This is a genomic window from Brevibacillus sp. Leaf182, from assembly GCF_001423865.2.
Classification (GTDB): Bacteria; Bacillota; Bacilli; order Brevibacillales; family Brevibacillaceae; genus Brevibacillus; species Brevibacillus brevis_C.
The window spans coordinates 1-57,671 of the sequence record NZ_LMPN02000034.1 but is presented as its reverse complement, the minus strand read 5'-3'; the positions used below and the strand labels follow the sequence as shown (position 1 = coordinate 57,671).

The 57,671-nt window shown below is 47.9% G+C and carries 57 protein-coding genes, 1 riboswitch and 2 other annotated features (1 of these 60 running past the window's edge); of the genes, 29 read left to right on the top strand and 28 right to left on the bottom strand.

The window, feature by feature from the left end; all coding sequences use genetic code 11:
- Positions 1–861 carry the 5' portion of a thiamine pyrophosphate-binding protein gene (locus tag ASG16_RS26125; RefSeq protein WP_056493825.1) on the bottom strand. 768 nt of this gene lie to the left of the window's left edge, so only the first 861 of its 1,629 coding nucleotides appear in the window; it begins with the start codon at positions 859–861; its stop codon lies beyond the left edge, outside the window.
- A 152-nt stretch (positions 862–1,013) separates the two neighbouring features.
- On the opposite strand from ASG16_RS26125, the gene sleB reads away from it, so the two are divergent.
- Complete coding sequence (gene sleB / locus ASG16_RS26120; protein WP_056493822.1) at positions 1,014–1,790, top strand: spore cortex-lytic enzyme; 777 nt, start codon at positions 1,014–1,016, stop codon at positions 1,788–1,790.
- 60 nt (positions 1,791–1,850) lie between these two features.
- On the opposite strand, the gene ASG16_RS26115 is transcribed toward sleB, so the two are convergent.
- Positions 1,851–2,111, bottom strand: coding sequence for a hypothetical protein (locus ASG16_RS26115; protein ID WP_017247929.1), 261 nt, complete (start codon positions 2,109–2,111; stop codon positions 1,851–1,853).
- A 103-nt stretch (positions 2,112–2,214) separates the two neighbouring features.
- On the opposite strand from ASG16_RS26115, the gene cax reads away from it, so the two are divergent.
- On the top strand, positions 2,215–3,258 hold the full coding sequence (cax, locus tag ASG16_RS26110) for a calcium/proton exchanger (protein ID WP_048032469.1): 1,044 nt from the start codon (positions 2,215–2,217) through the stop codon (positions 3,256–3,258).
- Between the two features lie 56 nt (positions 3,259–3,314).
- Here the strand turns inward: cax and ASG16_RS26105 are convergent, their stop codons facing one another.
- The 5 genes from ASG16_RS26105 to ASG16_RS26085 all read right to left on the bottom strand — a co-directional run bounded on the left by ASG16_RS26105 (position 3,315) and on the right by ASG16_RS26085 (position 9,562).
- Positions 3,315–4,649, bottom strand: a complete 1,335-nt coding sequence (locus ASG16_RS26105) for a sodium-dependent transporter (RefSeq protein ID WP_056493819.1) — start codon at positions 4,647–4,649, stop codon at positions 3,315–3,317.
- A gap of 63 nt (positions 4,650–4,712) precedes the next feature.
- Positions 4,713–4,950: a binding site (T-box leader), on the bottom strand.
- 48 nt (positions 4,951–4,998) lie between these two features.
- Positions 4,999–5,239 (bottom strand) — a binding site (T-box leader).
- Between the two features lie 108 nt (positions 5,240–5,347).
- Positions 5,348–5,629 carry an Fpa/YlaN family protein gene (locus tag ASG16_RS26100; protein ID WP_007725848.1) on the bottom strand — a complete coding sequence of 94 codons (282 nt, stop codon included), beginning with the start codon at positions 5,627–5,629 and terminating at the stop codon, positions 5,348–5,350.
- Between the two features lie 93 nt (positions 5,630–5,722).
- Positions 5,723–6,655, bottom strand: a complete 933-nt coding sequence (gene glsA, locus ASG16_RS26095) for a glutaminase A (protein WP_056493817.1) — start codon at positions 6,653–6,655, stop codon at positions 5,723–5,725.
- Positions 6,656–6,733: 78 nt separating this feature from the next.
- Positions 6,734–7,903, bottom strand: coding sequence for a MalY/PatB family protein (locus ASG16_RS26090; RefSeq protein ID WP_056493814.1), 1,170 nt, complete (start codon positions 7,901–7,903; stop codon positions 6,734–6,736).
- Between the two features lie 132 nt (positions 7,904–8,035).
- On the bottom strand, positions 8,036–9,562 hold the full coding sequence (locus ASG16_RS26085; RefSeq protein ID WP_048032465.1) for an AbgT family transporter: 1,527 nt from the start codon (positions 9,560–9,562) through the stop codon (positions 8,036–8,038).
- 405 nt (positions 9,563–9,967) lie between these two features.
- On the opposite strand from ASG16_RS26085, the gene ASG16_RS26080 reads away from it, so the two are divergent.
- Positions 9,968–10,477, top strand: a complete 510-nt coding sequence (locus ASG16_RS26080) for a molybdopterin-binding protein (RefSeq protein WP_056493812.1) — start codon at positions 9,968–9,970, stop codon at positions 10,475–10,477.
- Positions 10,478–10,554: 77 nt separating this feature from the next.
- Here ASG16_RS26080 and ASG16_RS26075 read toward each other — a convergent pair whose 3' ends face one another.
- Positions 10,555–10,692, bottom strand: a complete 138-nt coding sequence (locus ASG16_RS26075) for a sporulation histidine kinase inhibitor Sda (protein ID WP_007725857.1) — start codon at positions 10,690–10,692, stop codon at positions 10,555–10,557.
- A 278-nt stretch (positions 10,693–10,970) separates the two neighbouring features.
- A complete protein-coding gene (locus tag ASG16_RS26070) occupies positions 10,971–12,182 on the bottom strand; it encodes an ornithine--oxo-acid transaminase (protein WP_048032463.1) in 1,212 nt (403 codons plus the stop codon).
- A 196-nt stretch (positions 12,183–12,378) separates the two neighbouring features.
- Here ASG16_RS26070 and ASG16_RS26065 point away from each other — a divergent pair, with 196 nt between their 5' ends.
- Both ASG16_RS26065 and ASG16_RS26055 read left to right on the top strand, forming a co-directional pair.
- Positions 12,379–13,797, top strand: coding sequence for a sigma-54 interaction domain-containing protein (locus tag ASG16_RS26065; RefSeq protein ID WP_056493810.1), 1,419 nt, complete (start codon positions 12,379–12,381; stop codon positions 13,795–13,797).
- Positions 13,798–14,306: 509 nt separating this feature from the next.
- Positions 14,307–15,695 (top strand): amino acid permease, encoded by a 1,389-nt coding sequence (locus ASG16_RS26055; RefSeq protein ID WP_056493807.1) that lies wholly within the window; start codon positions 14,307–14,309, stop codon positions 15,693–15,695.
- Between the two features lie 281 nt (positions 15,696–15,976).
- Here ASG16_RS26055 and ASG16_RS26050 read toward each other — a convergent pair whose 3' ends face one another.
- A complete protein-coding gene (locus ASG16_RS26050; protein ID WP_198674274.1) occupies positions 15,977–17,194 on the bottom strand; it encodes an MDR family MFS transporter in 1,218 nt (405 codons plus the stop codon).
- Positions 17,195–17,327: 133 nt separating this feature from the next.
- On the opposite strand from ASG16_RS26050, the gene ASG16_RS26045 reads away from it, so the two are divergent.
- Positions 17,328–18,209 (top strand): LysR family transcriptional regulator, encoded by an 882-nt coding sequence (locus tag ASG16_RS26045; RefSeq protein WP_017247917.1) that lies wholly within the window; start codon positions 17,328–17,330, stop codon positions 18,207–18,209.
- Positions 18,210–18,217: 8 nt separating this feature from the next.
- On the opposite strand, the gene ASG16_RS26040 is transcribed toward ASG16_RS26045, so the two are convergent.
- A complete protein-coding gene (locus ASG16_RS26040) occupies positions 18,218–18,886 on the bottom strand; it encodes a phosphatase PAP2 family protein (RefSeq protein WP_056493804.1) in 669 nt (222 codons plus the stop codon).
- Positions 18,883–19,335: a YaiI/YqxD family protein gene (locus tag ASG16_RS26035; protein ID WP_056493951.1), complete on the bottom strand. Its 453-nt coding sequence runs from the start codon at positions 19,333–19,335 to the stop codon at positions 18,883–18,885. Before ASG16_RS26035 ends, ASG16_RS26040 begins: the two co-directional genes overlap by 4 nt.
- A 69-nt stretch (positions 19,336–19,404) precedes the next feature.
- Here ASG16_RS26035 and ASG16_RS26030 point away from each other — a divergent pair, with 69 nt between their 5' ends.
- The gene (locus ASG16_RS26030) at positions 19,405–19,731 is read left to right on the top strand and encodes a hypothetical protein (protein WP_056493801.1); all 327 of its coding nucleotides are present in this window, start codon (positions 19,405–19,407) and stop codon (positions 19,729–19,731) included.
- 68 nt (positions 19,732–19,799) lie between these two features.
- Here ASG16_RS26030 and ASG16_RS26025 read toward each other — a convergent pair whose 3' ends face one another.
- Positions 19,800–20,720 (bottom strand): S8 family peptidase, encoded by a 921-nt coding sequence (locus ASG16_RS26025; RefSeq protein ID WP_056493798.1) that lies wholly within the window; start codon positions 20,718–20,720, stop codon positions 19,800–19,802.
- Between the two features lie 186 nt (positions 20,721–20,906).
- On the opposite strand from ASG16_RS26025, the gene ASG16_RS26020 reads away from it, so the two are divergent.
- Positions 20,907–21,179 carry a stage VI sporulation protein F gene (locus ASG16_RS26020; RefSeq protein WP_048032456.1) on the top strand — a complete coding sequence of 91 codons (273 nt, stop codon included), beginning with the start codon at positions 20,907–20,909 and terminating at the stop codon, positions 21,177–21,179.
- 107 nt (positions 21,180–21,286) lie between these two features.
- On the opposite strand, the gene ASG16_RS26015 is transcribed toward ASG16_RS26020, so the two are convergent.
- The 4 genes from ASG16_RS26015 to rnz all read right to left on the bottom strand — a co-directional run bounded on the left by ASG16_RS26015 (position 21,287) and on the right by rnz (position 23,412).
- Positions 21,287–21,376, bottom strand: a complete 90-nt coding sequence (locus ASG16_RS26015; RefSeq protein WP_100169674.1) for a YjcZ family sporulation protein — start codon at positions 21,374–21,376, stop codon at positions 21,287–21,289.
- 128 nt (positions 21,377–21,504) lie between these two features.
- Positions 21,505–22,161: a YczE/YyaS/YitT family protein gene (locus ASG16_RS26010; protein ID WP_082517279.1), complete on the bottom strand. Its 657-nt coding sequence runs from the start codon at positions 22,159–22,161 to the stop codon at positions 21,505–21,507.
- A gap of 26 nt (positions 22,162–22,187) precedes the next feature.
- Positions 22,188–22,412 (bottom strand): hypothetical protein, encoded by a 225-nt coding sequence (locus tag ASG16_RS26005; protein WP_048032455.1) that lies wholly within the window; start codon positions 22,410–22,412, stop codon positions 22,188–22,190.
- Positions 22,413–22,455: 43 nt separating this feature from the next.
- On the bottom strand, positions 22,456–23,412 hold the full coding sequence (gene rnz / locus ASG16_RS26000; RefSeq protein ID WP_056493795.1) for a ribonuclease Z: 957 nt from the start codon (positions 23,410–23,412) through the stop codon (positions 22,456–22,458).
- A 127-nt stretch (positions 23,413–23,539) separates the two neighbouring features.
- Between rnz and ASG16_RS25995 the strand changes: the two genes are divergently transcribed.
- The 3 genes from ASG16_RS25995 to ASG16_RS25985 are packed head-to-tail and all read left to right on the top strand — an operon-like array spanning position 23,540 to position 26,129.
- On the top strand, positions 23,540–24,532 hold the full coding sequence (locus tag ASG16_RS25995) for an ABC transporter substrate-binding protein (RefSeq protein WP_056493792.1): 993 nt from the start codon (positions 23,540–23,542) through the stop codon (positions 24,530–24,532).
- A 6-nt stretch (positions 24,533–24,538) separates the two neighbouring features.
- Positions 24,539–25,342, top strand: a complete 804-nt coding sequence (locus ASG16_RS25990; RefSeq protein WP_056493789.1) for an ABC transporter ATP-binding protein — start codon at positions 24,539–24,541, stop codon at positions 25,340–25,342.
- Positions 25,323–26,129 carry an ABC transporter permease gene (locus ASG16_RS25985; RefSeq protein ID WP_056493786.1) on the top strand — a complete coding sequence of 269 codons (807 nt, stop codon included), beginning with the start codon at positions 25,323–25,325 and terminating at the stop codon, positions 26,127–26,129. The genes ASG16_RS25990 and ASG16_RS25985 overlap by 20 nt, the downstream gene beginning before the upstream one ends.
- Before the next feature lie 81 nt (positions 26,130–26,210).
- Here the strand turns inward: ASG16_RS25985 and ASG16_RS25980 are convergent, their stop codons facing one another.
- The 3 genes from ASG16_RS25980 to ASG16_RS25970 form a co-directional block, all read right to left on the bottom strand.
- Positions 26,211–26,597 (bottom strand): VOC family protein, encoded by a 387-nt coding sequence (locus ASG16_RS25980; protein ID WP_056493783.1) that lies wholly within the window; start codon positions 26,595–26,597, stop codon positions 26,211–26,213.
- Positions 26,598–26,662: 65 nt separating this feature from the next.
- Positions 26,663–27,622 (bottom strand): tetratricopeptide repeat protein, encoded by a 960-nt coding sequence (locus tag ASG16_RS25975; RefSeq protein WP_048032449.1) that lies wholly within the window; start codon positions 27,620–27,622, stop codon positions 26,663–26,665.
- A 54-nt stretch (positions 27,623–27,676) separates the two neighbouring features.
- A complete protein-coding gene (locus ASG16_RS25970) occupies positions 27,677–28,051 on the bottom strand; it encodes a hypothetical protein (protein WP_056493780.1) in 375 nt (124 codons plus the stop codon).
- A 167-nt stretch (positions 28,052–28,218) separates the two neighbouring features.
- Between ASG16_RS25970 and ASG16_RS25965 the strand changes: the two genes are divergently transcribed.
- Both ASG16_RS25965 and ASG16_RS25960 read left to right on the top strand, forming a co-directional pair.
- Positions 28,219–28,662: a DUF2621 domain-containing protein gene (locus tag ASG16_RS25965; protein WP_056493777.1), complete on the top strand. Its 444-nt coding sequence runs from the start codon at positions 28,219–28,221 to the stop codon at positions 28,660–28,662.
- A gap of 65 nt (positions 28,663–28,727) precedes the next feature.
- Positions 28,728–28,970, top strand: a complete 243-nt coding sequence (locus ASG16_RS25960; protein ID WP_056493774.1) for a hypothetical protein — start codon at positions 28,728–28,730, stop codon at positions 28,968–28,970.
- 189 nt (positions 28,971–29,159) lie between these two features.
- Here ASG16_RS25960 and ASG16_RS25955 read toward each other — a convergent pair whose 3' ends face one another.
- Positions 29,160–29,759: a DUF502 domain-containing protein gene (locus tag ASG16_RS25955; RefSeq protein WP_056493771.1), complete on the bottom strand. Its 600-nt coding sequence runs from the start codon at positions 29,757–29,759 to the stop codon at positions 29,160–29,162.
- A gap of 99 nt (positions 29,760–29,858) precedes the next feature.
- Here ASG16_RS25955 and ASG16_RS25950 point away from each other — a divergent pair, with 99 nt between their 5' ends.
- The 5 genes from ASG16_RS25950 (at position 29,859) to ASG16_RS25930 (ending at position 34,710) form a co-directional block, all read left to right on the top strand.
- The gene (locus ASG16_RS25950) at positions 29,859–30,686 is read left to right on the top strand and encodes a sulfurtransferase (protein WP_056493768.1); all 828 of its coding nucleotides are present in this window, start codon (positions 29,859–29,861) and stop codon (positions 30,684–30,686) included.
- Positions 30,687–30,837: 151 nt separating this feature from the next.
- The gene (locus tag ASG16_RS25945; RefSeq protein ID WP_056493766.1) at positions 30,838–32,028 is read left to right on the top strand and encodes a helix-turn-helix domain-containing protein; all 1,191 of its coding nucleotides are present in this window, start codon (positions 30,838–30,840) and stop codon (positions 32,026–32,028) included.
- A gap of 46 nt (positions 32,029–32,074) precedes the next feature.
- On the top strand, positions 32,075–33,076 hold the full coding sequence (locus ASG16_RS25940) for an ABC transporter substrate-binding protein (RefSeq protein ID WP_056493763.1): 1,002 nt from the start codon (positions 32,075–32,077) through the stop codon (positions 33,074–33,076).
- Positions 33,073–33,876: an alpha/beta hydrolase gene (locus tag ASG16_RS25935; RefSeq protein WP_056493759.1), complete on the top strand. Its 804-nt coding sequence runs from the start codon at positions 33,073–33,075 to the stop codon at positions 33,874–33,876. Before ASG16_RS25940 ends, ASG16_RS25935 begins: the two co-directional genes overlap by 4 nt.
- 39 nt (positions 33,877–33,915) lie before the next feature.
- Positions 33,916–34,710 (top strand): DUF817 domain-containing protein, encoded by a 795-nt coding sequence (locus tag ASG16_RS25930; RefSeq protein ID WP_048032441.1) that lies wholly within the window; start codon positions 33,916–33,918, stop codon positions 34,708–34,710.
- A gap of 54 nt (positions 34,711–34,764) precedes the next feature.
- Here the strand turns inward: ASG16_RS25930 and ASG16_RS25925 are convergent, their stop codons facing one another.
- Both ASG16_RS25925 and ASG16_RS25920 read right to left on the bottom strand, forming a co-directional pair.
- The gene (locus tag ASG16_RS25925; RefSeq protein WP_056493756.1) at positions 34,765–35,748 is read right to left on the bottom strand and encodes an ABC transporter substrate-binding protein; all 984 of its coding nucleotides are present in this window, start codon (positions 35,746–35,748) and stop codon (positions 34,765–34,767) included.
- 197 nt (positions 35,749–35,945) lie between these two features.
- Positions 35,946–37,094 carry an MFS transporter gene (locus tag ASG16_RS25920; RefSeq protein ID WP_056493753.1) on the bottom strand — a complete coding sequence of 383 codons (1,149 nt, stop codon included), beginning with the start codon at positions 37,092–37,094 and terminating at the stop codon, positions 35,946–35,948.
- 171 nt (positions 37,095–37,265) lie between these two features.
- Between ASG16_RS25920 and ASG16_RS25915 the strand changes: the two genes are divergently transcribed.
- Genes ASG16_RS25915 through ASG16_RS25905 form a run of 3 tightly spaced genes read left to right on the top strand, consistent with a single transcriptional unit; the run spans position 37,266 to position 39,477 of the window.
- Complete coding sequence (locus ASG16_RS25915) at positions 37,266–37,817, top strand: helix-turn-helix domain-containing protein (protein ID WP_048032438.1); 552 nt, start codon at positions 37,266–37,268, stop codon at positions 37,815–37,817.
- Between the two features lie 31 nt (positions 37,818–37,848).
- On the top strand, positions 37,849–38,937 hold the full coding sequence (locus ASG16_RS25910) for a M24 family metallopeptidase (protein ID WP_056493750.1): 1,089 nt from the start codon (positions 37,849–37,851) through the stop codon (positions 38,935–38,937).
- The gene (locus ASG16_RS25905; protein WP_082517278.1) at positions 38,938–39,477 is read left to right on the top strand and encodes a GNAT family N-acetyltransferase; all 540 of its coding nucleotides are present in this window, start codon (positions 38,938–38,940) and stop codon (positions 39,475–39,477) included.
- 74 nt (positions 39,478–39,551) lie between these two features.
- On the opposite strand, the gene ASG16_RS25900 is transcribed toward ASG16_RS25905, so the two are convergent.
- Entirely contained in the window at positions 39,552–41,150 is a 1,599-nt protein-coding gene (locus ASG16_RS25900; protein WP_056493747.1) for a peptide chain release factor 3, read from the bottom strand.
- A 275-nt stretch (positions 41,151–41,425) separates the two neighbouring features.
- On the opposite strand from ASG16_RS25900, the gene ASG16_RS25895 reads away from it, so the two are divergent.
- The 5 genes from ASG16_RS25895 to ASG16_RS25880 all read left to right on the top strand — a co-directional run bounded on the left by ASG16_RS25895 (position 41,426) and on the right by ASG16_RS25880 (position 45,953).
- Positions 41,426–42,946, top strand: a complete 1,521-nt coding sequence (locus ASG16_RS25895; RefSeq protein WP_056493743.1) for a carboxypeptidase M32 — start codon at positions 41,426–41,428, stop codon at positions 42,944–42,946.
- Between the two features lie 176 nt (positions 42,947–43,122).
- A complete protein-coding gene (locus tag ASG16_RS25890; protein WP_048032431.1) occupies positions 43,123–43,842 on the top strand; it encodes a 3-ketoacyl-ACP reductase in 720 nt (239 codons plus the stop codon).
- Positions 43,843–44,050: 208 nt separating this feature from the next.
- A complete protein-coding gene (locus ASG16_RS31080) occupies positions 44,051–44,200 on the top strand; it encodes a hypothetical protein (RefSeq protein ID WP_016739809.1) in 150 nt (49 codons plus the stop codon).
- Between the two features lie 114 nt (positions 44,201–44,314).
- Positions 44,315–44,893, top strand: a complete 579-nt coding sequence (locus ASG16_RS25885) for a mismatch-specific DNA-glycosylase (protein ID WP_056493740.1) — start codon at positions 44,315–44,317, stop codon at positions 44,891–44,893.
- Between the two features lie 73 nt (positions 44,894–44,966).
- Positions 44,967–45,953, top strand: a complete 987-nt coding sequence (locus ASG16_RS25880; protein ID WP_056493739.1) for a YutH/CotS family kinase-like spore coat protein — start codon at positions 44,967–44,969, stop codon at positions 45,951–45,953.
- A 62-nt stretch (positions 45,954–46,015) separates the two neighbouring features.
- Here ASG16_RS25880 and ASG16_RS25875 read toward each other — a convergent pair whose 3' ends face one another.
- Together ASG16_RS25875 and metH are read right to left on the bottom strand one after the other, a co-directional pair.
- Complete coding sequence (locus ASG16_RS25875; protein WP_056493943.1) at positions 46,016–47,881, bottom strand: bifunctional homocysteine S-methyltransferase/methylenetetrahydrofolate reductase; 1,866 nt, start codon at positions 47,879–47,881, stop codon at positions 46,016–46,018.
- Between the two features lie 31 nt (positions 47,882–47,912).
- Positions 47,913–51,359: a methionine synthase gene (gene metH, locus ASG16_RS25870; RefSeq protein ID WP_056493738.1), complete on the bottom strand. Its 3,447-nt coding sequence runs from the start codon at positions 51,357–51,359 to the stop codon at positions 47,913–47,915.
- Between the two features lie 121 nt (positions 51,360–51,480).
- Positions 51,481–51,582, bottom strand: a riboswitch (SAM riboswitch).
- Positions 51,583–51,795: 213 nt separating this feature from the next.
- On the opposite strand from metH, the gene ASG16_RS25865 reads away from it, so the two are divergent.
- Positions 51,796–51,903: a YjcZ family sporulation protein gene (locus tag ASG16_RS25865; RefSeq protein ID WP_007724452.1), complete on the top strand. Its 108-nt coding sequence runs from the start codon at positions 51,796–51,798 to the stop codon at positions 51,901–51,903.
- Between the two features lie 67 nt (positions 51,904–51,970).
- Here the strand turns inward: ASG16_RS25865 and ASG16_RS25860 are convergent, their stop codons facing one another.
- Positions 51,971–54,175 carry a YcdB/YcdC domain-containing protein gene (locus ASG16_RS25860; RefSeq protein WP_056493735.1) on the bottom strand — a complete coding sequence of 735 codons (2,205 nt, stop codon included), beginning with the start codon at positions 54,173–54,175 and terminating at the stop codon, positions 51,971–51,973.
- Positions 54,166–54,738 (bottom strand): sigma-70 family RNA polymerase sigma factor, encoded by a 573-nt coding sequence (locus tag ASG16_RS25855; RefSeq protein WP_056493732.1) that lies wholly within the window; start codon positions 54,736–54,738, stop codon positions 54,166–54,168. The genes ASG16_RS25860 and ASG16_RS25855 overlap by 10 nt, the downstream gene beginning before the upstream one ends.
- 198 nt (positions 54,739–54,936) lie before the next feature.
- Between ASG16_RS25855 and ASG16_RS25850 the strand changes: the two genes are divergently transcribed.
- A complete protein-coding gene (locus tag ASG16_RS25850; RefSeq protein ID WP_048032424.1) occupies positions 54,937–55,431 on the top strand; it encodes a hypothetical protein in 495 nt (164 codons plus the stop codon).
- A gap of 464 nt (positions 55,432–55,895) precedes the next feature.
- On the top strand, positions 55,896–57,611 hold the full coding sequence (argS, locus tag ASG16_RS25840; protein WP_056493941.1) for an arginine--tRNA ligase: 1,716 nt from the start codon (positions 55,896–55,898) through the stop codon (positions 57,609–57,611).
- The last annotated feature ends 60 nt before the right edge of the window (positions 57,612–57,671 follow it).

Here is a 57,671-nt window from a genome sequence, read left to right as displayed (position 1 = left end):
TTGAATGACGGACAGTTTCTTTGGTAAAAAAGCGCGAGGGAACCAGCTCGCTCCCAAAATAAGCAACAGATCGGCTTCCGCTAAGGCATGTAAAGCTGTTTCGCTGCCCCCCTCCCCCCATCCGCCGATCACAAGTGGATGAGATTCATCTACTGCCCCTTTTGCTCCGAGCGACAGCAACACGCCTGCCCCTAGCTGTTCCGCTAGCTTTACACACGAATCCGCCGACTTGCGGGCACCGATACCAAGCAGTATGAGAGGCTTTTGCGCTTTCGCAACCTGTTCGCATGCGAGCTCGATCTCCATCCGATCAGGGTAAAAGGCATGTGGAATGCGTGGAAGTCCTGGAAGGACAGCGTCTGAAGTCGTTTGGGTAAAGACGTCCTTACATATGGAGAGATGTGTCACTCCTTTTTGCTGCATAGCCGTCACAAATGCTTTGTGCAAAACACTCTGGATGGCATCTGGATGTGTAATCGTCGTCGAATAAAAACTGATGGGACGTATCATGTCTTCTTGTGAGATAAACTGCTTGTACGCGCCACCCAGCTTGTATGTCTCCACTTGACCTGTAATCGCAATGACAGGTGCACGATCCGTATGCGCATCTGCAAGCCCATTCAGCAGATTGACGAAACCCGGCCCCATCGTCGCGGTACAAACAGCCGGATTTCCCGTCAGTTTTGCTTCTGCACTTGCCATCATGGCCGCAGCAGATTCATGCTTGCACGCAATGTATTGAACGTCGGATTGCTTGGCAATCTGATCCAGCCAGGCAAAGATTCCGTCACCTGCCACTCCATATATTCGTTTTACTCCCCATCTGATTAATTGTTCCGTCAAATATTGCGCGACCTGCATAAAAACATCTTCCCCTTCCAGAACGAAAGTGCAAATGCGTTACTGGTAGTCTGCGCAATCTCCAATATTTTACTAAGCCCAAAATGACGGAAGTTGGAGAACCTAACAATAATCAACTGATATTCAAATCCATACCCGAAGGAGGGTAAGAAATGAAACAGCCTGTCAAATGGCTGCTAGCTGTAGTAGTATTCGCACTTCTGGTTACGACTGCGGTTATGGTATCTCCGTTGCGCTCAGATGCATTCAGTAAGCAGATCGTCAAAGTAGGGGCAGAAGGCTCAGACGTGCGTGAGATGCAGTATCGCTTGAAGCACCTTGGTTTTTATACGGGAAAAGTAGACGGCGTATTCGGGTGGCGATCTTATTGGGCGTTGCGTAACTTTCAATATGAGTTCGGCTTACCCATAGACGGTGTCCTCGGAGCGAAGACGAAAGTAAAGCTGTACAACGCAACGAAAAATTATAAGCCCACTGCTTCTGATCTCGGGGTGCCACAAACCGCAACCCCTGCACCATCGAAGCCTTCTACACCTTCTAAGCCTACTAAGCCTACGTATCACGCAGCCGGAATATCGGAGAATGACCTGCGTCTAATGGCGAATGCCGTTTACGGAGAAGCCCGTGGAGAGCCTTACATTGGTCAAGTAGCAGTGGCCGCTGTCATTCTAAACCGGACGAAGAACGCGTCCTTTCCTAATACACCCGCGGGCGTTATCTTCGAGCCTCGTGCCTTTACAGCTGTGGCGGATGGTCAGATTTGGCTGACACCGAACGAGCAGGCAAAAAAAGCAGTGAATGACGCGCTCAAAGGTTGGGACCCATCAGACGGAGCCATTTATTATTTCAACCCCGATACAGCTACATCCGGTTGGATTTGGAGCCGCCCTCAAATCAAAAAGATCGGCAGACACATTTTTTGCCGCTAGCATTCCATAAAAAACAGGCACGACAGCCGTAAACTGTGTGCCTGTTTTCCTTTTCGAGTTTCATTTCGAACGTTGTGATTGCATATGCTGGGCCATTTTGACGAATCGCTCTTCCGGTTCTGTAGTCCCGCAAACTCCGCATTGTATCATGTAGTTCTCACCTTTATAAGGCTGGTGAAACATATCGAGCTGTTCTTGATGGAGTTCTGCTACGACTTCGCCTGACTGTGGGTCCAGTCTTATATAGCGAGGGGTCTGCTCGATGACAGTAAACCTCATCCGATTCGATTTACATGTCGGGCACAACAAAGGCTGGGTCATAAAAAACACCTCACTTTTCTTGTTCATGGTTAGTTTTGTCCAGAACAGGAACTCTATACCTATGAGGTTTTTAGGGACGAGTAAAAACTACTGAGGTGATGAGATGAACTTGAAACTCTTTTTCTCATTAGTAGGCGGGAGCATGCTGTTAGCTCTTTACGCCCACTATTTTTCTGGAAATGAAATGCTCCAATTCGTCACGTCTTCACTTGCCATCATTTTTTTGGCGGCTTGGCTAGGAAAATCGACAGAGAGCGTCGCCCATTATGCTGGGGACCGAGTCGGCGGGTTTCTTAACGCTACCTTCGGAAATGCCGCCGAACTCATTATTGCTTTTTTTCTTGTGAAAGAAGGCTTGTTCGATATGGTCAAAGCCTCTATTACGGGTGCGATCATCGGAAATATGCTGTTGGTTCTTGGCTTGAGCACATTTCTGGGCGGTCTCAAGTACAAGGAACAAACCTTCAATAGCAGGCTGGCAAGTCACAATGCTTCGCTGATGACACTCGCGATCGTCGCATTGTTCATACCAGCAGTCTTCATGTTCGATCTGCCTATGATCAAGGTGGAGATCATCAGCATCGTCATCGCTAGCCTGCTCATCATTGCCTACATTTTGTGGCTCATCTTTTCCATGATTACCCACAGCGATTTTTTGTCGGATATCGAGCCACAAGAAAGTGATGCGGTATGGTCAAAGGGTGTCTCTCTCTTGATGCTTGCTGTCTCCACCTTTTTCGTGGCCGTTGTCTCGGAATGGCTGGTAGAGGGTGTACAGCATGTCTCCGAATCGTTAGGATGGTCGGAGTTATTCGTTGGTGCTTTTGTCATTGCGATCATCGGGAATGCCGCAGAGCACAGCGCTGCCTTGCTTTTGGCACTAAAAGGACGCATCGGTGCAGCAGTAGAGATCGCGATCGGCTCCAGCTTGCAGATTGCCTTATTCGTAGCCCCTACTCTCGTCATCCTCAGTCTTTTGCTAGGCAATCCTATGGACATCGTGTTCACTACCTTTGAATTGGCTGCAATCGGAGTTGCTACCTTTATTACCATCTCCATCACACGGGATGGCGCCACGAACTGGTTTGAAGGCGTACTTCTGCTGACGGTGTATGTTATTTTGGGTACAGTCTTTTTCTTCGCGTAGGGTTCAGTAACAAAACAAAGGCTCCGCCATCCTCTGTGGCGAAGCCTTTCGTTGTTTTACCAGATACCCAGCATTTGCAGGAAAACGGCGAGAATCGCGATAGGTGCTACATATTTAATCAGGAGAAGCCAAATGAAAAACATGCGTTTGCCCAGAGAAGAATGTGCCCCCAACTCGTTGATCAATGTCTCACGCTTCATTTTCAACGGAACGAAGATCGCAATGAGCAACGCTCCCATCGGCATCAAGATATTGCTGACTAAAAAGTCCATGGCATCAAAGATAGATTTGCCGAACAGCGTAATCTCGCTCCATACGCCGAATGACAAAGCCGACGGAACACCAACGATAAAAATGAACAGACCAATCACCCAAGCGAGACGCTTGCGCTTCGTCTCGTCCCCCTTTGCAAAAGAGGCAACGATAATTTCCAGCATCGAAAAAGCTGAAGTCAATGTAGCAAAAAGGAAAAGAGCCAAAAAGATTAACAGAAAAATACTACCGAAGGCAATTTGTTCAAACACAGAAGGCAGTACGATAAACAGCAATCCTGGTCCTGCTGTTGGCTCTACTCCAAGGGAGAAGACGGCAGGGAAAATCGCCAAACCGGCAAACAGCGATACGAGCAAATTCAAGCTGACAATCGAACCAGCAGAACGAACCAAACTTTCGTTTTTGGCAAGGTACGAGCTGTACGTGACCATGACGGACACCCCTACGCTCAGCGCGAAAAAGGATTGACCCAATGCGTACAGGATCGATTCAGCAGTCAGCCTGGAAAAATCAGGACGCAGAAAGAAAGAAACGCCCTCCATCGCCCCATCCAACGTCAAGGAACGAACCATCAATACCATGAATAAAAGGAACAAACCAGGCATCATGTACTTGTTAGCGGACTCAATTCCACCCTGTACGCCTCTCGCGACTACCCATGCGGTAATGAGCATGAAAACCAACTGGGCAACTACTGCACCAACAGGATCACCGATAACATCTCCAAACACCTTATCATAAGCTGGCCCTTGCAATTGACCAGTAAACCCGCGAAGAAGATAACTAAGAATCCAGCCTCCCACCACACTGTAAAAGGACAGGAGCAAGAAACAAGTGAGCACCCCAAGGCGGCCGATCCAATGCCAGAGTGAACCTGGCGCAATTGTTTTATAGGCACTGACCGCCTCTTTTTGTGTACTGCGTCCGATTGTGAATTCTCCTAGCAACAGCGGAAGACCAATTGCTAGCGTAAAGATGATGAATAGCAGAAAGAATGCTCCACCACCGCTCGTTCCAACCATATAAGGAAATTTCCAAATGGCCCCCAGTCCGATCGCCGAGCCTGCTGCTGCCAAGATGAAGCCGAGCCTGCTCGTCCATTGTTCGGCTTGTTTCATAGTTTTCACCCTCCAAAGATATTCTTTTTATACTCAAAAATGGATACAAAAAAACCCGCCCCAAAAAGGGACGAGTTATTCATTTCTCGCGGTACCACCCTACTTAGACATCCCCAAATGGCAATGCCTCGCTTCGTCATTGATAACGGGAATGACCCGGACTCTCCTACTGGCGGCGCCTGCGTTCAGAGGTCAGCTCAAGAGTGAATTCAACGGGGCTTACATCAGGCTGCTCTCAATCTATGGCAGCCTTCCCTGTCATGCAGCAGGTCCGTTTACTAGTCTCTTTCCTTGCTTGTTTTTATGATTTGCTTGTTGGGCATCTCCCGAAATAAAAAAACCCGTCCAAAAAAGGGACGAGTTATTCGCGGTACCACCCTGATTAAGTGCACGGGATATAAATTCCCTGCGCACTTCTCTCCATCATTGATAACGGGAATGACCCGATTCCTCCTACTAGGCAAAAAGCCATTAAGAGGGCTGCTCAGGAGGGAATTCTACGGGGCGCGCTTCAAAGCTGCTTTCAGTCTAAGGCAGCTTCTCCCTGACAAGCGGTGATTCCGCATACTAGTCTCCGTCATTGCATTTCAAAATTAATCAAAAATTCTAGAGTTTAATTTAATATAAATATACGAAATAGGCAAGTACTTTTTCTTTCAACAAAATGAAAAGCGAGGATAATCGCCGCTCTCCTCGCCTTACTTTTGATTAAACAGTTCATGAAGATGGGCCAATTTACGTTCCAATGAACCCATAATTTCTCGACCAATGTCTTCGCTAATCAGTCCTAAGCGGACCGCGTACTCTACTTCTCGAGAAAGCCCGAACATTTGGGTATCCAGCACTTCTTCATACAGTGGGCACTGCGGCATGGTCAGGTTTTCCATCTGTACGTCGATCAGCTTGTAAATTTTGTCGGCGTCTGCTTGAAGCAACGCTAGCGCTTTTTGTTCCAGATCGGGAACCTTAATTTCTGTCAAAACCTATCCCTCCGTTTGCCTCCATCCTTATCATACATAGTACGCGATTCTGGGCCATTTGAAAAGGGGCGAAGACAGATCAACTGCAAGAAGCTAAAAGATACCAAGCTTCCACTCTTTTGAGAGCTGCTCCAACAGCTTGACACCGGCTACCGAATTTCCTTTATCATCCAAAGATGGACCGAATACTCCAATCCCCATACGATGTGGCACTGTTGCCATAATACCGCCGGCAACTCCACTTTTCGCGGGAATTCCTACATCAATCGCGAACTCACCAGAGGCATTGTACATCCCACAAGTCACCATGAAGGTCTTGCAGATTCGCGCTACTTCTTCTGGAATCACTCGCTCACCCGTATTCACGAGAATTCCGTCTGCTGCAAGCACCATCCCTAGTGTAGCTACTTCCTTCGCTGTCACTTCTATCGAGCAATGGCGAAAATACAGATCAAGCGTTTCTTCTACATCCGTTTCCAGTATGCCGCTGTCCTTTAGAAACCAAGCCAGGGCACGATTGCGATCTGCCGTTTTCTTTTCCGAACAATAAACCGCTTGATTGATAGAAAGATGAGGATTTCCCGTCATTTTCCGCATCAAAGTCAGCACAGCATCTAGCCGTTCGTCCACGTTGGCACCGCGAATCATGCCCGCAACCGCAATAGCTCCTGCATTAATCATCGGATTCAGTGGTTTATGGGATTCGGTCGTCTCGAGTTTAATAATCGAATTAAACGGGTCTCCCGTTGGTTCTTTTCCCACATGCCGAAACACGTGGTCCTTCCCGTTCTGGCATAAGGCGACGATGAGAGAGAATATCTTGGAGATACTTTGCATCGAGAAAGGCACATCTGCATCACCAGCAGAAAAAATCGTCCCATCGGGCAAGCATACAGCCACTCCCAATTGATGCGGATCGACTTTTGCCAATTCAGGGATGTAGGAAGCTACACTCCCCTTGTTTGTATACGTAAGTGACTGGTTGCGTACTTGCTCCAGTTGTTTGGACGCTTGTGTCAAATCCATCGAAAAACCCCTCAGTCTATTACGTCGATGTATATAGATTCGATTGTAGATTTCTATATGAGACATGTCAAATTTCTCCTACTTCTGCACGGCCTGCTCCAATCGTTCCATCGCTTCGACTAAAATCGATCTCGGGCAAGCAAAATTGATTCGCATGAACCCTGCACCATCGGGCCCAAACGTCGTGCCATCGTGTAACCCGAGCTTTGCTTCCTCGCGAATGAGCTTGTTTAGCTCCGCCTGACTACGTCCTAGCTGTCTAAAATCCATCCACCCCAAGTATGTCGCTTCCGGAATCGCCATGGATACCCCAGGAATACGAGCCGATAAAAACTCATGTACATAGGCAGCATTCCTATGTAAGTAGATCAACAGTTCTTCCAGCCATGCTTCTCCATGTTGGTAGGCAGCAATCGTTGCTTCCATCCCAAACAGATTCAGATTCTCATAGCCCATTTTGGATGCTGTGGTGGAGAAGTTCCGCAATAACTGCTGATTTTCTGTCATCAGGTAGGAAGTATACAGACCTGCCAAGTTAAACGTTTTGGCGGCTGATAGGAAGGTCACACTCTGGTTGGCTATTTCCGGTGCCAGCGAATAGAAAGGCGTATGAACATTTGGCTCATAGACCAAATCCGAATGAATCTCGTCGGCAACCACAAGCACGCCATTTTCTACACACAATTGTCCCAAGCGCTCCAGCTCTTCTCTCGTCCATACTCGCCCGATCGGATTATGGGGTGTGCAGAGCAGCATGAGCTTCACCCGCGGGTCGCTCAGCTTTTGTGCGAGATCATCCCAATTCATTTCATAACGCCCGTCACGCTCCAAGAGTGGGCTGGTCACGACATGACGTCCGCGATTTTCGACTGCATGGTAAAAAGGATGGTACACAGGCGTCTGGATCAAGACACCCTCCCCTGGGGCTGTATAAGCCTCTACCGCTACGTGTATGCCAGGAACAACTCCAGGTATTCCTGTCATCCAACTCACTTCTACCTCTACACCAAATCGTTTGTGTATCCACTCTTTCAAGCTCTGATAAAGGGCATTTGACTTCAACGTGTATCCGTATATCGGGTGACTTGCTCGTTTGATCAGTGCCTCCGTGATTTCAGGAGCGCAAGCAAAATCCATATCCGCCACCCACAGCGGAAGCATTCCTTCACCGTTCACTTTTGGATTCTGAATCTCCCATTTGACACTATCTGTCCCTCTGCGTTCGATGCGCTGATCAAAATCGTACACTTTCGTTCCCTCCCTTAATTCCCTTCACATTCATACACACAGCATAAACCGTCTTTTTCCAATTGTCCAAGCTTCTGGTGTACGAAAAAAAGAGCCGCCCAATGAGCGACTCTCTTCTTACGAAAGAACAGATTAGCGAGCGTATACACCAGGACCAAATGGGAGATCCAGGAAGTACCATGCTGTCAATTGCAAGATCCAAATGACCAGGAAAACGATTGCATATGGAGTCATGGTAGAGAAAATCGTTCCCATTCCTGCATTCTTATTATACTTCTGATAAAAAGCCAGGAAGAGCGGAATGTACGGATTCACAGGTGAGATCGTATTGGTTGCAGAGTCTGCGATCCGATAAGCGACTTGGATAAACGCCGGATTGTAATCCAGCAGCATCAGCATTGGCATAAATACAGGTGCCAGGATCGCCCACAACGCTGAACCACTTGTGATAAACAAGCTACAGATACCTGTGAAGAGTGTAAAGGCAATAATGATCGGCAAGCCAGTCAAGCCCATGTTTGTCATGAATTCTGCGCCATTGACAGCCATCAAGATACCGATGTTGCTCCAGTTAAAGAACGCGATGAACTGCGCTGCTGTAAACGCTAACACAATAAAGCCGGACATATCCTTGATTGCTTCGGACATGTAATGCGGAATGTCCTTCGATGTTTTAATCAGTCCCATTGCTCTACCGTACACAAACGATACGGTCACGAAGAACAACAGGATGATGGGAATGATCCCTTTCAAAAACGGTGATGTCAAGAAGTCGCCTGTCTTTGGATCACGCAACAGTGAACCTTCTGGAACGACCAGCAATCCTACGATGACTACGAAAATCAACGCTGCGATACCCGTTTTACGCAGTGCTTTGTTTTCTTGAGGCGTTACTTCCTCGAATTGTACGTTTCGATCGCCGTGATACGTGCCAAGGCGTGGTTCGATAATTTTATCGGTAATCCATCCACCAATGAAAGCGAGGATGACAACGGAAGCTGACATGAAGAACCAGTTATCTACTGGTGTAACCATTGCATTCGGATCAATCGTTTTCGCTACTTCGGTACTGATCCCTGCCAAGAGAGCATCTGTACCGGCAATGAAAAAGTTCGCTGTAAAACCGGAGGATACACCAGCCATACCAGCTGCAAAGCCTGCAATCGGGTGACGCCCCATTGCCAAGAACACAAGACCGCCGAGCGGAGGAATAATAACCATGGCTGCATCAGAAGCAAGATTTCCTAATATACCGACAAAGACAATTGCATAACTGACAACCGCTGCCGGAATGCCTGCCATCATTTTGCGTAGAACGGTCGTCAAAAGACCGATTTTTTCTGCCAGTCCAATTCCAAGCGTCATCGCCAGAACGAGACCAAGTGCTGGAAATTCAATAAAGTTTTTCAGCATACTCGTTAAAATCCAGTGAATCCCTTCGACGCTAAGCAAACTCTTAACGGCAACCTCTTCGCCTTTTGCAGGATGCATAACCGAAAAGTCCATGGCTGCGAGAATTGCAGAGACTACCATCAATACACCACACAAAATAATGAACAATACAAATGGATGCGGGAGCTTATTCCCTACCGTTTCAATCCACTTTAAGATACCTTTTTGCTTCATCAGATCTGCTTGCACATTCGTGCCTTTCGCCATAGTTTCGCCCCCTAAGTCGTTTGAATTCCCTGAATGTTTCTGCGGCTTTGCAACCATCCTCGGGATGAATGATGTGGTCTTCCTTCTCAAGCGCTCATCGCCGTTGATGGTACAGCGGGAGAAAGACGAAGTGAGCTTCCCTTTTTCGTGAAAGCCTTTTCAAGAATTGAAAGACTTGTACACAATGCCTTTTATCTGACCCCAACTTTTTAGTCAGAATTCAAATATAGCAGACAAAGTTCACTCTCACATAATAACTTTCTAATATGATTATATAATCTATTAAATACTTGTCAATAATTTTTAGACTATTTTATGAAATTTTCGCTTTTTAGATAATTGCTGTCATTTGCGAGTCTATAGTAATATAGAGATTGATTATGAATGATCACGGAGGAATGACGTATGTCTGATGTTATCGTGTTCAAAGGGGCCATTGCTTTCCCTATTACATTGGATCCAACCGTTTGGGTTTTTGATGAACGCAAATTCGATCTGAAAACATACTCGGGCGAAGATGATAGCTCGCTGGCTACGCAAGCAAAGTATTTGGCTGGCACTGGGACGCAGTGGGATAAGGAATTGCGCGAAGGGGCTACGCTTCCTTCCGAACGAAAAAGCTTAGCCGAAGAACGTAAAGTGCTTGAAGGCGAGTACGGAATTCGTCTCGATCCCTTCATTACAAATGCTGAACCCCTACCAGAGGTGACTCATGTCCGTCTTCACCGCGAGGATCAGGAAGCGATCGTTCTTCCACTTGCAGAGGCAAGAAGAGCCATCCTGCAATTCTCCAAAGACGGCAGGCCTATTAAAGAAGATGGTCCTGTGTACTTTTATTTGCCGGAAGTATTGCTGGCAAATGAAGCGCCGATCAAAGGAATTACCGCTTTGGAGTTTATTACCGAGAAAGCGTAAGATAACAAAAGCCATCCTCCCTTCGAAGAAAGAGGATGGCTTTTGTTATATGTTACGTATGTGTGATGATTTTGCTCTTAGGCGCTGAACTGCGTGATACGGATATTCCGATGCTGTAGTTCTTCGCGAAGCAATTCGATAAAAGCTGCATCTAGTTGAAGGTCGACAGCTCGATGATATACTTCTATCAACATTTGGTCACTTAAGTATTTCACCTTTGCTCACCTCCATCTCTAATATGAGCCCATTGTAACAGAAGCACCTGTATCGAACAACCGTTCGGATATCCACAAGCAATGTGGACATCTTGTTGGTAACATGTGGGCAAATTGTGTGTAACTCATAAGTATCCAAGCATTTCCTTTGTGGATGTTTTTTTCCATTTATCCACAGTCAGTCGAAATTTGTCGAACGAATGATGTGACTATTCTGCCATAATGACCCTTCAAGAAAAAAAGCCACCCTGTTTACAGGATGGCTTTTGTCGTTGCTATTATGCGTTTGCAGCTTCTGTCACGTGCAGAACTTGCTTGATGCGATCAATTGCCCAATCCAGGTCTTCTTTGCTGATGACGAGCGGTGGTGCAAAGCGAATGGTCGTCTCATGTGTTTCTTTGCACAGAAGTCCCAGTTCTTTTAGTTTTTCGCAATATGGACGAGCCGCTGTTGTCAGCTCCAAACCAATGAACAGACCTCGACCGCGAATTTCCTTGATGATCGGGTTGTTGATTTCTTTCAATTTCTCCATGAAGTATGCGCCCATTTCAAGGGAGCGCTGTACAAGGCCTTCGTCAGCCAATACATCCATAGCTGCCACAGCAACCGCACATCCGAGTGGATTTCCGCCAAAGGTAGAACCGTGGGAGCCTGGCTCAAATACGCTCAAGATTTCTTTATCTGCTGCTACTGCGGAGATCGGGAACACACCACCACCAAGAGCTTTCCCCATGATGTACATGTCTGGTACTACATCTTCCCAATCGCTGGCAAACATTTTACCTGTGCGTCCGAAGCCCGTTTGGATCTCATCGCTGACCAAAAGTACGTTGTTTGCTTTACATACCTCTTGTGCTTGCTTCAGGAAGCCCTCTTGCGGAATGATGATCCCTGCTTCGCCTTGGATCGGCTCCAGCATGAACGCTGCTGTATTCGGTGTAATCGCTTGCTTAAGCGCTTCGATATCGCCGTAAGGAATGATTTTGAAACCAGGCGTGAATGGTCCGAAGCCACGTCTGTACTCTTCTGCAGAAGAGAAGGAAGTTACTGTGACCGTACGACCATGGAAGTTGCCTTCACATACGATGATTTCTGCTTGGTTCTCTGGTACTTTTTTCACGTCATAAGCCCAGCGACGAACTGCTTTGAGTGCTGTCTCTACTGCTTCTGCACCAGTGTTCATTGGCAGGATCATTTCTTTTCCTGTCACCGCAGAAAGCTTTTCGTAGAATTCACCCAGTTGGTCATTGTAAAAAGCTCGGGAAGTGAGCGTTACTTTATCTGCTTGATCTTTCAGAGCTTGGATGATACGTGGATGACGATGCCCTTGGTTCAGCGCAGAATATGCACTCAGCATATCCAGATATTTATTGCCTTCCGGATCGTGTACCCATACGCCTTCTGCTTTGGAAATAACGATCGGTAGCGGATGATAGTTATGCGCACCAAATTTTTCTGTTTGTTCAATAACCACGTTTGTTTTACTCATGTCGTTAGCCTCCTTCAAGATCACTTGCTAAAATTATCTAGCAAGAACGATGCCAAATAGGAAAACCCCATAAAGTCGTTCCAATCCGATCAAACGAGCAAAAAAATTTTGCATCTGGCATTCATATTCTTTTGCAGTGCATAATGTTTTTGCACTCATTCCCTTTATGCTATGATACCTTCATAAGGAAAGGCTGGTGACCACGGTGTCGTCTTCTACGCATAATTCTTCATCTGATACTCTCTTGCGCATTTATGAACATATTTTGGACAGAATGAATGAAGGTGTACATGTCATCGATTCGGACGGGACAACGATTGTCTACAATTCCAAAATGACCGAGCTGGAATCGATGACCAGACAAGACGTTTTGCACAAACCTTTGGCAGAGGTTTTTCAGTTCCCATCTGGACAGGAAAGTACCTTGCTCACATGCTTGCGTACCGGAAATAGCATTCGCAATACACGCCAAACGTATTTCAATGACAAGCAAAAAGAAATTTCAACCATTAACAATACCTATCCCATCATTGAAAATGGCAAGATCATCGGCGCAATGGAAATCGCAAATGATGTTACCAAAATGGAACGGTTGATCAGAGAAAACTTGCTGCAAAAAAACGGGTCACGCTACACATTCGAGCACATTATCGGGAGAAGCGGCCCTATTCTCGATGTCATGGAAAATGCCAAACGCGCAGCACGCACCTCCTCATCCGTGTTGGTAGTCGGTGAAACTGGTGCCGGGAAAGAGCTGTTTGTGCAAAGCATTCATAATGCCAGTCTCCGTGCTTCTGGTCCCCTTATTTCACAAAACTGCGCTGCGCTTCCGGATAGCCTGATCGAAGGACTTTTGTTTGGAACGGCTCGCGGAGCATTTACTGGCGCAGTAGAGCGACCCGGATTGTTTGAGCAAGCGGAAGGCGGAACCCTTTTTCTCGACGAAATCAACTCGCTTAGTATGCCACTCCAGGCAAAATTGTTGCGCGCTCTGCAAGAGAAGTCGATTAGACGTATTGGGGACACCAAGGATCGGTCGATCGATGTACGAATCATTGCCGCTATCAATGAAGATCCTGTTGAGGCAATCGCCAATTCCCATCTGCGAAAAGACTTGTACTATCGGCTCGGCGTCGTCACATTATTTCTCCCCCCGCTTCGGGAACGCAAGGAAGATATCCCGATGCTGGTCAGCCATTTTATTGAGAAATACAATGAGCTGTTCCAAATGGAAGTAAGTGGAATCAGCGACGAGGTCCTGCAATTTTTTATCCAGCATGACTGGCCTGGGAATGTGCGTGAACTTCAACACTTGATTGAGGGGGCCATGAATCTGATGATTGACGAATCAACGATCCGCTATGAACACTTGCCCTTGCACTTTTTGCGTCGTATGCCAGCCGCTTCCGTAACAATCGAGCAACCCTCCCCTCACACGTTGCCTTTTGTGGACGAAGGAAAACCACTGAAGGAAACCATGCAAGAATTTGAAACAGCATATATTCACCATGTTGTGGAACGCTATAACGGGAATATTTCACGAGCAGCCAAGGAATTGCAAATCAGTCGTCAGAGCTTGCAATATCGTTTGCGTAAGCTGGGGATTAAGGGATAAGGCATACTAATAAAAACGACGTTCTGGTTTGAATCAACATGGTGGAGGAGAAGAAAAAGCACAGTTCTCTTCGACTCTGACACGCCGAAAAGGGTGATTCACTGTTCGTCTACACTTCAAAAAGGGGCCCGTCGAGCCAAAGCCACCCTACGGGCGGAAGGTTCTCGAGGAAGAAGTGTTCGACAAGCGTGGACCCCGTTTTGAAGTTCCGACTGGGTTGGCTTTGTCAAGGTCTACGAGCCCTGCGCTTTTTCTTCTCACCAGTTTTATTGGTTAATTTCAGTCCAATTTTCCCCTTATCAACTTTAATAAACGCCAAGAATTTTGGCGTTTTTTTAATTATTTTGCATCAACTGCCGAATGTTTTTGCGCTTTTTGGCAGTATATACCTCAAAAATAATATTTTCATAAAGTATTTCGTTTGGTATCATTCTTGCAGAGCATATATCGCTATCGCGCCTGAAAACGCATACATCCATTTAACATACTCGCGTGAAGGAGAGGGTTATATGTCCACAAGCAACATGGAACAGCACAATCAATTGAAACGCACGATGAACAGCAGACACCTCTTTATGATTTCTCTTGGCGGCGTAATCGGAACCGGGTTATTTCTCGGATCAGGTTATACAATTAGTCAGGCAGGACCAGTTGGTGCCATTCTCTCCTATTTAGTCGGCGGCTTTATCATGTATCTGACTATGCTATGTCTGGGCGAGCTGACAGTTGCCATGCCAGTGGCGGGTTCGTTCCAAACATATATGACCCGCTTTGTTAGCCCAGCACTTGGGTTTGGTGTAGGCTGGTTGTATTGGCTTGGTTGGGCCGTGACCGTTGCTTTAGAGTTGTTGTCATCAGGTTTGCTGATGCAACGTTGGTTCCCTGACTCACCTGTTTGGATGTGGTGTGCGATCTTCGGTGCAGTGCTCTTCTTATTAAATGCTTTATCTGCTCGAGCTTTCGGTGAATCTGAGTTCTGGTTTTCCAGCATTAAAGTAAGCGCTATCATCTTGTTCATCATCTTGGGTGGAGCGGCGATGTTTGGCTTTATCGACCTGAAAAACGGACAGCCTGCGCCAATGCTCACCAACTTTACAGAGAGCCCGCTTCTGCCCTTTGGAATCACAGGCTTGCTGATGACGATGATCACCGTGAACTTCTCCTTCCAAGGTACCGAGCTGATCGGGATTGCGGCTGGAGAAAGTGAGAATCCAGAAAAGACGATTCCGAAGGCCATTCGTACGACGGTTTGGCGTACACTCGTATTCTTCATTCTGGCGATTGCCATCGTGGCAGGGATGATTCCACACCAACAGGCGGGTGTGATTGAAAGTCCGTTTGTCGTCGTTTTTGACAGTATTGGGATTCCTTATGCGGCTGACATTATGAACTTCGTTGTCCTGACAGCACTTTTGTCTGTGGCTAACTCTGGTTTATACGCAGCAACTCGTATGCTTTACTCCCTGTCCAAGGAAGGAATGGCTTCGAAAAAGCTTGGGGCTGTAAATGGAAAAGGGATTCCGATGAACGCTTTGTTGATTACGTTTGCAATTGCTCTCTTGTCTCTTCTGTCCGGTATTTTTGCAGAAAATACGGTGTTCATGGTACTGTTGTCAATCGCTGGTCTTGGCGCACAGGTGGGATGGATCTCCATCTCCGCTTCGCAGCTCGCTTTCCGTCGCCATTACCTGAAAAATGGAGGCAAGCTGGAGGATCTGAAGTTCCGTACACCTTTGTACCCTATACTGCCTTTGATTTCCTTGATCCTGAACTTGCTCGTTCTCGTGAGTCTGGCATTCGATCCAGAACAGCGCATCGCCTTGTACTGCGGAGTTCCGTTTATGATCATCGCGATATGCGTGTACCAATTCCATTTTAAAAAGAAACTCGAAGCGTAAATCAAAAAGAAAAGCTTGCAGCCCCCTCTTCAAGAAGGGACTGCAAGCTTTTCATGTTTTATATGCGATGCAATAGGCTTGGCAATGCTACAATGAGATTCGGACAATTTCCGTAACGACTACCATGGCAAAAACTGCAAATCCAAGGGAACTCGTTACAAGCAACATGCGCTTTAGCTTTTTCATATCTTCCATAAAATTCCCTCACTTTCTTGCGCCAATCATCTCTATCGTTATATACGTGTGAACGATGGAAAATGTTTCATTTCGCCCAAAAATATTTACGATCGAGCTATTTTCTTCAGATCATTCCCGATTTGTCCGGTTTGTTGTTCCATGCGATACAGCATCCAGGCCACCCAAAACCCGATGACCAAACAAATGGTCCACGGCAGCCACGGCGTTTGCAAGCGCAGCCCTACATCGTACACCCATCCTCCGGCTATTTGTCCGAACGAACCTCCGATGGCAATCGAATACCCATTGAAGCCGTAATAGGCGCCCACCAAGTCCTTGGGAGCAAAACGAGGAACGACATCCACCAGATTCGGAACAGCAATCATAGTGCCCAGTGCAAAAAGGAACACATCCAAGAGAATGAGCCACAATGAATCGGCAAACGTGAACAAAAATAGTCCCACACTCATAAACAACGTCCCGATGCCAATCAAGGTCAGCCTTTGCTGATAACTCTCCAGCAACTGTGTCACTTTCATTTGAAATAAGATAACAAACAGCGAGAGCGCAGAAAGCACGATCCCTACATTCACCTTGCTATGCGTAACATTCTCAACAAACAGTGGAATCGTTAAAAATACCTGCATATTCAAGTAATAATACCCCATCAAAATAAAGGTATATCGTACAAACAGCTTGTCCTTCACTACCGTGGACATACTTTCCCATATACTATGCCGTGTATTTGTAGCGCGAATCGGTGGGAATAAAAAGAAGATCACGATGGCATTCACTCCGAAGACGGCCCCTGCAAACAATGAAATGTACGTAAAATCAATAGCCGAGAGTGCTGTTCCCACGATTTGGGAACCGACAACCGCAATATTGCCAAGCACATTGCGAAGGGAGAATACTTCTTTTCGGATCGTCTCAGGTGTAATAATCGCGTAGGCAGCAGAGCAAGCAGGCTCAAACAGCGCCCCACCCAAACCGGAAAGAATCGCGGCAACAAAAAAGTGCCACGTCTCGGTACAAAAAGCGAACATCGCAAAACCAATCGCACGTACGCCCAATCCGAGGAACATCGCCCCTTTGTATCCGAAGGCATCCGCAATCACACCGCCTAAAAAGGCAAGCCCTTGTTGGGAAAACTGTCTGACACTCAAGACAATCCCTGCCATCGCCAGTGTCCAACCGATACTACCCGTTAAATACAAAGTGAGATACGGGATTAATGCATAAAAACCCATATTCATCATAAAAGATGTGCTTAACAAGAGCTTCACTGAAAAGGGCGTTTCTCGCCACCATTCCCACTTCATCCCAATACCCCTCGCTCTCCCGATAGCCACATGAAATAAGGATATCCCCAGCTTAGCGAACAGGGTATAATTTGGGAAACGAACATTTTTGTATATGGTAATCAAATATTTAGATAAGAGGGATTCCAACTGTATGGACTTCGAACAATTACGCGCTTTCTACACATTGGCCCAAACGAAAAATTTCACCAAGGCTGCGGAAATGCTCCACTTAGTCCAGTCTACGGTGACAATGCGAATCAAGCAACTGGAAGAAAAAGTTGGCAAACCTCTTTTCATTCGTGATAAAAGAAGTGTTGAGATTACCCAGGCGGGTTTAACCCTTTTGCCGTATGCCGAGAGAATCCTCAAACTTTCCCATGAAGCGCTAAATGAAGTCGCTTCACTCCAGCCTTATGAAGATTATTTATCGATCGGCAGCTTAAACGCGATCTGGACTTCTACCCTCGAGCCGATCTTGAAAGAGTACCACTATCGGTATCCACAAATTGCGATCAGCACCAAGACAGGGCATTCGTCCGATGTCATCCAGTATTTGCTGGACAACGTGATTCAAATCGGAATCGTGTACGTCCCCCCATCCTTGCCCAATTTTGATGTTATTCCAACGTGGGATGATGAAATTGTCTTGGTTTGCTGTCCAGAGAGCCCCATTGCCGCATCTACACACGTCGATTCGCGCGAGCTGCGCAATCTACCGCTGCTGTACATGAATTGGGGCCCTCCTTTTAACGAGTGGATTAGACAGACACTGCCGCGTAATTACGTCCCCAAGCTGACAGTAGACAAAGCGGAGCTCGCCATCGATCTAATCAAAGAAGGTCTTGGCGTTAGCCTGTTGACGCGCTCTACCGTCAAAGCCGAGCTTGCGGCAGGTACCTTGAAGGAACTGATCATAACAGGCAATAAGCCTCCCAAACGCTCGGCGTACATCGTCTTGCCGAAGGACAAAAAAAATAAACCCAGCGTAGAAAAATGGCTGAGTTTAATGAGTGAATTAGGATATTCCACCTAGCTTGCCGTTTACCTGGAATGCGGTATGGGGTCGACGACCGTGCTTCGTCTCCCCATCCATTCTTCATAGCCAAGACGAAGGAGAAAATACCAGCACATCGACAGGAAAAAGCCGGTAAGCACATCACTTACATAATGAACGCCCAAGTACACACGGCTGAACGCGAGCAATGCTACGAAAATAAAAACCGCAGGCTGTACGAGCGACGACCATCTTTTCTCCGCAAACCATTGGGAAATCCAAAATGCAACCATGCAATAAAAGGCTGGTCCAATCATCGCATGACCGCTCGGAAACGAAAAGGACTCCGGTAGCTCAATCAGATTGACGCCACTCGGTCTAGGTCTGGCAAAGAACAGCTTTAAGAGCTCATTTGCGACTTCACTGACACCAAGGGATATGAGAACAAACATTGCCTCCACTCGATATTTCTTTATGTACAGGACAACGATCATCATCACCGCTACTGGTACAAGGAACATGCCTCCGCCCAGATTGGTTACCAATCGGAAAAAAGCGGTCCCAACATCCGAGCGGATCGACTCCGCAAATGCGATGGCAGCTTGGTCCATACCCGCTACTTTCCCCGCTACGTAGAGGGCAAACATAATCGTAGCAAGAACAGCAAACGTTAGTGCTCCGCCTACATATCCATTTTTTCTCGTTGTCTGATTCATTGTTGATCTCCTCTTTCCATCAAAAAGCGCAAGGACTCAGCAAATCGCTGATCGTCTTCACGCGTGCGAGCAGCAGGCCCCTTTGTACGACCTCCCCCGCGCCGATATCTCGCTTTTTCATTTCGTTCTTCCAAATGAAACGCAATCCGTTCTGGGTCAAAAACCATCCCGTGCGGTGTCATAGCATGGGCTTTCTTCCCGAGAATGAGCGCTGCCAGACCAATATCTTGCGTCACCACGACATCTCCTGAACTCGTTTCGTTCGCCAGCTTCATATCTACCGCTTGTGGGCCGGCATCTACCGTTACATGATTTGCGTTGCCGATTTGATGATTATAGCTGGCAAAGGTCAAACAGATCCAGTCGAGCTCCTTGCACAATGCTTGGGCAGTTAAGAGAGCCTGGCGCGGACAAGCATCCGCATCGATAAGAACACGTCCTTTTGACATGGTTGCTCCTTTCATGTGTATTTCTCTCCCCGTATCGATTCATTTTTGGTATGATGGAGGTGGAGAGGAGTGAGTTCACCTTTGCGCTATCAATTTATCCATAATGAACGGCTAGGTATACGACTTCCTGTGCTGCATCTGGAATGGGAAGATTATTCGACTGTAGAAAGAGCGGACATGTTGCTGGAATGGGAAGAAATCCGCGCGACCATTCCGGATCAAATACACCGGGTAGAGAAGGTCATCATCGAAAAAACCAAACAAATGTCCGAAGAAGAAAATTTCGTAAGATCTTGCGAATTGAACAGCGAGATCCACGAATTGGCCAGTGTTATTAACGATCTTAATATATGGTTCCGCGTCCAGCAAGACCATGACACCAAAATCCATCAATAATTCGTTTATGAAAATCCAACAGCTCCTTGGCTTCTTTTTTAGCCGCGGAGCTGTTTTTTATAGGAACGCTATGCTTTTTTTCGCTTGCGACCAATTTCTAACGCCTTCAGTCCTGCAATATGCGGGGCAGCCATCGAAGTGCCATTCAGCTTTTTAAACTGATTCCCCGGCCACGTAGACAAAATATCAACCCCGGGTGCCTTCATATTTACGCCCTTGCCTCTCGCACTGAACGATGCCAATTTTCCCGTTTGATCGATCGCACTAACCCCTAAGACTCCATCGTACCGCGCTGGATACTCCGCTTCTCCCCCTCCGTTGCCTGCCGAAGCTACCAGCACGATTCCTTGCTGATGGGCCCGATTAACTGCTCTCGCCATGGCTTCGCTATACTGGGGCATGCCAAAGCTCATGTTGATCACATCCATCTTATTGGCAATTGACCATTGCAAGGCCTGCAAAATGGTCGACAACGATGATTGACCTTCATGATCAAAAGCACGGACGTCATACAAATGGGCCTCTGGAGAAACTCCGACAATTCCTCTTTGATTCATCTCAGCTACGATGATCCCTGCGACATGCGTCCCGTGCCCATTTTGTTTGCCGCGCACTAGCTGGATGCCGCCCTTTATTTGATCCTTCAAATCAAAGTGATCGCGGGAGATTCCCGTATCGATGACAGCGACCTTGACGCCTGCTCCGCGCCCCTTTCGCCACAATCTCTGTGCCCCCACATATTGAACGCCCCACGGGATTTCATCCTCCCCTTGCGCATGGACGCTTACGGTAATGTTCTCTTCCACCATCGCTTTATACCTTCGAAAAAGCTCCTCATGCTGCTCAAAAATCTTTTGTTTGACACACAAGCAAGAAAGGTCATCATAGCATCGCCATGGAAGTCTCTCGGTTTTAGTCAGAACCTTGGTTTTCAAATCTGACAGTATCTCGGTAAACGGCGTATCCCGATGAAAGCTGACAATTTTCAACCCACTAGCCTCCTGTCATGCATCGTTCTGACTCATCCTATGTCACGGCTCCCCCTATGGGTTTGGGCCATTGCACAACGTTGAGCAAAATAGGCGAATAGCGGCGTGAATCTGTCCAAGCGAACTCCCTTGCTTTTCCATATAACTGCATAGGGCAGGCGTATTCTTTTGAAAGGAGCGAACATCATGGCAAAAGCAAAAGGAAAAGCAAAGGCAAAAGTCAAGCTCAAAGCGAAGGGCAGTCCACGTGATTTATTGAAATCCATTAACAAGAAAAGCAAGAAAAAATGGACGATGGGTGATGTACGATCGCTGGCCAAAGACTTCTCCATGAAAGACTTGAAGGACGACAAGAAATTAAGCGAGCTGATTAAAAAAGTCAGCAAGGCGGTCGGTGTCAAATTATCCGACCAGCAAATGTCCAGTGTAAAAAAACAGGTACACGATCGCCTCGGATAATAAGGTCTCCCCTTGGCTTCGCCCCTCTATGGCGAAGCTTTTTTTGCACAACAAAAGAGAGAGCGAAAAATCGCTCTCCCTCCTGGCGAAGCTACCCAGTGTTTTCGTTAATCGCAAGAGCAAGCAACGATAACGAGCAATACGAACAACACCAGTATTAAAGCAAAGTCGTCAAATCCTCCGTTGAACAGACTCATTCGCTTTCCCTCCTTTGCCAGCAACTAATCATACTGTATGTGCGAATGCTCAATGATGATTGGACCATCGCCTATACAAGACCGTTTTTCCCCGTTTTTTACACAGTTACTGGCAAATGGAGTGGAGATCAGCTCGCTCGTCTTTCAACTGGGTCTGGCAGACCATACTGCTTTCTCATAACTTGACGCCAAAACGGAATCGTCCGTTGAATCATTGGTCCCGTTAACAGCGCGATTAGTATCGTGCCGATTGACACAGGTCCGCCCAAAGCAGCGCCTGCAAGTAAAACGGTTACTTCTATGATGAGGCGGACTCGCTGGATACTCCAGCCAAGACGTTCGTTCATCGCAAGCATGAAGCTGTCACGCGGACCTGCTCCCAGAGAAGGAGACAAATACATCCCGATCCCGACAGCCAAAACAACAACGCCTGTGAGAAACATCAAGAGCCTCGCCCAGATTGATTGCACCTCAGGAATAAAATCCAACCATAAGATAAGATCGAGAAAAACGCCAAAGCAAATCATATTTAAGAACATTCCAAAATTAGGCTTGATTTTTGCCACCAAATACGTGGCGAAAATGACAACGACTCCTACAATCTGAGACCATAGACCAATCGTTAATCCAAATGTTTTTTGCAGACCGATGTGAAAGGTTTCCCAAGGTGCTACGCCAAGGTTTGCTTTAATAGCCAGTACCGTACCGAATGCACCAACGAACAAGCCTAGTACAAACATCGTGTAGCGAACTGCGATCGACCTGTTGAACCCTCTGCCAGACACGTCTGCTCATCTCCTGACGATGTGGTTTACTTCCAGCCTGCAATTACTTCGTAAAAAAGCCCGTCCTTCCGGTAATACGCTTCGGATTTGGAGAAGTCCAGGTAAGTTTTTGCCTCTGCAAGCTGCTCTCCCGTCAAAATGACCTGGCGCTGCTTGTTCACATCGTCTCGATATTCGACGACGAGACTGACTTCTTCCGACTGACAATGTTGAATGAGTTCTTCAGGTGTTGTAAAAGTAATCCGCTTCATGCTCCCCCACCTCCTCCATCGTGATCATTCATTATAGCAGGGATTATGGCTTTCTCCCATCGTTTCTCTCTCGCTTTACAGAAATGCTGCCAAGATCATCAGCCAATTGGGTCGCCGGAAAAATTTGCTGAGCTTCTGCCAACAGATCCTCCATCGAAAAATCTCCGTCCTCATCTTCATAACGTGGACTAAAGTGAGTCAGACACAGTTCTTTCACGCCCGCGTCTTTGGCAATTTGAGCCGCCTCGCGTGCTGTCGAATGTCCGCTTCTGGTCGCCAGCTCCTTGTCATGATGGGCGTAGGTCGCTTCGTGAACGAGCAAATCTGCCCCTTTAGCCAGTTCCACAACCGCTTGGCTCGGCTCCGTATCTCCACTGAAGACGATTTTGCGTCCTGGCTGCGGCTCTCCAACGAAGTCCTTCCCGTCCAACACTCGACCATCCTCAAGTGTGACCTGTTCTCCTCTCTTCAAGGCTCCAAATAACGGCCCTGATGGCACCCCGGCTTGCTTTGCCAGTTCTACTTGAAATGCTCCTGTCTTTTCCTTTTCCATCACGGCATAAGCAAACGAAGGCACGCGATGCTTCGCCATTCGACAGCTCACCACGATCTCTTCGTCCTCGTAGATTACGCCCTCACTGACGATTTTTATTTCCAACGGATATTGTAAATGAACCGGACTTGCCTCCATGATACCGCGAAAATATCGGTCGAGCCCTGGTGGTCCATACAGCTCTAACGGAGTCGGTTCGGTATTGCGCAAAGATCGGCTCGCAAGCAGTCCGATCAGTCCATACAGATGATCCCCATGCAGATGGGTGATAAAGATTTTATCCAATTGACTAATTTTCATCGGTGCTCGCAGTAGCTGGTGTTGAGTCCCCTCTCCGCAGTCAAACAACCACCACTTGCCTGCCTGTAAAAATCGCAAGCCGATCCCGCTCACGTTTCTTCGCGTAGTGGGTGCACCTGATCCGGTGCCTAAAAATGTAACGATCACGCTATGTCCATCTCCTTTTGTGGCCTTCCCTCATCATGTGCCTGTCTCTATCTCTAGGCATTCACCCTTTTTTGTCTGGGCGCATAGCCTACAACATACAAAGCCTAGCAAGGAGGGACTCCTAATCATGAAACGATTTTTGGCGCTGGGGCTGGCCGCTTTTCTCGTTATGACAGCCGTCTTGACTGGCTGCTCCAGCACTCCCGAAAAAATAAGAATTGGTGAAGTAACTCGTTCCTTGTTTTACGCCCCGCAATATGTCGCACTTGAAAAAGGATTTTTCAAGGAAGAGGGTCTGGAAGTGGAGCTCTCAACCATACCCGGCGGAGATAAAGTGATGTCGGCCCTCTTATCTGGCGGCATCGAGGTAGCGCTCGTCGGCTCCGAGACCAGCATCTACGTCTCTCAGCAAGGAGCTGCCGATCCAGTTGTCAACTTTGCGCAGCTCACGCAGACCGACGGTACCTTCCTCATCTCCCGCACCAAAATGGATGACTTTACTTTCGACAAGCTAAAGGGCAGTGTCTTCTTGGGTCAACGTAAAGGCGGCATGCCGCAAATGGTCGGAGAGTATGTACTTAAAAAGCACCATATCAATCCGCAAGGCGACCTGGAACTCATTCAGAATATCGAATTCAAAAATATTGCGTCTTCCTTCGCATCTGGTACCGGAGCGTATGTACAGCTATTTGAACCGGAAGCCTCCCGCTTTGAACAGGAAGGAATCGGCCATGTCGTCGCCTCTTTTGGCAAAGAGAGCGGAACCGTTCCTTATACCGTCTTCATGACAAAACAAAGCTATATCGACAGCAACGCAGCAGCTATCCAAAAGTTTACCAATGCGGTCTACAAAGGGCAACAGTGGGTTGCCAGCCACAGTGCAAAAGAAACGGCTGATGTGATTGGCAAGTACTTCGAGCAAATCGATCCAAAGATTCTGGAAACCGCTGTACAGCGTTACCTGGAACAGGGCTCCTATGCGACAGATCCCATTCTGGACGAAAAGGAATGGAACCAGCTACAAGATATTATGGATTCCGCTGGTGAATTAAAACAACGTGCTGATTACAACAAGCTGGTCAACACCACTTTTGCTACCCAATCCAAGGAAGGGAAATAGGCCGTCATGAAGCAGATTTCTTCTACGCCGGCAAAAATAGAACTCGGCCACGTGACCCATCTTTATTTATCCACGACCAGGGCGTTCATGGCGGTCCAAGACATTAACCTGCGCGTGGAGGAAGGCGAATTCATTTGTCTGGTTGGTCCCAGCGGTTGTGGAAAGACGACGCTGCTCTCACTCATTGCAGGGCTTGAGAAGCCGACAGCAGGGAAGGTGTGGATCGACGGAAGAGAAGTCAACGGAACGTCAAGGCAAGTTGGCTACATGCTTCAGCAAGATTATTTGTTCAATTGGCGCTCCATCGAGGATAACGTGTTTCTCGGACTCGATATCCAAGGCATCCGCACCAAGGAAACAGAGGAGTACGCGCTGCATCTGCTGGATGAAATGGAACTGTCTGATGTGCGCAAATCCTCTCCCCTGCAACTGTCCGGCGGCATGCGGCAACGGGTTGCACTCGTCCGAACACTCGCCTGTCAACCTGATGTGCTGTTGCTTGACGAACCATTTTCTGCATTGGATTACCAAACCAAACTCAAGCTCGAAGACTTGATCTTTTCAACGCTGCGTCGGCATAAAAAAACGGCAGTCCTTGTGACACATGATCTCTCCGAATCGATAGCGATGGGAGATCGCGTCTATATCTTTTCACGCAACCCGGGACGCATCAACAACGAGATTGTCGTACCCAGCCCGATCCGGGATGCTCTGCCATTCGACGCCAGAAATCATGAGGGATTCCAAGACTTGTTCCATCGCGTGTGGAAAGAGATGGAGGTAGTTTCTGATGCAGCTAAAGGAAATTGAATCCGTCCATCGTCGCTACTTACAGCTAGAAAAGCGTATGAGCTATTCCGTCTTTGCCACCCAACTATTCCTCTTTCTCGTTTTTCTCGGCTTATGGGAGCTCTTGGCTCGAACCAATACCATTAATGCGCTCATCTTCAGCTATCCCTCCAAAATTTGGGCTCAATTTTGGTTGCAGTTGCAAGATGGCAGTCTTCTCCCGCATGTCGGCTTGACCGTATGGGAAACAATCATCGGCTTTCTCTTAGGAACGATTCTGGGAACCGTCATGGCAACGATCATTTGGTGGTCCCCTTTTCTCTCGCGCGTACTGGAGCCTTATCTCGTAATTGCCAACAGTATGCCAAAGGTAGCACTCGGTCCGGTTTTCATCGTCGGCTTTGGTCCAGGTTTGCTCTCCGTCATAGCGATGGGGTGCGCGATCTCGATCATCATCACCACGATCAACGTCTATACCAGCTTTAGGGAAGTCAATCAAAATTACGTCAAAGTCGTGCAAACACTCGGCGGGAGCAAACGGCAAATCTTCACGCTCGTCATTTTGCCAGCTACCATCCCAACCCTTCTCGCAACGCTGAAGGTGAATGTCGGACTTTCGTGGGTAGGCGTCATCGTCGGAGAGTTTCTCGTATCCCAGCAAGGCTTGGGGTATTTGATCATATACGGGTTCCAAGTATTTAATTTCACCCTGGTCATGATGAGCTTAGCCATAATCGCGGTCATCGCTACCCTGATGTATCAAGGTGTAGCCTATATAGAGCGGCGGCTCACCAGCCAGTTCAAATAGATGGCTTCTAAAAAAACGGTGCCAACCATCTACCGGGGATGATTGCACCGTTTTTTCATGGATCAATATGTTCTGACGGGGTTAGGGAGCGACGATCTCGACCTTAATTCTATCTGGGTCCTCGAAAAACAAAGCATAATGTCCCTCGCCTCCAGCATGCGGATGCCGATCCTGATAGAGCAAAGAGATACCGCGACGAGCAGCTTCCTCCCGCAGCTTTTCCACATGTTCTCGATCCCGTGCGTAAAATGCCAGATGATTCAAACCGACTCGACAACGATGATGCGGAATATCGAGGAATCGCTCCTCTGCCTGGACAAAAACCAGATAGGTACCGTTCTGTTTCCAGCTTACCCCGCTCGCCCATTCTTGATAGCGCGTATAGCCCAGCTCTGCTTCCAGCAACCAGCCCCAAAAATCTTTGGAGCGCGCCAGATTGGAGACATACACTTCCACGTGATGCAGCATCGCACAGTCCTCCTTTTTACAGAAAAACGCCCGACAGTGAATTGCCGGGCGCTACAACTATCGATTTACTTCCAAAACTTCCACTTGCTCTTCTTCGCCGTCGAATCGTCCATTTGGCTCTCGACGACTTTCTGTTGGGCCGCTGCTTCCACTTCGAGGGCTCCAGGTACTCGATTCAGGAAGTGATCGACCATAGGCTTGTAGTTATCTGGCAAATGCTCTTGCATGTTTCGCAGAATGACGATTGCCTTTTCCATTTGATCGGTCGCCAGCAGAGCGTTGGCATAGTTGAAGCCTGCATACGGATAGGGGAAATGTGGCGTCCAGAACTTTTCACAAATCTGAATCAACTGATAGACATATCCCGCTTGTCCCAATTCACCTGTTACAGTCATGACGACCTCAAAGCGATCTTTCGCTCCTTCAATCGCAACCGTGTACCATTTCATTGCATTCAGGAGATCCTCCTCATTCAACGCAACACGTGCCAACTGCAATTGTGGTCTCCAAGCGCCTTCTTTACTTGCCAGCGCCTCAAGCTGCGCTTTCAGCTCATCCTTCTTCCCTCTTTGCAAGAAGCTCTCCACAAACATGTTCAAGCCATTTTCTTGATTCGGGTCTTTGTGCAGACCTGTATGTAGGGTCTCGAACGCTTTTGGCTCATCTCCCTCAAACGCGAAGATTTTTGCCAAATTGGTACAAGCCGTACCCGAGGAAGGGAATCGTTCCAGACAATCTGTCAGAATTTTTTTAGCGCTTTCAAATTCTCTCGCCTGCATATGAACGACTGCACGGAAAATGAGAGCAGACTCGATTGGACCGTATAATTCGAGAAGCCTGTCGGCAGCGACAGCGGCTTGCTCATGAAATTGACCCTTCACCAACTCCATCGCAAAATCGCGAAGCTTATCTTTTTCATCCCAGTACTTATCCAGATTTTGCGGAATGATTTTTTTCTGGTAATCCTCTCGGGACATATCGATGGTTTGACCGAACTCATTGGTAAACGTCACAAATTCAGACATGAAACAGCCTCGCTTTCATTTCCTCACAAAAGTTTCAAATGCTTGTATCGCCAATTAGATCCATGCTTTGATATTTACTTTACGGATAAATTCCTCCATTGATTCCTTCGCGGGTTCGTCATTTGCCTCTTCTGCATCTTCCATGCCCATCAGTTGTCGAAACAGTGCTTCGTTCCTTGTCGCCAATGCAAAATCAATCAAAGCCTCATGCGAGATGCGATTTGCTTCTTCCTCCAGCAACTGCTCCTCCAAGGCGATATCCTCTTCTACAACGGCGATATGCTTATCAATTTTCGGAATGCGTAAAACCCAGGAAAATGCGCTGTCCGGATTGCGGTCACGAGCAATCAGGTATCCGTATTCACCCAAAGGCAAACCTTGCTCGAAGGAGTCGGCAACAATGACGACGCGTTGTCCAAGCTTGAACATGAGCGTCAACTCCCAATAAAGATTAATTCTAATCATACTAAATTGTATGTGTTCTTGGGAAGAGCAAACCCCAAGGATGGGTAAACACACAAAAAGTTTGTTGCTCGAACCAAAATAAGGTACAATTTTTACTAATGAATGGATATTGGTAATGAGGTGTACAAGGTATGGGTGAAATGTCTACAGGGTTTTCCCTGTTTATCGTTGGTTGGACCATCGTTCTCGTAAGTCTTATGGCGATTGGCGGGTATTTCATGTTCCGCAAATTTCTCAAGTCCATGCCCAAGCAAGACGGAAAATCTGACTTGGATTGGCAAGATCATTTCATTGATCAGACACGTTCACTCTGGACAGATGAGGGTCTGACCTTGCTCAATGAATTGGTTGATCCTGTGCCACAGTTGTTTCGTGATGTTGCGAGACGTTCCATTGCAGCGAAAATCGGGCAGATCGCGCTGGAAGAGAAAGCAACGACCATTACGACAGATTTGATTGTAAAGGGGTACATCGTAGCAACGCCCAAGCGTGACCACAAATGGCTCATTGCCCACCTGAAATCCAAAGAAATCGATTACACGCCCTATGAGAAATATTTAAATGCCGAGGGATAATTGAAACTTCCAGTGGAGTCATCCGTAAAAAAGGGTAAGACCTTTTTGGCAAGGAGACGATGTGGATGTCAGTCCTACTCACGATTTTGGGGATCGGTTTCGTTATATTGATCGTTGCGATTGTCATTGTGGCGGTCCTCTTTAAGAAAGGCGCACGGTTCTTGTGGAAAATGACCGGACGTGGCTATCACAAGTACAGCAGCAGTGATTACCGATATCACCCTTTTTGGAAGATGGGGCATCGAACATACGGTCATCGTCACTATCGTCGCAAATATTCCAGCCATAGTGGATTTTTTAGCAGTTAACGTAATGAAAATGAGAAGGCACTCAAACCCGTTTTGAGTGTCTTTTTTTTATGTTATGGGAATACCACCTCTGACAACGATCGCTATAGTACCTACAGAATTGAATTGAGAGAACACTAAAAAGTTCCCAGCAAACAAGTAACAAACCTCCAAAACCACAAGACTCGTCGTGCTGGAGGTTTGTATTATTTACGCATCGCTGCTTTTTTTGTTTACGTTTTGCGGCCCTCCGGATACTCCACCCGATACCAGGAATGCCATGACTTCTGAGCTTTCCGTATCAAGCAGTTGTACCTGATCGCTCGGAAACAGCAGGAGATTTCCCGCAAAATTGTACGACTGTGGCAGATAGACCGCTACGTGGCCTGTGAGACCGAAAGAATCGAGGCTTTCCTTTGTAATAAACCCAATGGCCTTCGCATTTCCATCCTTGGATAGCGTCACGAGCACTGGCTTGTCGAAGCTCTTCTTCTCCCCTACAAAAGCACCGATCAAATCCTTGATGGACGTATAAATGAGTTTGATAAACGGCACTTTCTCGAAAACGGCGGACACGAGCGAAAGCACTCCGCGTGTCAGCACATTGGATGCCAGGAAACCTACAATCGTGATGCCTAGTATCGTCAAGAGGAAGCCAAGCCCTGGAATTTGGAGATTAAACCAGTTGTTGACCAGCAGATAGAACCAGTTATCTACTGTCGTGAATATCCAGTACAAAATATAAATCGTCACTGCCAACGGAATGACAAACAATAACCCCTCTAAAAAATAGCGGATGAAACGCTTCATCTCTCTGCTCCTCTCTCCTAACCACCTTACCGTAATTATTGTACCTGATTGGATTGCCATCTGCTATGATGAAGAAAAAAAGAGAAAGTAGGGAGATTGATGCAAGCACTTGTCACACCTCAATGGCTCAAGGATCATCTGAACGATGAAAATTTGGTGATCGTCGATTGTCGTTTTGCTTTAAGTGCTTCTGAAGCAGGTGCAGAGGAATACACAAAGGACCATATCCCGCAAGCCCTCTACTTTCATCTGAACCGTGACCTTTCTGGCTCCAAAAGCGAGCATGGTGGGCGTCATCCGTTACCAGACACGGATCTGCTCGCTGCCCATTTTTCAAATGCGGGAATCGATGCCAACACGACTGTCATAGCCTACGATGATCAGGAAATGGCGATGGCAGGACGTCTATGGTGGCTGCTGCGATACCTTGGTCACGATCAGGTAGCTGTACTCGACGGTGGATACGCTGCTTGGAAAAAGGCTGGCTATGAGGTAACAGCAGAAGTACCTACTGTACAAGCTCGTCAGTTCGTCCCTCATGTCCGCCACGACATGCTGGTTGACATGGAAGGTGTCAAAAAACGTAGCGAGCATACTGTATTGCTCGATTCTCGTGCGCCAGAACGCTACCGCGGCGAGAACGAACCGATCGACGCTAAAGCAGGTCACATACCCGGGGCGCACAATTTCTTTTACAAGGACAACCTCACTGCTGATCAGACGATGCTTCCGGCAGACGAGCTGCAAAAGCGTCTCGCCCCTTATGCTGACAAAGAATTGATCGTCTATTGCGGCTCAGGCGTGACGGCTTGCTCCAATTTACTTGCTTTCCATGCTGCTGGTCGAACAGATGTGAAATTGTATGTGGGCAGTTGGAGTGATTGGAGCTCGTATCCAGATAATCCGGTAGCTACCGGCGAAGAGTAATTCCATAATTGGACTGTCGGCGATCGCTTCCTTACGATATTGAGGAGCGGTCGCCTTATTTTTTCTTCCTCTATCATTTTCGCTATTATTCATAGATAATAATTATCATTATCAAAAACTTGTGCACTTGCCTGAAAAGGTGGATGGATTCATGAAGTATAACGAAGAATACGAGCCTAGTCGTCAAATGTCACTCAGCGAGGTTCGCTCCTATATGATCTGTAACTTCGATCGTCCGTTAAACGTAACTACGTTGGCAGCGATGGCGAACTTGAGTCCGAGCTATTTTGGTGATTCGTTCAGGAAGGCTTACGGACAAAGTGTCATGGACTATGTAACGAGTCTGCGTATCAATCATGCCAAACGATTGTTACGCGAGACGGATATGAAGCTGCGGGATATTGCGAAAACAATCGGGTATAGCGATGAGTTTTACTTTAGTCGGAAGTTCAAGAAGGAAGTGGGTGTATCCCCGTCTGCGTATGAAAGAGCTTCCGAGCGCAAAGTTGCCGTTTACTCCCCTTCCCTGTTGGGCCATCTGATGGTACTGGGGATTATACCAGTCGCTGCTCCTTTGGATGCGAAGTGGACCCCCTACTATTATCAGCAGTATCAGCAGCGAATTGCCGTTCATCTAAAAGCGGTCGAAACACCTTGGAGCGATGGCGATCAGGAAATGATGCTTTTGGCTGCCAAACCGGATGTCGTCATTAGCCACAGAGAACTTCCTGAAACTACTAGGCAACGCTTGTCCGCACACGCCATTGACGTCTGGACCCTCCAATCTTCTGACTGGAGAGAGCAATTACGTGAAGTTGCCAGCTACACGGGCAAAGAAGCTGCCGGTGACTCCTGGATCGCTTTTTATGAAGCGAAAGCTGCTGACGCTCGCGCAGAGCTTTTGTCCGTGCTCAAGCAAGATAAATTTGCGATCATTCGACTTTATCGGGATGGCATCCATCTCTACAACAACAAGGGGATGAAGGAGCTTCTGTGCGATGATTTGCAGCTTTCTCTTGTGGAAGAGGAAACGGAGCCTTGCAATCAGCCCACCACGCTCGAGCAGCTTGCGAGCTTAGACCCGGAGCGAATCCTGTTGTTCGTTTGTCTGGATGAGTCGACACGCCTAAGCTGGCTGACAATACAACATCATTCGCTTTGGAAAGGACTTCGCGCTGTTCAAAATGGCTATCTCTACCCCTTGCCTTCTAATCCGTGGTACGAGTATTCACCGGTTGCCATGAACCGCATGCTCGATGAGATGGTGCTGATGGTAACGGGGAAAAGTCCAAATGCAATTCAAGGTGTTGTCCATGGAGCCCCCTTCTTGTGTGAATTATAATGTTTTCCAGTGAGAAACATTATCATCGAGAGGGGATTCCACGAGTATGACAAAGAAAACTAGCCTTGCGCTAATGCTGACCACGACGATGCTCGTTGCTGGACTTGCAACAGGATGCGGGAACAACGCAAGCAGTGAGGCAGTGACGCAGAAGGCCAATTCGTCTACCACTGGGAGTGCTAAAGGATCGACAAAGAGCTCTTCTGAACAACCTGCCTACCCGCGGGTACTAAAAGATGAAATGGGTAACGAGGTGACATTACCAGCCGCACCTACCAAAATATTCGCTCCTAATCTGGAAGATACATTGGTCGCATTAGGCGTTGCTCCGGTCGTGCAGTGGTCAACTGGCTTACGACCAAAAATGTATTTGCAAGATCAGCTAAAAGATGTTCCATCCATTACTTTCGCAGGTGGATTGCCTCCAGAGCCGGAAGCGGTTATGGCCCATGAGCCAGATCTCATCCTCTTACACAATGCCAACCATATCGAAAGCGGCGTGTATGACAAATATAAGATGATTGCGCCGACGTATGTGTTCAAGCAAGCAAATGCTGATCTAGCATCTTCCGTACGCGTGGTTGGCGATCTGTTGGGCAAGTCGGCAGAAGCTGAAGAAGCTTTGCAAAAGTATAAAGAACATGTCGAGTCAGCCAAAAAGGAGCTGGCCCCCCATATCCAAGGCAAAAAAGCAGCGATCATTCGCTTCAATGGCAGAGGGATGTTCTTCATCAAGTACGATTTCTTCAGTGGATACGTACTTACCAATGAGCTAGGCTTTTTGCCGAGCCAGGTTGTATCCGGCGGTGACATTCATTTATCACTAGAGAGCTTGCCTGATTTGGATGCGGACTATATTTTCCTCATCAATGACGCTGGTACGGGGGATACGTTCGAGAAAGATTTGACAGAGAGTCCCGTGTGGAAAAGCATGGAGGCTGTGAAGAACGGTCGTACGTTTAAAGTAGAGGGAGATCACTGGTTAAGTGGCGGCCTGATCGCACATAGGAAAGTCATTGACGATGTGAAAGGATTGATTGCAAAATGAGAATCATAGAGAAAAACAGCTACTCCCCTCGTAATTGTGTAGAGTGGACCCTGCAATCAAGCCAAGGTCGTGACTATCGGATTATGATTGCGATTCCGGAAGCTGAGGCCCCTCCTGAAGGGTATGCGGTTATTTATGCTGTGGATGGCGATGCGATGTTTGGAACGATTGCCGAGACAGTGAAGGTGCAAACCCGTAAGCCCAAGGGCTTCAACCCAGCCATTGTTGTAGGAATCGGCTATCCATCACGTCTCCCCTTTGACATGGAACGCCGTTGTTATGATCTGACCATGCCTGTGGACGCAGCTACGCTCCCTGACCGACCAAATGGGCAGCCGTGGCCAGAGCATGGCGGAGTTGATTTGTTCCTCGATTTCCTTGAACAGCAGCTAATGCCAGCTATTTCTTCCGAGTGGAAAATAAATCCGAACAGACAGGCGATTTTCGGCCACTCCTTGGGTGGTCATTTCACACTGTATACGATGTTCTCGCGTCCGAAGCTATTTACTCACGTCGTATCAGGCAGCCCTTCCGTCTGGTGGGGCAACGACGAGGTATTGAGGGAGCAAGAGCGCTTCATCGCCCAATGGAAAGGGGATTACGAACGAAAGCTGCTTGTCATTGTTGGCGGTGATGAGCTTTCCTTCATGGTCGAGGGTGCACAACGGGTTGTCGAGCGCATGGAACCACTCGTTACCAAAGGTGTTCAAGTGAGCTACCTCAAATTCGAAGATGAGGGCCACGTAAGCGTGCTGCCTTCCGCTATCAATAGACTTGTGCGGTTTGTGCTTACGGATTAGCCCTCTGAAACTACTTTCGTAAACGTAAAGGACAGACAAATGATACGATATATTCGTTTATTGCTTCATTTCGGCTATCAAGAAGCCATGTCTTGCTTGTTTCCAGTCTTTATTTTTGCTTCACTGGCCTTATCCAAGCTCGTCACCATTCCTGGTTTGCCTAGGTATGACCTCCTGCTATTGCTCTGCCTACTCTTCCAGATCTTCATGGTGAAAAGTGGCTTGGAGTCTCGGGACGAATTGAAGGTCATCACGGTCTTTCACGTGATCGGGCTGTGTTTGGAAATATTCAAGGTACATATGGGATCTTGGAGCTATCCAGAGGATGCGTACAGTAAGGTGTTTGGCGTTCCTCTTTACAGTGGGTTCATGTACGCCAGTGTCGCGAGCTACTTATGTCAAGCGTGGCGACGACTTGAGGTCTCTCTCTCTGGCTGGCCGAATCAGATTATCGCCACCATTTTGGGCGCCATGATTTATCTGAACTTTTTCACCCACCATTATATTTGGGATTTGCGTTGGGTGCTGATGGCAGCTATTTTCATTGTCTTCTGGAAAACACGTGTTTATTTTAGCGTCGCGAACGAGCGATTCTTCATGCCCATCCCTCTTGGTTACTTTTTGATCGGTTTTTTCATTTGGATTGCGGAAAATATAGCAACGTTCCTCGGTGCTTGGAATTATCCGAATCAAAAAGCAGGCTGGGAGCTCGTGCATCTCAGTAAAATCAGCTCGTGGTTTTTACTTGTCATCGTGAGCTTCATTATCGTGGCGGAATTGAAGCACGTAAAATCCAGAAGATCCCAGTCCCATGATAGCAAGAAACACATGTAAAAAGCCTATCCACTCTTCGTACGAAACGTCAAAGGGTGGATAGGCTTTCGCTTCTTACTTACTAACGTTGCTCAGTACATTCTCAATCATTTGGCGGTTGGCAATGACGCCTGTGTACAACCAACTGGAATCTTTCGCAAACGTATAGGCATTTCCATTCTTCACAGCAGGGATATTCGCCCAGACTGGATCTTTTTGCAGTTGTTCCACAGCAGTTGGATTACTGTTTACGATAAACAAGTACTCGGCATCGAGTTCAGCCAATTTCTCCATAGAGATCGCGTTCCAGTTTGCTTCTCCTGACTTGGAGATTTCCTGAACGATGGCAGGAGCCTTAAACCCGAGGTCCTTGTAGAGCACATCTCCGCTAGACAAGTCCTGACGTGCTACGTACACATTTTTTCCCGTCATCCACAGTGCTGCCGCTGATTTTTCCCCGATCGCTTGCTGCAACTTTTGTTTGGACTCGGTTGCAAATGTCTCATAATCTGCCAGCACTTTCTTCGCTTCTTCTCCTTTGTTGAGGACTTCTCCTACCGTCAGGAGCTCTTTACGCCAATCGCTGTTCTTTTCTTTTCCAATGGTGTAAGTAGGAGCGATTTTCGAGTACTGGCTATACTTATCCCCTTGGATCAGGGATGCGCTTTCCAAAATAATCAGGTCGGGGCTGTGGCTCATCACGACCTCTGGCGGCAGATCATAAGGAATCGCTGGAATACCCGCCAGCTCTTTTTGCAGGTAGCCTTGTACCTGGCTGTTCCCTACTGACCATTGAGCAACTGGCTTCACTCCCAGCGCTACTAAATGATCCTCCAGATAAGAAGCGATCACGCGTTGCGGTTGAGCTGGGACTGTTACTTCATTTCCCATCGCATCCTTCAGTACCCGTGGAGCTTCGGCCACTGGTGCCGCGGTCTGGCTGTTGTCCGCTTGTGCCTCTGGACTTGCAGTGTTCTGCTGGCCAGAGCAAGCGCTCACAATGAGCACTAAGCTTGCTAATACCATGCTGGCTATCGAATGTTTCGTTATTTTCTTCATGCGTTTGTTCCTCCATCTGTGCCTTGTCATCAAGCCAATCTTGCTAACTCGACCACAATCACATTGAGAATAATAATCAAAATCACAATGGGTATTATAACGGATTATGCTGAGATGCTCAACTTTTTGTTTATCGAAACGAAAAAAGACCTCCTGCCTGCGAAGCAGAAAGTCCCTCTTCTATCCGTCTTGCAGCTTTATCGCGGAACCCCGCTTAACAAGAATCGATGCAGTCCCCCAATCAGACAAACACCGGCTGTTACAAAAAACGCAATGAAGTACGAATGGTGCCAATTCCCCAGCAAGCCTGCCAATACTGGGCTCAATACCGCTCCGATCGACAATACCGCTGAGTAAATACTAAACACGCTACCGTACTGCTCTCGGGGTGAATGTACAGTCAAAATGGTCGCAAAAGCCGGGAACAGCATCCCAAAGCACGCACCGAAGAAAAACATCATCACATGAATCGGAATCGCCAAACCGATTGCGAGGGCGTACAAAAGAAGGCTAAGCACACCCAATCCAGCAAATGTTCTCGTCTCAACGGGGACGCGATGTAGCCAAAACTGACACAAAATCGCAAGTGCCCCCAATCCTTTCAAGCTGAACAATATGCCAGTAACGGCCGGGGACAGCCCTTGTCTTTGGATGAGCAAGGGCACTTCGTAGATGATCGTTCCCTGAGCGTAAATGATCGCAAATCCCCCAAGAAACGCGGGATACAGCATTCGATTTTCCAGGATGGCGGTAAGGCTCTTCCTGCCTCCACCTTTGATCCGTGGCGGGGATGGCGTGCTTCCCTCTACTCTATCCGGCAGCATCATCCAGGCGAAAACGCCAGCAATGATCATCATGTAGCCAAGAATCACGAACGATTGACCATAGCCGAACTGCACCGCCAAAAAGCTACCGACTGCCGGGGATACGATACCTGCCGAGGTAAGGACCAATCCCTTTTTACCCATGATCTCGCCCTGCTCAAGTGCCGTCTTCCCTGTTTCTCCGAGCAAGGCAGAACAAGCAGGAGATACAAACGCCATCAAGAACCCGAGCATCAGACGAAAGGTAAAGAAACCCGCGGTATTTTGCACGATGCCTTGACCAATCAGCATCACCCCAGCCAAAATCAATCCACCTGCAATAAACCATTTTTTCGGATAGCGATCGAGAAAAGGACCAGCGATCAGGTTCCCTGTCAAATTACTGATCGCATAACCGCCGAGCACGAAGCCGATCATCGCAGCGGATACACCCAATACGTTTAAATACGGCGCAAGAAGAGGCGTCTGCGCATGCATGTCAAAGGCAACAAGAAACAAAACCACTAACAGGAGAGCCCTCAAAGCATTCCCTTCCTCTCTAACGGCCTGTCTTTGTCCCAGTATATGAAGGGAATGGTACAAGTAGGATACAAAAAGAAGAAGGAAGATTCAGAATAAGTGTAGCAATTATTTTTGTATTGCCGTAATATTTACTGTATTACTGTAATTGTTTTTTGTGCAGGAGGTGACTTTTTGGAACAAGTTTACAAAAAAATACGAGCGCTTCGTATACAGCAGGAGCTTACTTTAAAGGATTTAAGTGAGAAATCAGGATTCTCCGTCAGTTTCTTATCGCAAGTAGAGCGTGGTAACAGTTCGCTCGCGATTACTTCTCTGCAAAAAATTGCGGAATGTCTGGGGGTTCCCATTACGTACTTCTTTGAAGTAGAAAAAGATGTTACGTACCACACGCCCATAGCAAAGCGTAAAACGTTGCAGATTGAAGGGTCACCTGTGAAATACGTTCGAATCGGTGGGAATTTCCCTGACAGGGCGCTTGAGCCTCTCCTCAATGTGTTGCCACCCGGACAGACGAAGCATGTCGCCTTTCAGCATCCCGGTGAAGAGTTTTACTACGTGGTAAAAGGATGTGTCACCATTGTCGTCGACGAAACGGAATACCATCTTGAGCAAGGAGACACGATTCACTTCCCTTCCTCTCTCCTTCATACGTGGTACAATCCTTCCACTGTTGAAGAAGCCGAGATCCTGTCCGTTTTGACGCCTGTTATTTTTAGAACCTAACATTGTCTACCAATAAAAAAGGGTGATCTGGATGCAGGAAAGATTGGAAAAGCTGCACGCGTATATGGAAAGCAGGAAACTGGACGCATTGATTATTACGCACCCCAAAAACGTGTACTATTTTACCGGATTTTTGACAGAGCCACATGAACGTTTTATGGGTCTCGTTTTAGTGAGAGGCGAGTCCCCCTTCCTCTTCGTTCCATTGCTGGACGGTGAAAAAGCACGGGAGGCTTGTCCTGCCATTATGATTTACACGCATGACGATTCACAGGATGCGCTAACCGTGCTCAAGCATCTGCTGCCGACTCCCCTCTCTCACATTGGTGTGGAGAAGAACCATTTAACAGCGAAAGCATATGAGTCGCTCGTATCGATCGTGCAAGCTATAGAAGCAGTAGATGTCGGAGAATTGCTGTGCAATATACGCGTGGCTAAGGATGAATCTGAAATCGCTACTATCAAGCGAGCGATTTGGGTGATGGAGGAATCCCTACGCCGTACACTCCCTCTGATATCTGTAGGAATGACGGAGCTGGACGTCGTCGCAGAGCTGGAATACCAGATGAAAAAACTAAAAGCCCAAGGCCCTTCCTTTTCCACGATTGTACTGGCTGGAGAAAAAGCAGCACTGCCCCATGGTGACCCGGGGAATCGGCTGATTCAGGCAGGAGAAGTTTTGTTAATTGATGCAGGGGTGTATGTCGATGGGTATGTATCGGACCTGACTCGTACTTTTGCAGTTGGTCAACTGGGTGCGGAATTGCTAGACATGTACGATACAGTCTTGCAAGCGAATCTGGCCGGGATACAGGCCGTTCACCCAGGGGCTCCGATCGCAGATGTAGACCTAGCTGCACGAGCGGTCATTGCAGACCGGGGCTATGGAGAATTTTTCATCAATCGTGTAGGCCACGGGATCGGATTGGAGCTTCATGAGGCCCCGTACGTTCACAGCCAGGCAGCAGGAGAACTCATGCCAGGCATGGTTTTTACGATTGAACCGGGCATTTATCATTCGCAGATCGGTGGCATCCGTATTGAAGACAATGTGCTTGTCACGAAGGATGGCGTAGAAGTATTGACGTCTTTTCCCAAAGAATTGCAAATCATCGGATAAATGATAAAAGAAAAGGCTGGTGTCGTTCCCTTGAAAGTGCTGGAAACAGATCGTCTCATCCTCCGCTGGCAAACGGCCGAAGACGCTGATTTTGTCTTGAAACTGATGAATGAGCCTTCTTGGATTCGATTTATTGGTGATCGTGGTCTTCGTACAACGGAAGACGCCCGCAACTATATTTTGAATGGTGCTGTCGCAATGTACGAGAGTCTTGGCTTTGGTCTGTATTTGACAGAACTGAAGGAAGGAAATGTTCCGATCGGTTTATGTGGACTGATTAAGAGAGATTCGTTGGAGGATGTCGATATCGGCTTTGCCTTTCTGCCTGCATACTGGGGCAAAGGCTACGCGTATGAGGCAGCCTCTGCCGTTCTTGCCCACGGAAAAGAAGTTGTCGGCTTACAGCGCATCGTAGCAATCACCAACCCCGATAATGAGTCTTCTGCCAATCTTCTAAAGAAAATCGGCCTGCAAGAAAAAGGGATGGTTTCCCTTCCAAATGCTACGCAGGAGGTCAAATTTTTTGCCATCGAGTTCTAGTCCATGCTGTTCAAATGATTCGTCGACAAAGAGGGCCTCACCGTGATCGGGAGGCCCTGTTTTTCCTTTTTCAATTAAGAATGAACGGATTTCAAGCCAAGAGAACTCTCGTGGAACTTGATATTCGAGTACTTATCCATCGCGACACGCAACTGGTACTCGCTCTCAAACAGCATAACCGGGCGGCCATAACGGTCAGAAACGGTTCTGTTCTTGACAACATCGAGGTCTGCTTTCTCCCCTTCGAGCCAGCGAGCGATTTGATACGGCATACGCGTCAGCATGATGTCTACCCCGTACTCGGATTTCAAACGGTATTCCAGTACCTCGAACTGCAGTACACCCACCACGCCAAGAATCAGCTCTTCCATCGGATGGGTACGGAATAACTGCACCGTTCCTTCCTCGGTCAACTGCATGATCCCTTTTTGGAATTGCTTGTGCTTCATGGCGTCCTTCACCATTACTTTGGAGAAAAACTCCGGCGAGAAGTGCGGCATTTCTTCGTACTCAAACGATTTTCCGACGCAGAGTGTATCGCCGATCTGGAAAATGCCCGGGTCAAAAAGACCGATGACATCTCCCGCGAACGATTCATCGACTATTTCGCGGTCCTGTGCCATAAACTGTACGGGCTGTGCCAATTTGATATCTTTGCCAAGACGGACGTGCTTGACTGACATTCCCCGCTCAAACTTGCCGGAGCAAATACGCAAGAAAGCGATGCGATCTCGGTGAGCTGGATTCATATTGGCTTGGATTTTAAAGATGAAGCCGGAAAACGCGTTCGAATACGGATCGATCAAGCCTTCTGTACTCTTCTTCGCAGAAGGTGCTGGTGCCATTTGCAGGAAGTTGTCCAGGAATGTTTGTACACCGAAGTTGTTGATGGCACTACCGAAGAAAACAGGCGTCAGTTGCCCTTTGTTGATCAGTTCAGGATCGTATTCATCTCCGGCAACATCCAGCAGGGAGATTTCGTCCTGCAATTGCTGCCACAGTTCTTGACCGACACGTTCTCCGATCAGTGGATCTTCTGCTCCCTCTACAGGGAAAAAGGAAATGTCCTCGTGCTGTGTATTACTTTGATACATCTCGACACGAGACTTCATGCGGTCAAATACGCCGCTGAAATAGCTGCCCATCCCAATCGGCCAGTTCATTGGATAAGAACGAATACCCAGTACGCGCTCAATTTCTTCCAAGAGCTCGAATGGATCTTTACCGTGACGGTCCAGCTTGTTCACAAACGTAAAGATTGGAATCCCCCGCATCCGACAGACCTTGAACAGCTTGATCGTCTGTGCCTCTACCCCTTTTGCTACGTCGATAATCATCACAGCAGCGTCAGCAGCCGTCAGTGTGCGGTACGTATCTTCACTGAAGTCCTGGTGACCAGGTGTATCCAAAATGTTGATGTGATGTCCGTTGTATTCGAAATCCATCGCACTGGACGTAACGGAGATTCCACGCTTTTTCTCGATCTCCATCCAGTCGGAGGTGGCGTGCTTGGAATTTTTGCGCCCTTTGACCATCCCTGCTTCACGGATGGCTCCGCCGTAGTAGAGCAGCTTTTCCGTCATTGTCGTTTTACCCGCATCCGGGTGGGAGATGATGGCGAAGGTACGGCGTTTTGCTATCTCATTTTCCCATTGGGGATTGGATTGACTCATCTTCATTCTCCTGTCATCGCAAATAAGTAACACTTTCGTTTCCTCTACGATTATACCGACAAATGCTTGCCGCATCCACCTCGTAATTTTTCATCTACTTTTGGCAAAAATAATGATTTCAAGGATGATAGTATAAGCGCAACAAAGGCCACGTACAAGGCTTTGCGTAGCCAAGCTTCCTAAAAACCGTTATAATATTTCAGTAGTAAAAATTTTTTGACTGCATGACTTACATATTGTTTACCAAGATATGACAAAACGATAGGAGGAACCCTATGTCAACGACTGTGGAAACACGTGCAGCCGAATTTCGTGACTATGTGAAGAAAATAACCAGCTACACGCAAGCGCTGAACGTTCTTTATTGGGACAAAGCTACACAAGCGCCTCGCAATGGTATGGATGCCCGTTCCGAAATCATCGGGACATTGGCTGGCGAGCAATTCAAGCTGGCGACGTCTAAAGAAATGGAAGCGCTTTTGACGGAGCTGAGTGAGCCATCTGTCCTCGAAACATTGGATGAAATTACCCGTCATAGTGTGCTGGAATGCAAAAAGGAATTTGACCGGAACAAGAAAATTCCTGCTGACAGACATCAAGCATACGTCGTGCTGACCGCTAAGGCAGAAACAGTGTGGGAAGAAGCTCGTGCCAACAACGACTTTTCCATGTTCCAGCCGTACCTGGAGAAAATCGTGAACTTCCAGCTCGAGTTCATCGAGTATTGGGGTCATGACGGCAAAAACAAGTACAATACCCTCTTGGACATGTATGAGCCTGGCATGACTGTCGATCAGCTCGATCCGATCTTTGCCACCTTGCGCGAGAAAACGGTCAAGCTGGTAAAAGCGATCGCCGACTCCCCGAACAAACCAGATACATCATTCTTGACGAAAAACTTCCCAGTGGCAGACCAGGAAGCATTCAGTCGTTTTATCCTCGAGAAAATCGGGTACGACTTCAAGTCTGGCCGCATGGATCGCAGTGCTCATCCATTCTGCACCACCTTTAACCCTGGTGATGTCCGCATTACGACGCGCTACGCTGAAAATGATTTCAATTCTGCGCTCTTCAGTTGTATTCACGAGGCTGGCCACGCGATGTACGAGCAGAATATCAATCCTGACTTGCTGTTCACTCCTCTGTGCGATGGTACCTCCATGGGGATTCACGAATCTCAATCCCGCTACTGGGAAAACATGGTCGGACGCAGTCTGCCGTTCTGGAATCACTTTTTCGCTGACTTGCAAAAAGCGTTCCCTACTCAATTCGAGGGTGTGTCTGTAGAAGACCTGCATCGTGCGGTTAACGCTGTTACTCCTTCCTTTATCCGGACTGAAGCAGATGAGTTGACGTACAACCTGCATGTCATGATCCGCTACGAAATCGAGAAAGGCTTGATCAATCAAACCATTCAAGTAGCTGATCTGCCAAAAATTTGGAATGAAAAAATGAAAGAATACCTCGGTGTTGAGCCACCGACAGATGCACTGGGTGTGCTTCAGGATGTACACTGGTCAGGCGGAATGATCGGTTACTTCCCTACTTACTCGCTGGGTAATGTGTATGCGGCACAATTCGTCCACGTTATGGAAAATGAGATCAACGGCTACGAAGAGCTGATCGCAAAAGGCAACTTCGCTCCGATCCGTGAGTGGCTAAAGGAAAAAATCCACCAGTACGGTAAAATGAAGAGCCCTCGTGAACTCGTTCAAGCAATTACAGGCGAAGGTACAAATGCGACTTACTTGATGAATTATCTGGAGAAAAAATACACAGACGTATACAAGCTGTAAGCAGTTCTACCCTTGGTATCCAATGTTCTCCCTGCTCGGGGAGGACATTTTCATTTTATCAGTTACTTTTCGTAACCTACGTACATAAAAGTGCATCCTTCCCCCCGCGGATAAATGATAGTACACTGCACAATATACATGAGATTCCTATTGTCTTGAAAAAGGAGTGTTATCGATTGGCTATCGATCTAAAAGGAAAAACCGCAATCATTACAGGAGCAGGTAAAGGCATCGGTCGCGCTACTGCAATTGCTTTGGCAAAAGAAGGCGTGAATCTCGGCCTCTTGGCTCGCTCTGAGGAAAATTTGAAGCAAGTAGCCAAGGAAGTAGAAGCATACGGCGTGAAGGTCGCAATTGCGACAGCAGACGTTTCCAACTATGATGACGTCACGACAGCGGTTACCTCTATCAAAAATGAACTGGGTCAAATTGATATCCTGCTCAACAATGCAGGCGTCGCTAAATTCGGTAAATTCCTGGAGCTGGAAACGAGCGAATGGGAGCAAATCATCCAAGTCAATCTGATGGGTGTGTACTACGTGACTCGCGCTGTACTCCCTGGCATGATTGACCAGAACTCCGGTGACATTATCAACATCTCCTCCACTGCTGGGCAAAAAGGAGCTCCTGTCACTAGCGCGTATAGTGCATCCAAGTTTGGTGTTCTTGGTCTGACTGAATCGTTGGCTCTCGAAGTTCGTAAACACAACATTCGCGTAACGGCGCTTACGCCTAGCACAGTAGCAACCGATATGGCAATTGACTTGGGTCTGACCGACGGAAATCCAGAAAAGACCATGCAGCCTGAGGATATTGCTGAGTTCGTGGTTAGCCAGTTGAAGCTGAACAAACGCATCTTTGTAAAATCCGCTGGACTGTGGTCCACCAATCCATAGAAATGGCATGGCAAAAAAGCGAAAAGAGTCCGCTCGTACAGGCGGATTTCTTTTCGCTTTTTTTCGAGGCCCTGTGAAATCGCTTCATTTTTGTTCACTTTCTATCCACGATTTCTTCACGTCTTATTCACACCTGCCCAACCAAAAATGCCCTCAACTGGAGTATGATGAACATGTAAAACATTTCCACAAAGTGGAGGGTATCCTTATGATACAAATGCTGTCGAATTGGTTGTGGGGTAATGAAGAACAAGAAGTCGTTCCATTCGAGACGAAAAGATACGTCCGGAATGAAATGGAGCAATTCACGTTCAATGAGCCACAGCAAGTGCTGCCGTATCCGCTTCCCCAGTTATAAGATCCAATACTTGATCCAATATAACCCTGAAGCTGCCGAATCTGGCAGCTTTTTTTGCTCCTTTCTGAAAGCGCTCACTGATGTGCTACAATGTGGTAAACAGGAGGGGTCGATTTGGTCGAGTTCACAGAAAAATGGTTGCCCACATACATTCGCCGCGATTTGGCGGTTTTATTTTGCGGTATCAATCCAGGACGTATATCGGCTACGACGGGTTTCCACTACGCCAATCCAGCCAACCTGTTTTGGCGCGGATTGTACGAAGGCGGCCTGACACCTCACAAGCTCTTACCCGAGGAAACCGCTACCCTCTTAGATTACAACTATGGAATTACCGATCTGGTCTCACGTCCTACCCGCTCCGCAACAGACCTGCGTAATGAGGACTATGCCACAGGTGCAGAGCTGTTCGTCCAAATGATCCAGACCTACCGACCTCGTGTCATTTGTTTTAACGGCATTACTGCTTTTCGTCACGCGACTGGGCAAAAAAAAGAAGCAATTTCACTGGGGCTACAGCTAATCAGGTACTTTGGGACAGAAGATTGGTCTGGCAGCTATGTGTTTGTCGTCCCGTCTACCAGTGGGGCTAACGCATCTTTTACCCGTGAGGAACGAATCGCCAAGTTTACGGAGCTGAGTCATTTTTTACGCGAGATGAATTGGCACCCTCTTCCCTTGCCTGGTGAATAGCTCCTTCTGTGTCAATCACTGCTCTTCTTCCGTACAATACTTGTAGCTCTGTTTGCAAGGAGGGTCATCAGCAGTGGACGACCTCATCAAAAAAATCCAGAACAGATACGCCATGACTGTTTTGCATCACAAAACCATTCGAGATACATCCAAATCACTTGTCATTTACTTGGAAACAACCAATGGCAAATTCATCGGAAAAGTTTTCCCTCTGGAAAAGGAACGTTTACATTTCATTTTGAATGCAGAAGCGCATTTGCGCAAAAACGGCGTGCTCATCCCCGACATTCAACGTACCGAAAATAATAAGCGTTACATATCTCATAAAGAAAACGTTCTCGTTCTCCATAAAAGGCTATCCTGGGCAAATATTGCGTATAACTCCCCTATTCGTATGGAACGGATCGGCATCGTATTAGGCAAATTTCATGCAAGGTCGCTCGGCTTTTCCTCCAGGCATGGCGAGCTTTACCATGGCGCAGAAAAATGGTCCGGGGAGTACAAGGCAGATTTAGCTGCTATTGAGAAGTGGGAACTTCGACATGCCGGGAAGAAAGATCAAAAATACGCTGTTATCGCGGAATACCTTCCTTTTTTCAAACAAGCGGGGAAGACAGCCAAAGAACATTTGCTATCCTCTCGGTACTTCTCGAAGTGGAAAAAGGAACCACTGAGCAACCACTTTCTCTGTCACGGCGATTTTAACAATGGGAATTTGCTCGTCAGTAATCAAAGAATTGCGATCATTGACTGGGAGGACGTTCGTTACGATTTTCCGTCCAAAGACATTGCCCGTGTTCTATCCCTTGCTATGCGAAAAAATGATCAGTGGAACGAGGAATTGTTCTCTCATCTATTGCGTGGCTATCTCCAAGAAAATCCCCTATCGATTGAGCAACTGCATTTGCTCTTTGTCGATCTCGCTTTCCCGCATATTTTTGAACGTTTTTTACGCAAGAAGCTGTATGCCCAGATGGGCCTTGCTGAGATCCAACAGCTTTGCAATCGGGAAGCTCTCAAGACCGCCTTTATGTTAGACGAAATGAAGGCCCATGTATAATAGACACAAGCCTATAGCCTGTCTATACACATAGGCCTTCTCTATTTAACTGGCGTATACCGTTAAGTCTGGGCCAGCTTCACCAATGAGCTTTGCTGGCGCGTATATTGAATGAGCTCTGCCGCCATCTCGTAATAATTGAAAGGTGTAATCAGGTAGATGCCATTGAAGTAACGAACGGCCGTGTCGACCAATTCCTTCGCGATCGCGATTCCTTCCTGTCGGGCGGCTTCTCCCTGTACCTTTTTCATTCGTTCCAGAGCTTCTGTCGACAGCTTGATTCCCGGCACTTCATTATGCAGGAACTCCGCATTGCGCGAGCTGGTCAGCGGCATGATCCCGATAAAGACAGGAATGCCGATGTGCTTCGTCGCCTCGTACACATTCCGAATGGACTCAGCATCGTACACAGGTTGTGTCATAATGTAATCCGCGCCTGCCTCGACCTTCTTTTCCAAACGTGCAACGGCAGCATCCATATTTCGGACATTCGGGTTAAAGGCTGCGCCCACGATGAACTGGGCTTTTTGCTTTAACGGACGTCCTGAGAACGAAACACCTTCGTTCAACTGCTTCACCATGCGAATCAGATCAAACGAGGTTACATCAAATACCGAGCTGGCACCTGGCAAGTCCCCAAAGCGCGACGGATCACCAGTAATCACCAGTATTTGATCGATCCCCAAAGCGTGCAGCCCCATTAAGTGCGACTGCTGCCCAATCAGATTACGGTCGCGGCAAGCAATGTGCAAGAGCGGATCGATTCCGTGCCTGCCCTTCATGAGTGCCCCGAGAGCCATGTTGCTCATCCGCACGGTCGCCAACGAGTTATCCGCCAGCGTAATGGCGTCCGCTCCTGCTTTGTGCAGCTCGCAGCATCCGTCGAGAAATTGGTCTGCATCCAGATCACGCGGCGGATCAAACTCGACAATAATCGTCGTTGCTGTTTTGACGCGCTCGACAATGCTTGGTTTCTCCCTCTCCCTCGTGTTCTGCACAGAAATCGAAGGACGATCTCCAGCAACAATGGTCGGGTTCACACGCGCTTGCGGCTCAAGTGACTCAAGTGCATCCGCCATCGCCTTTACATGTGCTGGTGTTGTTCCGCAGCATCCGCCAATCAAGCGTACCCCCTGCTCACGCAAGCGAAGCGCGCTCTGTCCAAAATATTCAGGTGATGATTTAAAGGCGTATTCTCCGTCAGTCATCCCCAGACGCCCCGCATTCGGGAATACGGATAAGAGTGCATCTTCTGGTATCACTGTATTTTCAAACGAACGTAGCAATTCAGCAGGACCAAGGCGACAGTTCAGTCCGATCACGTCAGCGCCTGCGGCTTTTAGTTCGGAAAAAGCGTCTGTCAAGTCGTAGCCATCACGTGTGCGCCCTACTTCCAATGTGGCTAACTGCGCGATTACAGGTACATCTGTGAGTGGACGGATTACCTCAATCGCCAGAAGCAGCTCCTCCAAGTCCAGGAACGTCTCCAGAATCAGTCCGTCTACCCCCGCGTGCAACAGTGCAATTGCCTGTTCCTCATACTGGTCACGGTATTCATCCAAAACCTTTTTCTTCACCCGTCCAGCCAAAATCGATCCGATGCTCCCAGCCACATAAGCATCATCCTGTGCGGCTTCCCTTGCAATAGCGACTGCGAGCCGGTTAATCCGTGCTACCTTATGCTCCAGACCGTAACGACTCAACGCATCTCGATTGGCAGAATACGTATTTGTCTCCAGGAAACGTGCACCGGCCTGATAGTAAGAGGTATGAACTTCATGTACCAAACGAGGGTTGGATAAACACAGCTCCTCAAAGCTGACGCCAACCGGGACGCCCAGCCCGTGTAGCTGGGTCGCCATCGCACCATCTCCGATTAGCAAATGGTCTTTCAAATAAGCTCGTAAATCTTTCTTTCTCGTCGTCAACTCAATCCCTTCTCTCCCATATTCATTATCATTAAACTTCAAAAATGGATGGACCTGCATTGAAATAACGAGCTTCAGGGTGAGCAAATACCATCGCCGATACGGAAGCTTCTGGCTCCATCATGAAGCCCTCTGTCAACTGAACGCCGATATCCTCCGGCCGCAACAGACGGAACAACTGCGCCTGATCTTCCAGGTTCGGGCAAGCAGGGTAACCGAAGGAGACACGAATGCCCTGATATCTAGCACCGAAGCGCTCGAGCATCGTCATCTCAACCGGGTCCGGTATGCCCCACACGTCGCGCATGACATGGTGAATTCGCTCAGCAAACGCCTCTGCCAGCTCCAATGCCAAGGCTTGGAGGACATGAGAGCGCAAGTAGTCACCACGCTCTTTTAGCTCTGTAGATTTTTCGCGAATCCCGCCCCCTGCCGTTACGGTCAGGAATCCGACATAATCCATTTCCTTGCTCTCCACTGGTCGCAGGAAGTCGGACAGGCAAAGATGAGGTTCTTCCAATTGACGCGGGAACGAAAAGCGCTCCAGCAGCTTGCTGTGGTCTTTTGGATCATAGACCAAAATATCGTTGCCATCTGACTGAGCCGGGAAGAACTGATACACACCGTGTGTCGTAATGGTTCCTTTTTGCTTCGCTTCATTTAATAGCTCTTCCACAATGCCATACAGTTCCAGTACCTTCTCGTCGCCGGCCTCTATCAATCTATCTACATTTCCGCGAACACCGAGATGTTTTCCGAGGAGCATCCGCAGGTTCAAATACGGTTGCAAATGGCTGAGCGGATATTGTCGCAAAACATGTCGTTCACAATCAGGCGGCAGATGGATTGGAACGGTTCTGCTGATGGCTGAGCGAGCTGGCAATGGTGCTTTATTCTCCTCGACAACAGGCTGAGCCGTTGCAACTGCTTCCAGCAGATGCTGCTGTTCCTCTACCAAGCGATCACGTTCTTCCGGGTTTTGCAGACGATTCACGAGCTCCAGACCATCCATGGCATCTTTTGCGTATAAAACAATTCCACGGTATTCCGGTGCGATCCGGTTCGATGTGAACTTGCGCGTCAACGCCGCACCGCCTACCATCATCGGGATATCAATGCCTGCATCACGCAGGTCTTGTGCAGTAATGACCATTTGCTGTGCGGATTTTACCAAGAGTCCAGAAAGACCGATGGCATCCGGCTTTTCTTCTCTGCAAGCGGCAATCAGTTGCTCTGGCGGTACCTTGATCCCCAGGTTCACGACATTGTACCCGTTGTTTGACAAGATAATTTCCACGAGGTTTTTTCCGATGTCGTGTACATCGCCCTTAACTGTCGCCAGCAAGATTTTCCCCTTGGCAGCAGCATCGCTTTTTTCCATGAATGGCTCTAAAAACGATACGGATGCCTTCATCACTTCCGCGCTTTGCAACACTTCTGCCACGATTAGCTGGTTGCCGTTGAACAGGCGACCGACCTCTTCCATCCCAGTCATCAACGGACCATTGATGATCTCGAGCGGTGTGTATTTATCCAAAGCCAGCTTCAGGTCTTCCACCAGACCATCCTTGGAGCCTTCGACAACATAACGGGCCAAGCGTTCCTCGAGTGTTAACGAGGAGACTTCCACACTGACTTCCTTCTTCTTTTGGCGATAAAATTCGGTGAAGGCCGCCAATGTCTCATCATTTGTCTCGAATAGAAGGGCTTCTGCCAGCTTTCTCTCGTTTTCTGGAATCGAAGCGTAGCGCTCCAGCTTTTCCGTGTTGACGATGGCGTAATCAAGCCCTGCGAGAGTCGTGTGATACAAGAAGACCGCATTCAGCACTTCCCGACCCGCAGGGGGCAAGCCGAAGGAAACGTTACTGACACCCAGGATCGTCTTACAAGCAGGCATTGCTTGTTTGATCAAACGAATGCCTTCTACCGTTTCCTTTGCAGAGCCGATGTATTGTTCATCCCCTGTCCCTACTGGAAAGACGAGTGGATCGAAAATAATATCCTGTGGCTTTATGCCATACTGGTTGACAAGAAGGTCATACGAGCGTTGCGCGACCTCCAGCTTCTTTTCGCGCGTGATCGCCATACCTGCTTCCTCAATCGTCCCAACGACAACGGAGGCACCGAACTTGTGAATAAGCGGAACGACTTCCTCAAATCGCTCCAACCCGTCTTCCAAGTTGATCGAGTTGAGAATGGCTTTCCCTTGTGAGTAGCGAAGTCCCAGCTCCATGACCTTGGCATCTGTCGAGTCGATCATGAGGGGCGCTTTTACTTTTTTCACGATGAACTGTAGGAATTTTTCCATATCTTCGTATTCATCACGGTCAGGATCAGCCAAGCATATATCGATGACATGTGCGCCGCGCTTTACTTGGGCCCGGGCAATATCGGATGCTTCTTCATAGTGACCAGCTGCAATCATTTCACGGAATTTTTTGGAACCGATGACATTGGTTCTCTCCCCTACTAGCAGGGGGCGATTGTCATCTTCGACGTAAACGACCTCGATCCCGGAGACCGCGCTCAGCGTTTCTACGGCTGCACTGCGCGGCTTGCAGTCTTTTAATGCTTCTGCCATCGCTTGAATATGGTCTGGCGTTGTTCCGCAGCAACCGCCAGCGACGTTTATCCAGCCCTGTTCAGCGAACGCCAGCATTTTGGAGGCAAGTCCTTGTGGCGTTTCATGGTAATGGCCGTTCTCGTCTGGCAAGCCTGCGTTTGGATAACAGCTAACCGCACATTGGGCAATTCCTGACAGTGTCCGCAGATGATCACGCATGAACTCTGGGCCTGTCGCACAGTTCAGACCAATGGAGACTGGCTTTATATGCTCCAAGGAGATGTAAAACGCCTCGATGTTTTGGCCCGCCAGCGTCGTGCCCATCGGCTCAATCGTACCTGACAGCATCACCGGGATCTCCTGTCCAAGCTCTTCAAAAGCTTTGCGAATCCCAATTCCACCAGCCTTGACGTTCAACGTATCTTGCGAGGTTTCCAAAAGAAGAACATCGGAGCCGCCGAGAATCAGACCTTTTGCCTGACGATAATACGCCTCGACCAGTTCTTCGAAAGTAACACCGCCTGTCAACGAGAGGGTCTTGGTCGTAGGTCCCATTGCACCTGCTACAAAACGCGGCCACTCCTCTGTGGAATAGGCATCCACCGCTTCTCTGGCCAAGCGAGCTGCCGCTATATTGATCTCAAGGTCTTTCTCCGGCACATCATACTCGGCCAAAACGATGGAAGCAGCACCAAACGTATTTGTCTCGACGATGTCTGCGCCCGCCTCTAAATATTTCTCATGAATGGAACGGATCACATCTGGTCTGGTCAGGTTCAGGAGTTCATTACAGCCATCATAGGCTTCACCGCCGAAATCATCAGCAGTCAGGTTCGCCTGTTGAAGCATGGTGCCCATTGCACCGTCCAGAATCAGAATTTTCCGGGAAAGCTGTTCGCGAAAAGTTGGTTTCATTGACGTGCCCCTTTTCTCCCTAGCATCGGCTTATTCTCTGTAATTGGGTAAATAAAATAAAAAAATCCTCTTCTTTGAAAGAAGAGGATTTGTCAGCAGATACGAAAACGCCTGAGACATCCTCTTATCTTTCAAAGCACGTAGCTTTGCTGGAATTGGCACCGGATTTTTACCGGTTGCCGAGGCTTCATCAGGCCAGTCCCTCTGCCTCTCTGGATAAGAGTCGTACACTTGTCATTTAGTTGTTATGCGAAATGTCTTGAATGTTTGCAAGTATCTTAACACCCCCGTTGTCTCCTCGTCAATTGTGAATTGTCTATTTTTTACTGAGCCTCTCCTCTTACGCGCCCATTTTTGCCTAAGCTGGGCATCCGCCCAGTCCAATATCGGCATTCGTGTATAGACTGGAGTATAACGGAAAGGAGGGGAAACAAAGATGAGTACATCTTTCTGCGGTAACGGATTCTTCGGTGACTGCTTCGCAATCGTGCTCGTGCTGTTTATCCTGTTGGTTATTATCGGGTGCTCGTGTGACGACTGTTAGATAAGTGTGTAAAAAAGGCTATCCCAAAGGCCATCAGGAATGGCTGCGGGATAGCCTTTTTTTCTTGTTATTTGGTGATGATTTTGCCTGTCACGGCATCCAGAGTAATATATTTGAACGCCAGCTTTTCGTCACTCCACGGCACATACGCCAGCTTTGGTTGAGCTAATTTTTGCCCATCCACATCTCTGCTCAAATAGACCAGCTTTAAAGGCATGACGCGTAAATACGCCTCAACGGCCGTGTCTTTCGAGACGATCTCGTCGGATGCTGGAAGCTCCACCAACTCGTGCGTCTCTCTGTAGTTTTCAAACTTTGTCACTTTGCCAGAAGACGGATCGACTGTTACTGAATAAGCCGCTGTTTGCCCGCGATCCTGTACTGGAATGCCATCCTTGCTCATGAGATATCTGAATTCCCATTCGCCCGATGACACAGGATTCGCTTCGTCTGGCTGTATGACTTTCGCCAATTGCACTTCTTTTATGCCTGGATCAACGTATTTAGGCAGAAAGGCAAGTGCAGCCTTTTCCGCTTGCTCGCGTTTGACTGTCATTGCTGTATCGGATCGCGGTGATCCCAACCCGACGACACTGCCTGTTTCTGCAAGGACTTCTACGCCGATATACTTGTCATTTTTATCATTCCAGACGTATTCCTTGCGTCCGTCACGGTTACTCTCTCTATAGGTCGAGTCATCCACTTGTATGCCGAATTCCGCTTGCAGCAACGCCTTTGCCTCATCCTTGGAGCGAACCTTGACGTATTCCTTTGGAGATTCGATCGGATGTGCTTCCTTCGTATTCAACTGATCATAAGCAAGCCCGTTATCTCCCGTTCCATACACCATCTTGCCATTGGTCGCGTCGATATACCACTCCTGACCATCTTCACGTCCTCTTTGCATGAAGGAAACAGCCGGCGTGTACTCCAGAATGGGCTGCCACATATCCCCTTGTTTTGATTCTGGCCGTATTCTCGGGTTCTGCACGTATCGAAGCTTCATATGCTCGCTCAGCTCTTTGATGGCTACCTCTTCTGACACAGCAGTCGATACATCCGGGTACTGCGACGGCTCAAATGTTTCGGGCTCCATCCTGAAATATTGGACGTGGCCAGAGTCAGTTGTTATTATGCTAATTTCATCAGACAACACTGGCAGTTCGTTATGATATCGCAGATACAACCCTGGATCGTTGGCGTCCAATAACCGATAGTTATCACTATCCGCCCCGAGCAGTTTGTTCAGGAACTGTCGCTCTTGCTGCAAGGCTTTTTCTCCTTCTGCTTCTTTCCGGCTCGCTCCTTCCTTTTCATCCCTATTCAAAAGCCTATACGATTCCAGTGCTTGACCATTTCCATAGATCACAAGAGAAACCTGATGTCCCTCCTTGTTCGATTTCCCCAAGATGAATGACATGCCATCGTGGTTCTTTTCTTTGTCCAAAAGAAGAAGGGATGGGCTTAAATCGGGCATGGCATCTGTCAGCTTGGTGAAAAAGGCTTGTTCGCTCTTGTTCAATCGCCCGAAAAACGCGACTTGCTCCTGTTGGTCAATTCCAACCGACATTACGTCGAACGGAACGGGCTGGCCGCTTTCCATTCGTTGATAATTCACGCTCATCCATGGGCCTTTTACCATATACTCGTCGGTATAGATCTGAGTCTGGACGTGCTGATAGGACTTGCTTCCCTCCCCAAGGAAAGCTTGTAGAAATGCGTTTGCAGCATTCTCCGCAGTCTTGGCTGATGGCAATCTCCCTTCCTTCTGTTCTCCTCGATCACCATCAATTGTAAAGCTCTCAATTTGTCCTGTCTGTATATCATAGGCAACCTTGGCACGAGCATTATCGCCTTCCAATAACGTTAGATCACTGATTCCATGGCTTGTACGATCCACTCTTATTGTCATCTTGCTCAAGGCTGGAATCACTTTTTTTAATGGTAAAATGGCCTCTTCCGCCGACACCTTTACACTGTTCTGATTTGCCTCTTTATTGTTTTTTTTCGTAGCAGTCGTTGCAACCGCATTAGTTACATTTTTGCCACTAGGCATCTCTGGAAACCAGCCTTGCTGGTGCATTCCCACAGCAGTTACCGCTAAGCACGCTGCTAGTGATCCAGCCACGAAAATTCTGTTTCGATTCTTGTGCTTATTCTTTGCAATCGCACCTCTGATCCGTAATTCCATCTCTTTTGTAAACCTCACTTCCTTCACTGATTCCTCACTTGCGCTCCGTACAGCTTCACGCATTTCCTTATCTACGTCCATTCCAATCCCTCCTTTTCACACAATGCCTTAAAATGTTTTCGGGCGCGGGACAATTGGGTTCGTACGGCATCTTCTGAAATATCCAACACTTGCGAAATCTCTTTTATCGATAAATCTTCATAATAATGAAGTACCATGACTTTTCGGTACAAAGGCGAGAGCTTCATCACCTGCTCCGCTACCTGTACCTTGCTCATTCGTCCGATGACAGCCGATTCAACATTTGCGTTGTCCACCTTTTCCGGCGGTGCTTCCTCTTTGGAGAGGTATGTAGAAAAAATTTGGCGAAAGGACCACGAACGCAAATATTTGCGGGACTCGTTGATCGCAATTCGGTAAAGCCACGTTTTCACGCTGCTCTGATGGCGGAACTGATCCAGACCGCGATACGCCTTCAGAAACACTTCCTGGGTGATGTCTTCCGCGATTCCCCGATCCTTGACGATCAAGTAGGCGAGCTGCACGATGTTGTCTCCGTACTCGCTCATGAGTCTTGTCAGCTTCTCCTCGTTGGTCAATTGCAGCGTCCAGTCCACTTCGCTACTTTTGGCACTTGCATTCACGCACTGTTCACCTCCTTGTTTCGTGTTGATATGTATTTGATCCAGCTAGTTAGTTTTTGTGACAAGATTATCCAATTATTTTTTCCATCATCCTTTTCCCTTCTTCCACTGCTGCACTCCGTTGTGACGCTTTCATTGTCAGCGCACATTGCTTTTGCTATCATGAGGCTTATTGTAAAGCGAAAGGAACGAAATGACATGGATGACTTGCAAGCACGAGAAAAAGACAAATTTCTGTCCTGTTTGGAGACTATAAAAGAACTATCCAAATCCGAATTTGAAACCTATTCCATCGTTAAGAATACCGAAACCGGGGAACATTATCTCCACTATTTTTTGTCCCACATTAACTTGTCCGAGGGAGGAAGAAGAGACGATTACGATCACTTCCTGCCGATTGAATCCGACGATATTTTAGCGATTATGTTTGGCGAACAACCATACCAGTTTCCGGAGAACTGGCGCTCCGCTTATTTGCGCAGTGGTAACGACAATCGATTGATCCCGTTCGACCCATCGGAAAATTACGATCTGGACGAGGCCGCTGCTGCCGAGCTGGCCATGCTCGAAAAGCTGGAACAATACAAAGAGCAAATGATGAACGCGGATAACCTCAGCACGGAAGAAAAGGAAGAGCTGACCAAGCAATATTTCGCGGAATTAGATAAGATTTTGAAAAAACCGCAACAGTGAGTTGCATCCTGACGGTTAATACAGCTATAATTCTAGAGACACAAACGAATCGTTGATGAGGAAAGTACTCCTTGTGCGAGGCAGTAGCGAGTCGGGGACGGTGTGAGCCCGATGCCAAACCATGTGAGGAAGCGCCCCTCGGAGATGCGGCCTGAACATCCTACGCCAGCCATTATGGGCAACGGATCGTGTAGGGCTTATGCCGGGCCTGCCCGTTACAGCAGATCAAGCGGTTTTTGCCTTCCTGTTTGATGGAAGGGAAAAACAACAAGAGTGGCACCGCGGGAGTATAACCTCTCGTCTCTTTTTCACAGGAGACGTAGAGGTTTTTTTACTATATCAGAAAGTAAAAACTGCACTGACATGGCTTCCTGATATAGCGGAAAAAATTCCGCTATATCGCGGTCGCTCCTCCTTGGGAGGCCTCGATAGTGTTTTTCGTATTTTTCGAAAGGGGAATTTTGATGAGTTACAAACACCAAGTCGCTGAAAAGATTGCCGCTGCGCTCTCCTCGATGGGCGTAGACACACTGACCAAAGAAGCCGTATACAGCATGCTGGAAACACCACCAAACCCTGCGATGGGCGATGTTGCCTTCCCATGCTTCCAATTGGCAAAAGCATTGCGCAAAGCTCCACCGATGATCGCAGCAGAGCTGGCTGGACAGCTCTCCGGTGCACCATTGCGCGAATCGCAAGCAGTTGGTCCATACGTGAACCTGTTCCTGGATCAAGAAAATGTGGCAGAGCAAGTAATCGGAACCATCCTTTCCCAAGGCAGCACATTCGGAGGCAGCAATGTCGGTGATGGACGCAAAGTACCAATCGACCTCTCCTCCCCAAATATCGCGAAGCCGTTTTCCATGGGGCATCTGCGCTCTACTGTAATCGGAAACGCGATTGCCAACATCATGGAAAAGCAAGGTTATGAGCCAGTGCGCATCAATCACTTGGGTGATTGGGGAACGCAGTTCGGTAAACTGATCGTTGCGTATCGCCTCTGGGGTGACGAAGCAAAGGTAAAGGCAGAACCGATCAAGGAGCTGCTCAGCCTCTACGTTCGCTTCCACGAAGAAGTCGAGAACGATCCTACGCTGGAAGACCAAGGCCGTGAATGGTTCAAAAAGCTCGAGGATGGCGACGAAGAAGCACAGCATCTGTGGAAATGGTTCCGTGATGAGTCCCTCAAGGAATTCATGAAGATTTATGACCTGATGAACGTAGCCTTCGACTCTACACACGGTGAAGCATTCTACAATGACAAAATGGATCGCGTCGTTACGTTGCTCGAGGAAAAAGGTCTCTTGACTGAATCCGACGGTGCGATGGTCGTGAACCTCGATGAATACAATATGCCGCCATGCCTGATCAAAAAATCAGACGGCGCTACCCTGTACGCAACGCGTGATTTGGCTGCTGCCCTCTTCCGCCATGAATCGTACGATTTTGCAAAAGCACTCTATGTCGTAGGAAACGAGCAACGCCTCCACTTCCAGCAGCTCTATAAAGTGTTGGAAAAAATGGGCTATGCGTGGTCCGCAAATATGCACCACATCCCATTCGGCATGATGCTCAAGGACGGCAAGAAAATGTCCACGCGTAAAGGGAAAGTTGTTCTCTTGGAAGAAGTGTTGGCACAAGCCATTTCTGATGTCCAAAAAGTCATCGAAGAGAAAAACCCTACGCTGGCCAATAAAGAAGAAGTGGCTCGTCAAGTCGGGGTAGGCGCAGTAATTTTCCATGACTTGAAGAACTTCCGCCTCAATGATGTCAACTTCTCCTGGGAAGAGATGCTGACCTTCGAAGGGGAAACAGGACCATACGTCCAATACGCACACGCGCGTGCATGCTCGCTGCTGCGCAGAGGTGGCTACCAGCCAGCAACGACAGTGAACCTGGCTTCCGGTGCACTCGACAGCAAAGAGGCTTGGGCAGTAATTACCCTCTTGAACGCGTTCCCAGAGGTAATCGAACGTGCTGCCGATCACTTCGATCCGTCGCAAATCGGCAAGTATGTAATCGACCTGGCGCAAACGTTCAACAAGTTCTATGCGAATGTACGCATCCTGGCTGAGGAAGAAGATGTGAAGGCATCCCGTCTCCAGCTCGTAGCAGCAGTCGTTGCTGTACTGAAGGAAGGTCTGCGTCTGCTCGGTCTGGCTGCTCCAGAAGAAATGTAAGAAAGAATACGAAAAGTGAACTGACCCCTGTCAAGTAGACAGGAAATAAAAAAGACACTC

Coding starts and splice junctions, on each gene's coding strand:
- ASG16_RS26080 (WP_056493812.1), top strand. CDS start 9,968: ATGTCTGATGTTATCGTGTTCAAAGGGGCCATTGCTTTCCCTATTACA.
- ASG16_RS26070 (WP_048032463.1), bottom strand. CDS start 12,182: ATGAGTAAAACAAACGTGGTTATTGAACAAACAGAAAAATTTGGTGCG.
- cax (WP_048032469.1), top strand. CDS start 2,215: ATGAACTTGAAACTCTTTTTCTCATTAGTAGGCGGGAGCATGCTGTTA.
- ASG16_RS26035 (WP_056493951.1), bottom strand. CDS start 19,335: ATGTCAAAAGGACGTGTTCTTATCGATGCGGATGCTTGTCCGCGCCAG.
- ASG16_RS26015 (WP_100169674.1), bottom strand. CDS start 21,376: ATGAGTCTGTTCAACGGAGGATTTGACGACTTTGCTTTAATACTGGTG.
- ASG16_RS25955 (WP_056493771.1), bottom strand. CDS start 29,759: ATGAAGCGTTTCATCCGCTATTTTTTAGAGGGGTTATTGTTTGTCATT.
- ASG16_RS25905 (WP_082517278.1), top strand. CDS start 38,938: ATGATAAAAGAAAAGGCTGGTGTCGTTCCCTTGAAAGTGCTGGAAACA.
- ASG16_RS26020 (WP_048032456.1), top strand. CDS start 20,907: ATGGCAAAAGCAAAAGGAAAAGCAAAGGCAAAAGTCAAGCTCAAAGCG.
- ASG16_RS26105 (WP_056493819.1), bottom strand. CDS start 4,649: ATGAAACAAGCCGAACAATGGACGAGCAGGCTCGGCTTCATCTTGGCA.
- ASG16_RS25865 (WP_007724452.1), top strand. CDS start 51,796: ATGAGTACATCTTTCTGCGGTAACGGATTCTTCGGTGACTGCTTCGCA.
- ASG16_RS25995 (WP_056493792.1), top strand. CDS start 23,540: ATGAAACGATTTTTGGCGCTGGGGCTGGCCGCTTTTCTCGTTATGACA.
- ASG16_RS25900 (WP_056493747.1), bottom strand. CDS start 41,150: ATGAGTCAATCCAATCCCCAATGGGAAAATGAGATAGCAAAACGCCGT.
- argS (WP_056493941.1), top strand. CDS start 55,896: ATGAGTTACAAACACCAAGTCGCTGAAAAGATTGCCGCTGCGCTCTCC.
- ASG16_RS25960 (WP_056493774.1), top strand. CDS start 28,728: ATGTCAGTCCTACTCACGATTTTGGGGATCGGTTTCGTTATATTGATC.
- ASG16_RS25945 (WP_056493766.1), top strand. CDS start 30,838: ATGAAGTATAACGAAGAATACGAGCCTAGTCGTCAAATGTCACTCAGC.
- ASG16_RS25910 (WP_056493750.1), top strand. CDS start 37,849: ATGCAGGAAAGATTGGAAAAGCTGCACGCGTATATGGAAAGCAGGAAA.
- ASG16_RS25985 (WP_056493786.1), top strand. CDS start 25,323: ATGCAGCTAAAGGAAATTGAATCCGTCCATCGTCGCTACTTACAGCTA.
- ASG16_RS25980 (WP_056493783.1), bottom strand. CDS start 26,597: ATGCTGCATCACGTGGAAGTGTATGTCTCCAATCTGGCGCGCTCCAAA.
- metH (WP_056493738.1), bottom strand. CDS start 51,359: ATGAAACCAACTTTTCGCGAACAGCTTTCCCGGAAAATTCTGATTCTG.
- ASG16_RS26050 (WP_198674274.1), bottom strand. CDS start 17,194: ATGAAGTGGGAATGGTGGCGAGAAACGCCCTTTTCAGTGAAGCTCTTG.
- ASG16_RS25965 (WP_056493777.1), top strand. CDS start 28,219: ATGGGTGAAATGTCTACAGGGTTTTCCCTGTTTATCGTTGGTTGGACC.
- ASG16_RS25975 (WP_048032449.1), bottom strand. CDS start 27,622: ATGTCTGAATTTGTGACGTTTACCAATGAGTTCGGTCAAACCATCGAT.
- ASG16_RS25925 (WP_056493756.1), bottom strand. CDS start 35,748: ATGAAGAAAATAACGAAACATTCGATAGCCAGCATGGTATTAGCAAGC.
- ASG16_RS25860 (WP_056493735.1), bottom strand. CDS start 54,175: ATGGACGTAGATAAGGAAATGCGTGAAGCTGTACGGAGCGCAAGTGAG.
- ASG16_RS25850 (WP_048032424.1), top strand. CDS start 54,937: ATGGATGACTTGCAAGCACGAGAAAAAGACAAATTTCTGTCCTGTTTG.
- ASG16_RS26055 (WP_056493807.1), top strand. CDS start 14,307: ATGTCCACAAGCAACATGGAACAGCACAATCAATTGAAACGCACGATG.
- ASG16_RS25940 (WP_056493763.1), top strand. CDS start 32,075: ATGACAAAGAAAACTAGCCTTGCGCTAATGCTGACCACGACGATGCTC.
- glsA (WP_056493817.1), bottom strand. CDS start 6,655: ATGGATTTGACACAAGCGTCCAAACAACTGGAGCAAGTACGCAACCAG.
- ASG16_RS25970 (WP_056493780.1), bottom strand. CDS start 28,051: ATGTTCAAGCTTGGACAACGCGTCGTCATTGTTGCCGACTCCTTCGAG.
- ASG16_RS26045 (WP_017247917.1), top strand. CDS start 17,328: ATGGACTTCGAACAATTACGCGCTTTCTACACATTGGCCCAAACGAAA.
- ASG16_RS25990 (WP_056493789.1), top strand. CDS start 24,539: ATGAAGCAGATTTCTTCTACGCCGGCAAAAATAGAACTCGGCCACGTG.
- ASG16_RS26085 (WP_048032465.1), bottom strand. CDS start 9,562: ATGGCGAAAGGCACGAATGTGCAAGCAGATCTGATGAAGCAAAAAGGT.
- sleB (WP_056493822.1), top strand. CDS start 1,014: ATGAAACAGCCTGTCAAATGGCTGCTAGCTGTAGTAGTATTCGCACTT.
- ASG16_RS25935 (WP_056493759.1), top strand. CDS start 33,073: ATGAGAATCATAGAGAAAAACAGCTACTCCCCTCGTAATTGTGTAGAG.
- ASG16_RS31080 (WP_016739809.1), top strand. CDS start 44,051: ATGATACAAATGCTGTCGAATTGGTTGTGGGGTAATGAAGAACAAGAA.
- ASG16_RS26115 (WP_017247929.1), bottom strand. CDS start 2,111: ATGACCCAGCCTTTGTTGTGCCCGACATGTAAATCGAATCGGATGAGG.
- ASG16_RS25930 (WP_048032441.1), top strand. CDS start 33,916: ATGATACGATATATTCGTTTATTGCTTCATTTCGGCTATCAAGAAGCC.
- ASG16_RS25895 (WP_056493743.1), top strand. CDS start 41,426: ATGTCAACGACTGTGGAAACACGTGCAGCCGAATTTCGTGACTATGTG.
- ASG16_RS26005 (WP_048032455.1), bottom strand. CDS start 22,412: ATGAAGCGGATTACTTTTACAACACCTGAAGAACTCATTCAACATTGT.
- ASG16_RS26040 (WP_056493804.1), bottom strand. CDS start 18,886: ATGAATCAGACAACGAGAAAAAATGGATATGTAGGCGGAGCACTAACG.
- ASG16_RS25950 (WP_056493768.1), top strand. CDS start 29,859: ATGCAAGCACTTGTCACACCTCAATGGCTCAAGGATCATCTGAACGAT.